Source organism: Vibrio kanaloae, assembly GCF_024347535.1.
Classification (GTDB): domain Bacteria; phylum Pseudomonadota; class Gammaproteobacteria; order Enterobacterales; family Vibrionaceae; genus Vibrio; species Vibrio kanaloae.
In genome coordinates, this window is record NZ_AP025498.1 from 461,372 (window position 1) to 519,042 (window position 57,671).

Here is a 57,671-nt window from a genome sequence, read left to right on the forward strand (position 1 = left end):
CGTGATGGGCGATAGCGCCAAAACGCTTAAATCGGTCACTATGGAGCTTGGTGGCAAATCACCAATGATTGTGTTTGATGACGCGAAATTGGATGATGCGGTCTCCGCTTCCATGGTCGCAAACTTCTACACCCAAGGCGAAGTATGTACTAATGGCACTCGTGTTTATGTACACGAAAACATCTATAACGCATTTATTGATCAACTTAAAACACGCACTGAAAAGCTGATCATTGGTGACCCAATGAAGATGGATACTCAGATTGGCGCGTTGATTTCTAAAGAACATCTTGCAAAAGTTCTTGAAGCGATTGAGCTAGCTAAACAGTCTGGTGCAACCCTGTTAACTGGTGGTTATCAAGTGACAGACAACGGCCTAGCGAACGGCAACTTTGTTACTCCAACCGTGTTTGTGGATTGCGAAGACAGCATGCCACATGTCCAACAAGAGATCTTTGGTCCAGTGATGTCGGTAATGAAGTTTACTGACGAAGACGACGTTATTCGCCGTGCTAATGACACTAAATATGGCCTTGCTGCTGGCGTATTCACGCAAAACCTTTCTCGTGCTCACCGAGTTATTCATCAAATGCAAGCCGGTATTTGCTGGGTTAACACATGGGGTGACTCACCTGCAGAAATGCCTGTCGGTGGCTACAAACTTTCAGGTATTGGTCGTGAAAATGGACCAGAAACTCTGCTTCACTACACGCAAACCAAGAGCATTCTTATTGAGCTAGGCGATTTCGCTAGCCCATATGCCTAACGCGTAACACTCAACTCAACGGAGAAACAAAATGGAACAACGCTACGATTATATTATCGTCGGCGCGGGTTCGGCCGGCTGTGTGTTAGCGGATAGACTAACAGAGAGCGGTGAACATAGCGTTTTATTATTGGAAGCTGGTGGTACGGATAAGAGCATTTTTATCCAAATGCCAACTGCGCTTTCTTATCCAATGAATACTGAAAAGTATGCGTGGCAATTTGAAACAGAGCAAGAGCCGGGCCTTGATGGACGTGAACTGCATTGTCCACGTGGCAAAGTATTAGGCGGTAGCTCATCAATTAACGGTATGGTTTATGTTCGTGGCCATGCATGCGATTTTGATCAATGGGAAGAAGAGGGTGCTACGGGTTGGAACTACCAAGCCTGTCTGCCTTATTTCCGCCGTGCTGAATCATGGAGCAAAGGTGGTGACGAATACCGTGGCGACAATGGGCCAGTAGGCACTTGTAACGGCAACGATATGGAGCTTAATCCGCTTTATCAAGCATTTATTGATGCAGGTAAAGACGCCGGTTACCCAGAAACACAAGACTATAACGGCTACCAGCAAGAAGGCTTCGGTACTATGCACATGACAGTAGACAAGGGTGTTAGAGCCTCAACCTCTAACGCTTATCTGCGCCGTGCATTGAAGCGTTCAAACCTTACCTTGAAAAAAGGTATCGTGGCTCGTCGTTTCTTGCTTGAGTCACAAGACACACAGGGTCAATCGGGTCTGAAAGCTGTTGGTGTTGAATTCGAAAAGTCAGGCAATACACAAGTGGCTGTGGCGAACAAAGAAGTGATCTCGTCTGCGGGCTCTATTGGTTCTGTTCAACTGCTGCAGCTTTCTGGTATCGGCCCGAAATCCGTGCTTGAAAAGGCAGGCGTTGAACTGAAACACGAGTTGAACGGCGTGGGTGAAAACCTGCAAGACCACTTAGAAGTGTACTTCCAATATCACTGCAACGAGCCTATTACTCTCAACAGCAAGCTTGGTTTAGTGAGCAAGGGCATGATTGGCGCAGAGTGGATTCTGACTCGTAAAGGTTTGGGGGCTACTAATCATTTTGAATCATGCGCGTTCATTCGTTCACGCAAAGGATTGAAGTGGCCGAATATTCAATACCACTTCCTACCAGCAGCAATGCGTTACGACGGGCAAGCGGCCTTTGATGGTCATGGCTTCCAAGTACACGTTGGTCCTAACAAGCCAGAAAGCCGCGGTACGGTGGCGATCACTTCTGCTGATCCACATGCCAAGCCAGAGATCATTTTCAACTACATCTCGACCGAACAAGACCGCCAAGATTGGCGCGATTGTATTCGTCTGACGCGTGAGATTCTGTCTCAACCTGCGATGGATCTTTACCGAGGTGAAGAGATTCAGCCTGGTCTCAATATTACTTCCGATGAAGCGATTGATGAATGGGTTAAGCAGAACGTGGAAAGCGCCTACCACCCTTCATGTGGCTGCAAAATGGGTTCAGATAACGACCCAATGGCGGTGCTTGATGAAGAGTGTCGAGTCCGCGGCATCGACAACTTACGTGTGGTTGATTCATCAGTTTTCCCAACCATTCCAAATGGCAACTTAAACGCACCAACCATTATGGTGGCTGAGCGTGCTTCTGATTTGATTCTGGGCAAGCCTGCACTTAAAGAACAAGACGTTCCTGTGTGGATTGCACCTGAATGGGAAGAGAAACAAAGAATAAGTAAACCAGTAAGAGAGGCGTAAGTCTCTGTTACTGAATAAAAATAAGAAAACCAGTAATAACAAAAATTAGTAAAAAGTTAGTAGAACTTCCCTTATTTGTATGAGTTAGGGCAGTAAAAGGAAAGATAAAAAAGGAATCATTATGACGACTCAATATAAACAAACCGCGACAAATAAGCCTTTAGCAAGCAATGCGTTAAAAACGAAGGCGCTCGCAACATTAGCTATCAGTTCATTTGCATTTGGTGCTAACGCTTCTATTGAACCACAGCAATGTGAAAACGTGCGCTTCGCTGATGTGGGTTGGACAGACATTACCGCAACAACTGCTGTTACTTCTGAACTATTAAAAGGCCTTGGTTACAAAACCAAAACCGACCTACTTTCAGTACCGGTAACTTACTCTTCAATGGCCAACGGCGATATTGATATCTTTTTAGGTAACTGGATGCCAACTATGGAAGGCGATATTGCTAAGTACCGTGAAGCGGGCACTGTAGAAACCGTTCGTGCCAACCTTGAAGGCGCTAAATACACACTAGCCGTACCAAAATATGTGTACGACTCTGGTGTGAAAAGTTTCACCGATCTCGCAAAGCATGCCGACAAGTTTAAAGACCGTATCTACGGCATTGAACCGGGCAACGATGGTAACCGTTTAATCCAATCAATGATTGATTCTGATGCATTTGGTTTAAAAGATTTTAGCTTAGTGGAATCAAGCGAAGCAGGCATGGTATCTCAAGTATCACGCGCCGCACGCCGTAGCCAATGGATTGTTTACCTTGGTTGGGCACCTCACCCAATGAACAGCAATGTTGAAATGGAATACCTATCAGGTGGTGATGAATTCTTTGGTCCTAACTACGGCGGCGCAAATGTTTACACCAATGTTCGTTCAAACTACCTGTCTGAGTGCGCAAACGTCGGTCAACTTCTACAGAACCTAGAGTTTACTTTAGAGATGGAAAACCAGTTGATGGAAGAAATCCTTAACCAAAACGTTAAGCCTGAAAAAGCGGCTCAACAATGGCTAAATAGCAACCCACAGCAAGTGGAAGCTTGGTTAGATAACGTAAAAACACATAAAGGTGAATCAGCAACTCAAGCCGTTACTGACTACCTAAAGCAGGTAAAAGCTTAGTTCTCTACCCAGTTACATAAATAACAAAGGTGAGCTTCGGCTCACCAATAATCAAAGGCAATATTGTGAATTTTATTACGGAAAACAAAATCCCTGTCGGACAATGGATGGAAACTGGTGTTGACTGGTTAACAATTAACGCAGCAGGTTTTTTTGATGCTATTTCTATCTTTTTGGAAACCGTTATTCTTTTTTTAGTTGATGTATTTAAATGGATGCCACCTGCGCTGCCAATCGTGATAACGGCGGCAATCGCATGGTATTTACACCGTAAACTGTCGTTGGTGATCTTTGTCGTCGCAGCGCTTCTCACTATCCTCAACCTTGGCTATTGGCAAGAAATGCTGGAAACCTTTGTTCTCGTCTTTGCGGCGACAACGATTTCCGTATTAATTGGTGTACCAGTTGGCATCATGGCAGCTCATCGTCCTTGGCTCTATACGCTGCTACGTCCAGTACTTGATTTAATGCAGACAGTCCCAACGTTTGTGTACTTGATTCCGACCTTAGTGCTATTTGGTTTAGGCATCGTTCCTGGCTTAATCTCGACGATCATTTTCGCGATAGCATCGCCGATTCGTTTGACCTATTTGGGGGTCACAAAAGTACCAGAAGAATTGATTGAAGCTGGTAAAGCTTTTGGTGCTAGCCGCATGAAGTTGCTACTCAAAGTTGAATTGCCGGCGGCTTTACCCAGCATCATGGCGGGTATCACACAGTGCATTATGTTATCGCTTTCAATGGTAGTTATTGCGGCACTGGTAGGGGCTGATGGCCTTGGCAAGCCAGTCGTTCGAGCTCTAAACACAGTCAACATTTCACAAGGCTTTGAAGCCGGATTAGCGATTGTTTTAGTAGCAATTATTCTTGATCGCTTGTGCAAAACACCCAACCAGAAGGAAGCTTAATTATGTCTCTAGTAAACAAAGATGTGCTTGAAGCAAGTAAAGCTATGGATGCTATTACTATTAAGAATCTCGACGTTGTGTTTGGTGACAAAGCTAATCAAGCGCTTGAACTGCTCGACCAAGGCAAAACTCGCCAAGAGATCATCGATGAAGCGGGCCAAGTGGTGGGTGTCGATAATGTTTCACTGACCGTTAAAGAAGGCGAAATCTGCGTACTGATGGGGTTGTCTGGCTCGGGTAAATCTTCACTGCTTCGCGCTGTTAACGGTTTGAATGAAATTAGCCGTGGTTCATTGGCAATCAAAGATGGCGATAAGCTGGTTGATTTAGGCAAACAGTGCGACGAAGCGACATTGCGCCACCTACGTACACACCGTGTTTCTATGGTGTTCCAAAAATTTGCTTTAATGCCGTGGCTAACTGTATTAGATAATGTCGCGTTTGGCCTTGAAATGCAGGGTGTCGCTAAAGATGTTCGTCGTGCTAAAGCGCGTGAGCAACTGGAGATGGTTGGCTTATCAGAGTGGGAAACAAAATTCCCTCATGAGCTTTCTGGTGGTATGCAGCAACGTGTGGGTTTAGCACGTGCTTTTGCGATGGATACTGACATTCTATTGATGGATGAACCCTTTTCTGCGCTTGATCCTTTGATTCGTGCGCAACTCCAAGATGAACTGATAGTGCTACAAAATAAGCTTAACAAAACGATTTTGTTTGTGAGTCATGACCTTGATGAAGCGCTGAAGATTGGTAATAACATCGCTATCATGGAATCAGGAAAATTGATTCAACACGGCAAACCTGAAGAAATCGTGTTAACTCCAAAAACGGAATATGTGAAGGACTTTGTTGCCCACACTAACCCGTTGAACGTATTGAAAGGTCGTTCACTTATGCAGCCTCTTGATTCACTGAGGCAAGATAATGAGAGTTGGAAGATTTGTGATTCAAAAGATTTATGGATAGAACAGACTGAAGGCTCATTATCGGTAAAAGGTGAGCCAACTTTGGCGCTTGTTGAATGGAATGAATCTGACGATCTAACCGCGATTAGCGCGTCGAGTGTTGTAGTGGCGAGCCCTGAAATTGGAATGCGTGATGCAATTAAATTGAAACAGATAAGTAACAACCCAATTCTGTTGGTTGAAAACAATCAATTGGTTGGTATTTTGGATAACAGTGAGTTTTACAACGCGCTAATAGGGAATTTTCAACTCAACAGTGCCGCTTAATGGTTTGAGCTGAGTTAACTCGTTTTCTAGCGGATAAAATAGGTAGTGAGGTCGCGAGATCTCACTACCTATTTGACTAAATCGTCTTTTTATTTACCAACAACTTCTCGCCTTTTCTTACCCTGTTCGTCTCTTTAAGGCTAAATATCGGCACACGTTAAACAAAAATGTTGGTCTGCGTAAATTCAGAAGCATAGAAAAGATTGAGAATACTATGAACATAAGTACAATGCGGAAAAAATCAATGAATTAATTTATCAATTTACAGTGTAATTCGAACGTGCCTGACTTAATCACTTAGGACATCTAATCACTTCGACGCTGTAAAGCCACTCACAATATATTAGTACAAAGGTCTGCATCTTGGACAAACATGACGAAATCCTGGTCGCTATTCGACAAATTATTCGCGCTATCGATTTACACTCGAAAAAGCTGAGTAAAGAGTATGGCATGACTGGCCCTCAATTAATCTTAATGAGAGCAATCCAAGAAATGGGTAATGTGACAATCAAAGAATTGTCTAATCAGACCAATGTAAGCCAAGCGACGACGACGACGATCATCGACCGTCTAGAGTTAAATGGTTATGTACAACGAGTGCGCAGTTCGTCGGACCGCCGCAAAGTACACGCGAACTTGACTGAAAAAGGGCAAGAGTTGCTTAATAACGCACCCCCACCACTGCAAGATAACTTTGTTAAAAAGTTCCAAAATTTAGAACCGTGGGAGCAAAGCTTACTGCTTTCTTCAATGCAGCGAGTATCATCAATGATGAACGCAGAAGACATCGACGCCGCTCCAGTACTTCAGCTTGAAGGCATTGCAAACGTAGCTAAGAGCTAGTGTTTGAATTAATTTTAATAGATTTCAAATGGTCGCTTTTAGCGGCCATTTTTGATTTTAATTGAAGGTAATCAAGTTTTTGTACGCTTGTATACCTAACCCCCTTCAAGTTCTGCTCAAGAGTCAAAACTTTTTTTAGAAGCCTCACATTCTATAAATGAAAAATACCGACCTTAAAATGCCTACTTGGTGCTTCAAAATGGACAAAATAGGGTTTGTTAAGTAACTGTTTTTAAAGATCTTTAATTTGATGTTTATGGATATCACAATGATAGTCTTAGCGTAATTTCTTTAGGGGGCTAAATGGACACCAATAACAGCACTTATCATCACCACAGTTTTGCTCAGCAAGACTTATCAGAGCTTACATTTACAGCCTGTACGTTTATCCGTTGTGATTTCAGACGTTCGAACTTACGTGACGCAACGTTTATTAACTGTAAGTTTATTGAACAAGGCGATATTGAGGGATGCCACTTTGATGTTGCCGACTTACGAGATGCAAGCTTCCAGAATTGTCAGTTGGCAATGGCGAATTTCAGTAACGCGAATTGCTATGGTATTGAGCTACGTGAATGCGACTTGAAAGGGGCGAACTTTACTCGTGCGAATTTTGCCAACCAGGTGAGCAATCGCATGTATTTTTGCTCGGCATACATCACGGGTTGCAACCTGTCTTACGCTAATTTTGAACAGGCTTGTTTAGAGAAGTGCGAATTGTTTGAGAACCGTTGGATAGGTACTTACCTTGGCGGCGCGTCACTGAAAGAGTCTGATCTCAGCCGGGGTGTGTTCTCGGAAGACGTATGGGGGCAATTCAGTATGCAAGGGGCGAATTTGTGCCATGCGGAACTAGAAGGATTAGATCCTCGCAAGGTCGATACATCTGGAATTAAAATTGTCGCTTGGCAGCAAGAGCAACTGCTTGAAAGCATGGGTATTGTTGTAATGCCTGACTGATTTTTTTCATTCGGTTGTAATCAACCACAGTCGCTAGAAGAAAAGCCCAAAGCTAATAACTTTGGGCTTTTCCGTATCTGGAGTTTCGTCTGGCTTTCTATACAGGTCGTTTGCATGTCGCGAGGCTGGATGAGTTAGCAGCTTGTTATGTCGTAAAATTTCAGCTGAATGGTGTTTAGATTTCATACGCGATCTTTGTCACTGATTTTAGCGTGTTACATTCCTTGCTTTACGAATATAAACATAACCATTATTACAATTAACTGATGGTCAACCGTCTAACCTGAACTCATGTCTCACTTTTTTGTTTTAAATTGATTTTGGTTATTGAGGCTAATATCAAACTTAAACTGTTGACTTGTTTTTAATTATAAATTTGTTATTTAATTACAGGTTGAATTTGAGCGGTGACGCAGAAATATCCGGTTGACAGTTATTTATAGGTGACTAAAGTCACGTTTGTTTGTCATTTCTCGATTCGACAACTTCCATTGATAATAATCCCAACAACAACGAACAAGAATAACTGGGATATATTATGCTTTATGACCTTATTGACCACGACTTAATTGATGTCATTAACCACTCTGAATATAAGTGGGAAGATGCAGTTAAAGAAACGACTCGTTATTTGCAAGATAAAGGTTACGTTACCGATAATTACGCAGACGCGATCATTCAGTCAACGCATGATAATGGACCTTATTATGTTCTTTGTCCAGGCATTGCTATGCCTCATGCCCGTCCAGAAGCAGGTGTACTAAAGACTGGGTTGGGTATCCATGTTTTTCCAACCCCAGTTGATTTCGGTTCAGAAATGGGACCAGCGAATGTCTTATTAACATTAGCTGCAAAGGATTCAGATACACACATCGAGGTTATTCAAGCACTTAGTGAAATGTTAGTTGATGAAGAAAACATTGCCAAGCTGGCGGCTTCATCTTCAAAAGCTGATGTACTTGAAATTATTAAAAGCTATTAAGAATAACCTTTGAAAATAAGGAATATACCGTGTCTACAAATATAAGAGCAAAAGTGCAATCTTTTGGTGGTCATCTGACCGCGATGGTATTGCCAAATATTGGAGCCTTCATCGCATGGGGCTTTATTACAGCATTATTTATTCCAACAGGTTGGATGCCTAACGAATATTTTGGTGAATTAGTGGGTCCGATGATCACTTATTTACTTCCTCTGCTTATTGGTTATACCGGTGGACAAATTATCGGGGATAAGCGTGGTGCAGTTGCTGGTGCGATAGGTACCATGGGTGTTATCGCTGGCGCTGAGATTCCAATGTTTGTTGGCGCAATGATCATGGGCCCATTGAGTGGCTGGGTGATCGTTCAAATCGATAAACGCTTACAAGACAAGATCCCTTCAGGTTTTGAGATGGTGGTAAACAACTTCTCGCTAGGCATCTTCGGCATGTTGATGTGTTTATTTGCTTACGCGATTGTTGGCCCTGCTGTGACTGCTGCGAACCTATTCGTTAAATCGGGTATCGAAGCGCTTGTAGCAACTGGTTTTCTACCGTTACTTGCCATTATTAATGAACCAGCAAAAGTCTTGTTCCTAAACAACGCTATCGACCAAGGTATCTACTACCCACTAGGTCTACAAGCGGCGGCGGAAACGGGCAAATCGATCTTCTTTATGGTGGCGTCAAACCCAGGTCCTGGCCTAGGTATGCTTTTGGCTTACGCGAAATTTGGTCAAGGTCTAAGTAAGAAATCAGCACCAAGTGCAATCATCATTCACTTCTTCGGTGGTATCCATGAGCTGTACTTCCCATACGTGCTAATGAAGCCAATCATGATTGTTGCGATGATTGCTGGTGCGGCGACAGGTATTGCCACGTTCAACCTACTTGATGGTGGTCTGGTTGCTGGCCCTAGTCCTGGCTCGATTTTCTCTTACTTAGCACTCACACCAAAAGGAAGCTTCTTCGCAACCATCGCAGGTGTGGCTTCAGCAACGGTTGTGTCTTTCCTTGTCGCAAGTGCAATCCTGAAAGTGAATAAGAAAGAACAATCAGAAGATGAGTTTGAACAGTCGATAACCGACATGAAAGATATGAAAGCAGAAGGTGTGGTAGCAAAAGCATCAGCTCAGGCTTCAACAGAACAGCCAAAAGAAGTAAAGAACATCAAATTTATTGCCTTTGCATGTGATGCGGGAATGGGCTCAAGCGCCATGGGAGCATCGACTTTCAAACGCAAACTAGAAAAGGCTGGCTACGATGTTCAAGTTAAAAACTTTGCCATCGAAAAAGTTCCAACTGATGCCGATGTGGTGGTGACTCACGAGAGCTTAGAGAATAGAGCAATTAAGGCTACGGGCTTACCAGTGGTCACTATCAAGAACTTCTTACATGACCCTGCATTAGACAATCTAATGAACACCATTGGTCAACAAGCTTAATTTAAATTTTGGGGCCACTCAGTGGTCCCACTTTCGGAGAGAAAATCATGACTCAAACAACTGCTGCTGTTATCCGTGGTGAAAAAGATGTTCAACTTAGAACGTTCGATCTTCCAAAAATTTCTGATGATGAGCTATTAGTTAAAAATATCTCAAACAGCATCTGTCTTTCTACTTACAAAGCAGCACTGTTAGGCAGCAATCATAAACGTGTACCGGGAAATATTGCTGAAGTTCCCGTAATGACAGGCCACGAATACGCAGGTGTGATTGTGGAAGTGGGTGCGAACCTGAAAGATCGTTTTACGGCAGGTGAACCTTTTGTACTGCAACCTGCTATGGGACTTCCTACGGGCTACTCGGCAGGTTATAGCTATGAAACGTTCGGCGGCAATGCGACGTACTCAATTATCCCTAAAGTAGCAATCGACTTGGACTGTGTATTGCCTTACAAGAGTTCGTACTACGCTAATGCCTCTTTAGCTGAACCTATGTCATGCATCATTGGTGCGTTCCACGCAAGCTACCATACAACGCCTTATGTATATGAACATCAAATGGGCATCAAAGAGGGCGGTTCTCTTGCATTGTTAGCATGTGCAGGCCCTATGGGGATTGGTGCAATTGACTACGCGATTAATGGTCCAGTCAAACCAAGTCGAATCGTTGTCACCGATATTGACGAAGCGCGCCTAGAGCGAGCTGAGAGCCTAATTCCTGTATCAAAAGCAGCAGAGAACGGTATCGAACTGTTCTATGTGAATACCGCTAAGTTAGAAGATCCTGTCTCACATCTTAAGCAGTTGAATGGTGGTCAGGGGTATGATGATGTCATGGTGTATGCCGCGGTTGCACAAGTGCTTGAGCAAGCGGATGAGTTGCTAGGCAATGATGGTTGCTTAAATTTCTTTGCTGGTCCAACGGACAAGCAGTTCAAAGTACCATTTAACTTCTATAACGTTCACTACGAAGCGACTCACATTGTTGGTACTTCTGGTGGCTCTACGGGTGATATGGTCGAGTCTATTGAGCTTTCAGAAGCGAATAAAATCAACCCTTCATTTATGCTGACACACGTTGGTGGTCTAGAAGCGGCACCGCATACGATTCTCAATCAGTTAGATATTCCGGGTGGCAAGAAATTGATTTACCCACATATCGACTTACCGCTGACTGCGATTGACCAATTCCATACACTGGCAGAGCAGTCTCCATTCTTCCTAGAGCTTGATGAAATCTTGAGAGCCAATAACTACGTTTGGAATGAATTGGCAGAAAAAGCGCTACTTGAATTTTATGATGTGAGCTTAACCGTTTAATATGGTTCATTATTGTGGTGGCGAGCCAGCCACCACAGCTTCATGAGGTAATTGATATTTTGTTGCAAGATGAATTATTGGATGCATTGGAACAGTGTGATTCCGCGACGAGTTTGATCGAAGCGTCTAATAAGTTAATAAACCAAAAACTGAAAAAGCTATTACCGAACGTGTTTGTTCAAGATGCTTTGGTGATGGAGTACGCCGTCGTACCTCTTTTAAAAGAAAATGGGCCTCTTGTGACAACCGACGTCGCCTCTAAATTGATGTTTGCAATGGGTAAGATCTCTTTGGAAACCTACGCAGATATTGGCTTATTCGACCAAATGTATGAATACACTAGTAAGCAATCGCAAGTGCTGACATTTGGCGATGACATGGTTTACGACTTCCTCAGTAATCAATCAAACCTCTCGAAAGGCAAAGATAGCTTCTACTTAGATTCAATTAACCAATTAAAATTCTCGTCATTCGATTCATTCACTCAAACACGTTACGAATCGCTGATTAAAACAGTGCTGAAACTCTGTTGCGAGAACTTGTTGGAAAGTATTGAGAAAGAGATATTAGGATAAGGTTGAACATGAAAGTTTCCTTAAATGTGAGTGGCTTTGAAACCGAAGCGACATTCCCTGATAAAGATATTGAACAGATTCATAAACCACTGGTTGAAAAATTTACGCGACTTTTTGAGCAGAAAAAAGAACGTACGATTATCTTTTTGTGTGCCCCTCCTGGCAGTGGTAAATCGACGTTAGCCGCGTTTTGGGAGCATTTGTCCCATCAACAAACCAACGTTGAGCCACTTCAGGTATTGCCATTTGACGGTTTTCATTACCCCAATGAGATATTGGACTCAAACTACATCGTTCGTGATGAAGAGAAAATTAAACTTCGTACCATTAAAGGTTCTCACGAAACGTTCAATTTAACCTCGTTGATTGATAAGTTGAAACAGCTGAAAGTAAAAAATCCTACGTGGCCGTACTACGATAGAAATCTTCATGATCCTGTGGATGACGCAATCTCGGTAGACAAGAACATTGTCGTGATTGAAGGCAACTGGTTGTTACTGAATGAGCCAGTTTGGAATGGATTGCATGAGTTGGCTGATTTCACCATCTTCATAGACACCGACGCTAAGTTCCTCGAAGAGCGCTTAGTAAACCGCAAGGTGCGAGGAGGTACCACTTTAGAAGAGGCGGTCGAGTTCTATAAAAATTCAGACTCAAAAAACGTCGATAAAGTGTTAGACCATTCTATTCCTGCTGACCTAACACTCTTCATGAGTCAAGACGGTTCGTTTCAAATCAATTAAACAATTTAGGAGGTCATAATGGAGATTGTTGTTGACAGCCATACTCATACATTGGCAAGTGGCCATGCCTATAGCACCATTATCGAAAATGCACTGGCATCGAAAAATAAGGGGCTAAAACTCCTTTGTACAACGGATCATGCTCCTGAAATGCCGGGAGCCCCCCACTACTGGTTTTTCAATAACCAAAGGATTTTGCCCCGCTTTCTGCACGATGTAGGTATCTTGCGTGGTGTGGAAGCTAATATATTGAACACTGCTGGAGAGTTGGATCTTCCTCCCTCTTCTTATCAACACTTAGACTGGGTGATTGCGAGCTTACATGAGCCAGTTTTCAAGCCATCGACGGAACAAGAACATACACAGGCGTTAATGAACGTCATTAAGAGTGGCAAAGTTGATGTGCTAGGGCACTTAGGGAACCCAAACTACAAGTTCGATATGGAAGCAGTTCTTCAGTGCGCAAAGAATCACAATGTTGCGATTGAAGTGAACAACACGTCATTGACAGGCAAGAGCCGAAAAGGAAGTGATGTGCGATGCTCAAAAATTGTCGAGCTTGGTAAGCGAATTGGCGTTTACTTCTCTACGGGCTCTGATGCGCATTTCTGCGAAGAAATTGCTTGTTTGGATCTCGTAAAAGCATTACTTGAGAATCACGGCGTGGAAGAAGACAAAATAATCACGACCTCAACCTCCCGCTTTTTGAATTTTTTATTATTGCGCGGTAAGAGTCGAATAGAAGAGTTTTCACACTTATATTAAGTATGTTGGTGAGTTAACAATTACTGAGATAAAAGCGCCCGAAAGTGAACACCTTTGGGCGTTTTTGCTTCTCTGGAAACGATCAGTTTAATATCGCTGATCGAAAAGAGACGGCAAGTTATGAAAAGTGGAGTTTAGTGCATGCCTGAACGCATTTTGTCACTGAGCGCAAAGAAAACGAATAGAACAATACACACAAGGGCTACACCCAGTGCCATTAGTATTGTTGTTGCATCTGTCGAGATCAGTGGAACAACGATAGAAGCTAACGCTACCAACATAACAAGGATATGAACGATTCGTCCGAGAATTGGATTTTTATGACAGAATGAAGCCCATAGGTAACGCATTTTTAACACCAGTATAAAATTAGTGGGTTTATTCTATTTTATTATTGAGTGTTTTGTAAGTTATTTTCGTTACAGGAAACGGTAAGTATGATCTAAGTCGTTTTAGTATAAAACTGATTAAATAACAGAAGGTTATTGGTTTTAAAGAAAGCGATTATTGACTAAATGATAATAATATGCCGTATTCTTTATAATGATAAGTCAAATTTTATTCGATTTTTAGTTTCTTGGCTGAAAGTCTCATTTATTGAGTTTTTGGTAAAAAAGGTGGTTTTTTGGACCATTAAACATTGTGGATGGCATTCAAACTAGAATCCTTTCCCAGACGGTGATTCGTTTATGGTTTTATCAGGAAGAGTGTTCGATTTGGGAGCACGGTAATCTTGTGAACGATATCTGTTTGATATACTTATTGTTCGCTCAGTAAAGGTGATGGAGATAATATGTCGAAAACCGCGAAGATCATTAATGAAGATAAGCTGGTGAAAAAAGCAGTAGAGGTCGGTTTTAAAATGGCAAAGTTGCAGGGCTTTGATTTGCCACATTCATCTCAACCAATAAAGGTTAAAGCGGTGTATTTGTTCCTCGTTGAAGTGAATCAGATAACGCCGCTACCCGAAAGTAAGCTTGATGGAGCAAACATTAAAAAGCGCTTAGCGTTATGGATACACAAAGCACTACCTGATAATGATCCTCTAAAGTAAGTAAAAGTTAAATGGGTGTATCTGAATCCGTTTCTTTTTCAGCTCGTTATTACTGCTTTTATACTAGAAACCTAACGATTCGTCGCTAGGTTTTTTTTTGGCTAACATTTCCAATAGTGACTTATAGATACCACTGTTTGGAGTGCTTTCAGTTAGCGACTTATTGGATGCTGACTGCTATCTCTTTAGCTAGAGATTGCTTATCAATTAGGTTATAGGTCTGACTCAGTAAATGGCTTACTACCTATCAAACGTGGGGTACTCGGCTACTTAACACCATGCTCAAAAAGCTCCTATCCTCAATCTCTGTCTAACTACTTTTTTGTGTTTGTTCCTTGAAAAATACGTCTCGATAACTTCATCTCAATAAATACATTAGAACTCAAAGTATTGTTTGATTCATGAAATACGCTAAATTATGTGATATGTGTCACATAATTTAGCTTTGTGGCGTTAATTTGTTGATCTTTATGCTGTGAAAATGCTCATAATGGAAAGGAATTTAATTAGAGTTCGAAGGAAAAAACTAGATATGATTACATCAGCGCCTTGGGGGCTATATTCGGAGATTGTAGAAAAAAGCAATGAGAAATGGATTTTTCGTGAGCCCGAAGTTTCTGATGGCAACGATATCTACCGCTTAATTTCAGAATGCCCACCATTAGATGTTAATTCTTCATATTGCAATTTTTTGCAGTCTACTCACTTTAGTAAAACTTGTATCTTGGTTGAGCACAAAGGGGACCTTGCCGGTTTTATTTCTAGTTACCAGAAGCCGAATGAGCCTAATGTACTATTTATTTGGCAAGTAGCCGTTGACCCTCGGTTTAGAGGTAATGCATTAGCTTACAAGATGATTGATGCTTTACTTAAGAGAGAATGGATGGAGGGTATCGACGCTATTGAAACCACCATTACCAAATCAAACCAAGCATCTTGGGCACTATTCAAAAAGCTAGACGCTAAAAATGGTAGTTCCGGAGAGGTGACAACATTCTTAGATGAGAATGTTCACTTCAACGGTCGGCACGATACTGAATATTTATATCGAATTCCCTTAAATAATCACAAACTAATAGGAATTAAATAACGGCCTTATCATGGATATTTTTAAAAAGCAGGAATCTAACGTACGTTCATACTCGAATAGTTTTCCAGTCACCTTTAGCAAATCAAAAGGTTGCTGGCTTGAAACAAAACAAGGTGATCGTTACCTCGATTTTCTTGCTGGAGCAGGATCTCTAAATTACGGTCACAACAACCCAATTCTTAAGCAAGCACTGCTTGAGTACATTGAAATGGATGGAATTACACATGGCTTAGATATGCATTCAGAAGCCAAAGCTGAATTCCTAGAAGCACTGAGTCGCTTCATCTTGGAACCAAGAGCATTAGATTACAAAGTTCAATTTACCGGCCCTACAGGAACAAATGCAGTGGAAGCTGCAATCAAGTTAGCTAAAAAAGTGAAAGGCCGAAGCAGCATTGTTGCGTTTACTAATGGTTTTCATGGTTGTACTGCAGGTGCACTGGCTGCGACTGGTAATCAACATCACAGGCAAGGTGCAGGTTCAGATCTCAACAACGTTACGCGTTTGCCGTTTGAAGGTTACGCTGACATTGATGGATTAAAATTGTTCGAAACGATGTTAACCGATAATTCGGCCGGTATGGATAAACCAGCAGCTGTCTTATTGGAAACGGTTCAAGGTGAAGGCGGGCTTAATGTCGCTTCAAATGAATGGTTACAACGATTAAGTAAAATTTGTAAGGCCCACGATATATTGTTAATTGTGGATGACATACAAGCTGGCTGTGGGCGAACGGGTACCTTTTTCAGCTTTGAGCCTTCAGGTATTAAGCCTGATATTGTAACACTGTCTAAATCTATTAGTGGTTATGGGTTACCGATGGCCATCGTTTTGTTAAAACCTGAATTAGATAAGTGGGAGCCGGGAGAGCACAACGGTACCTTTCGAGGTAATAATCATGCCTTTATCACCGCGGCTAAAGCGCTGGAAATTTATTGGGCAAATGAGGATTTTGAAACTCATGTCCAACACTGTTCAGGCTTGGTTGACGAGGTTATCCAACGCAATATCAAACGCTACCCTGAGTTGTTTGTTCAACGTAAAGGGCGCGGAATGATGATTGGTATTGAATGTAAAGATGAAAACACTGCTGACGATATTGCTAAAACATGTTTTGACAACGGCATGGTAATTGAGACAGCAGGTCCAAACGATGAAATATTGAAGTTCTTTTGCCCGCTAACTATATCGGAGTCGGAGCTTATACAAGGCCTAACTATTTTCGAAAACTCAGTTGAAGTTATAGCAACCAAGTATTTCAAAAAAGCATCGTAATAAGGATAATAAAATGATTGTTAGAACACTTGATGAATGTCGTAATAGCGAAAGACGTATTGTCTCAGATAACTGGGAAAGTACTCGTATGCTGTTGAAAGAGGACAATATGGGTTTTTCATTCCATATCACGACAATCTACGAATCGACAGAAACACATATCCATTACCAAAACCATTTAGAATCAGTTTTTTGTATGAGTGGAGAAGGGGAGATCGAAGTGGTTGGTGGTAAAACCTATCCAATCAAACCTGGAACGCTTTATATCCTTGATAAGCATGACGAGCACTATTTACGCGCATATAAAAACAAAGAAATGGTCATGGCTTGTGTGTTTAACCCGCCAATTACTGGGGCTGAAGTTCACGACGAAAACGGTGTCTATCCACTGGTTGACTAGCGTTTTTTTGGGAGGGGGAACATCCCCCCCATTCTTTATTTACTTAGCCTTCCAATTTCTTAATTATTAAGGTCTTTTATGACATTTACCGTAGAAAAAATCGGCGGTACATCAATGACAGCATTTGATGCTGTGCTCGACAATATTATTCTCCGCCCCAAAAGCCCCTATAACCGAATCTTTGTTGTATCTGCGTATGGCGGTATGACAGATGCATTACTGGAATGTAAAAAAACTGGTAAACCAGGCGTTTATCAACTAATTGCTAAACGTGACGACTCATGGAAAGACTCTCTGTCTTATATTGAAAGCCGTATGTTGTTGACTAATGAACATATCTTCGCTGATCCAATGAATCGTATTAGAGCGGATAAGTTTATCCGGTCTCGCATTTCAGAAGCAAAAAACTGTATCGCGAATATTCTTGAAACATGTCAATACGGGCAGTTTTCACTACGACATTACTTGCCGCAAATTCGAGAGTTTCTTGCTTCTATTGGCGAATCACATAGTGCATATAATACGGCTCTTAAACTGAAAAATATCGGTATAAATTCAACTTTTGTCGATTTGTCTGGTTGGGATAACCAACAACCTCTAAGTTTGGATGAGACAATTAAAGAGGCTTTCTCTAAAATAGACGTGACTAAAGAATTACCTATTGTTACCGGTTATGCCTATTGCAAAGAAGGGTTAATGCATACCTATGACCGTGGCTACAGCGAGATGACATTCAGTCGCATAGCCACAATAACTCAAGCATCGCTTGCGGTTATCCATAAAGAGTATCATTTCAGCTCGGCAGACCCTAGAGTCGTCGGTGTTGGCTCAGTGAATCCCATTGGATTAACTAACTATGATGTTGCTGACCAATTAGCCAATCTTGGTATGGAAGCTATCCACTCAAATGCGGCTGCAGGTTTACGTGAATGCGGGATTGAGCTGCAAATTAAGAACACTTTTGAACCTGAGCATGAAGGTACACTGATCTCTTCGAATTATCGACCAGATACGGATCATGTGGAGATCATTGCTGGAAAACAGAAAGTCTACGCGTTGCACATCTTTGACCAAGGAATGGTTGGTAAGATAGATAATGTGAGTTATGAGTTAATGGAAATTATTGCGGATGCAAGAGTTAGCCTGATAGGAAAGGAGATGAATGCCAACTCTATTACTTATTATCTTGGTGGTAACCCTGAAAGCTTAAATCAGGTGCTTTATAAAGCTGAGAAGCGGTATCCAAAGGCATCAATTGCTGGCCGTATGGTAGCCATAATTTCAGCGATTGGGTCTCAGATTGATACCAACAAAACACTTGCTAATGGCGTACTGTCATTGATGAATAATAGCGTAACTCCTATTGCATTACACTCGTCGATGAGAAATGTAAATGTGCAATTTGTTGTGAATGATGACAAGTACCAACAAGCGATTTGTGCACTACATAAAGAGTTTTTTGATCAAAATAAAAAAGCTAAAAAATCGGTGAGTGCTGCCTAAAATATAGTAGTGGGGATGAGGCATCTCCACTACTATATTTTTGTAGAATAACTATATTTTTATAGAATACAGAAGAAAAGTGATTAGAGTCCTAAAATAACCTTTAGTTTATTTTGGGGCTCTTTATTGTTCTCCATAAAGGTATCAACAGAACTACTCCTGATACTTATCAAGCTTGTTATAAAGCGTTTTAATACTTATCCCTAAATCTTGAGCTGTTTCTTTTTTGTTGCCTTCGTTCTCTTCGAGTGTATTGATTATTGCGGCTTTCTCTATTTTTTCGAGAGAAACACCAGCTGGAACCATCTCTTCAACCGTTGTTCCGGTTTCCAAAGGTGGAGTGTCAAAAATTAAGTGCTCATCTTTAATAGTATCGTCAGCTAATATAAATGCTCGTTCAATACAATGTTTTAATTCCCTTACATTCCCTGGCCACGCATGGGCAGAGATCTTTTGAAGCGCTGAGGTAAAAATAGTTTTTGCTGTAGCTTCATTTGCGTTGCGATGAGCAATGAAATGTTTAGCCAAACCGACGATATCGTCGCCTCGTTCACGCAAAGGGGGAATATGTATAGGAAAGTGAGCTAACCTAAAGTATAAGTCTTCTCTCAAAAACTGCTCTTCAATCGCAACTTGTGGATCTCGGTTTGTAGCAGCAATAACCCGAGTATTAGCGATACTAAATGTGTTACTTCCTACTGGGCGATACTCTCCAGTCTCTAAAACTCGCAATAATTTAACTTGATGTTCAAGTGGCATCTCAGTGATTTCATCGAGAAATAGTGTGCCACCTTCTGCTTGTCTAAATACACCTTGGTGCGTTCGATTTGCGCCTGTGAAGGCTCCTTTTTCATGACCAAATAGTTCACTATCTACTAATTCTGGGCTGATTGCACCGCAGTTAATCGCGATAAAAGGTTGGTTCTTGCGATCGCTAGCGAGATGGACAGTTTGTGCTACAAGCTCTTTACCTGCACCACTTTCTCCGACTATTAGTACATTGGCGTCCGTTTTAGCGACTCTTCTTAACGTTCGATACAGCTTATGCATCGGCTTAGAAGAACCAATTAACATCCCAAATTGATCTAAGTCGCTTGTGGAAACTGTACGCCCTTCTTCCTGTTTTTGCAGGAAGTACTGACTAAAATCAGCTAGGGTATCTTCTAAAATCTGTATATCAATGGGCTTTCTATAGTGGAAAATCGCACCATGGCTCATCATTTTTTCTAAGTTTTTATTTGGCGAACCGGAGCTAATAATGATTAGGTCAGTTTCGTCCAAACTTTTAGCATTAGATAGAGTTTTAAAATCATCGTTAGTGAACCGAGATACTTCCACAATAGCAGTATTTGGCTGGAGTTGTTGTAACTTATCAATCCAATGGACATCCGTTGTGCTCTGTATGATTTCAAAGTTTGACGATTCATTTAGAGAGTTTACTTGAGACAGTAATTGTTCGTCTCTTAGCTCTAAGAACAGTGTCGGTAATGACATGATTTAACTCTCTTTTTATACGACAAGAAGTGATATCGATAATACCACGATACCCTTCAAAGACGAATCTATCATTTACTATACGCCGCCAAATAAGTGAAATACTAATAATGTTATTAACCAGAGTAAGGGGTGATATTAATTAATATTGGTCTGATTTTGGTGATAATTTTTACAACTCTCTCATGTAATTAATACATACGACTTTTATTTTAGTAGTAGGAAATCCAGAAGAAAAGGTGTTAAATCATTTGATATCAAGGGGTTATATGTCTGGCATGCTGATTGCTTATGTTATAGGTGTAAGTGAACTAAAGGAGATAATTAATGAAAATTACTATAAGTAAAATATTATTAGCTACTTTGATTGCTACTTCTTCTTCTGCAGCGGTTGCTGATAGCATGTGGAAGAAAGAAACTCTCGACGCGTGGGTTGATGGAAAAGCAGAGACGACCTTATTATTGAACTCTAATTTGAATTCATTTGATATTAATACTTATGTTAGAGGTCAAGTTGTTACTTTAACTGGTTCGGTTAGAAATAAAAATGAAAAGGTACTTGCTGAAGAACTAGTGTTAAGTTTAAAGGATGTTAAGGCTGTGAAAAATAACCTTACGGTTATAGAAGAAGATGATGAAAAAACGCAAGAAGCCGTACAAGCCTTAACAGACTCTCATATAAAGACGCTTGTTATAACTCGTTTGTTAATGAATACCAATGTTAGTGGTACCGATATTAAAGTAGAAACTGAAAACAGCGTTGTCATATTGAAAGGTTCTGTAGAATCTGGCGGGGAACACGATGTTGCATTATCTATAGCGAACAATACACCGAATGTAGAGGAAGTGATTGATAAATTAGATATTATTTAATTTTATCTATTTTTAATCACTTTATCTAAAAATAGAGCAACTATTACGATTCGTTGTTCCTTAACATTTTTAACTTTCATTACTGGTTTCAATGGTAATGATTCTAATTAATAAAAAATACACACTAGGAGTTTATATGAAGATCAGATCAATTGCTTACCGTGTTCTTACTGTTATGGGTATTACTCTTGCTCTTGCTGCATGTAGTGACGATGGTCCAATGGAACAAGCGGGAGAAAACGTAGATGAGGCAGTAGAAGAGACTCAAAATACAATAGAAGATAGCTGTGAAAATGTTAAAGAGCACCTAGGTGCGGAAGACGAAGATTGCTAAAACTGTCATCTAGAGTGCAATGAGATACTCCAATCCTCATAAAAAAACAATTAATTGAAGTAGGAATTAGACATGAAAAATATATTTGATGTACTCAAAGACAGCCATGAAAAGCAGCGACTCTTGATGGATGCGCTACTCCAAACATCGGGTGACACTCAGGCTAGGCAAGAGTTTTATATCAGCCTTAAAGATGAGCTAACCAAACATGCGATTGCAGAGGAGCGTCATTTTTATGCTCCCTTGATCGAGAGTGATCAATCGATTGACATGACAAGACACGGGATAGCTGAACATCACGGCATTGATAAAGTACTCGTTCAATTAGATGATACGGATATGTCTTCACCCACTTGGCTTGCTTTAATGAAGACATTAAAACACAAAGTCGAACATCATTTAGAAGAAGAGGAACAGCGTTTCTTTCAAACGGCAGGGCGAGTTTTAGATGCAGAACAAAAAGAAACATTGGCTCGAAAATACGAAAAAGAGATGGCTTGATTCGCGATGCACTAGGAATTAAGCGCTAAAATTTTTGTTAAGTGAGATGGGGACTCATATCTGAGTCCCTCTTTGATTACTTTATAGATAATTTATGCACAGATAAATTAAGGCGCCATTATGTTTATTATTAAGTATTATATACTTATATCCACCGCTTGCTTTTTTGCTGCTGTTTTTATACCCCAGCTAATGATTCGTGGAGTTTTTGCCTGGTGCGGCTTATCTATGCTAATCGTCAGTGTCGCTTATATTTTCGATATACCGTCAATATTTAGAAAAAATAGCGATGGGAAAATTGTGTGGTGGATTCGATGGGTGTTTGTTCCATTTTTCCTAGGTGTTCGATTATACAATTTATGGGCTATCAAAAGAGATCAAGTTGATCCAATACAGCAAGTTGGTCAGAACTTATATGTATCACGTCGCTTATTTCCATCCGACTTATCGTTCTTAGAGTCTCAAAATATCAATTGTATTGTTGACGTTACGGCTGAATTTTCTGGTTTAGAAAGTGCAATGACGGGTGACCAATTTAACTACCTAAACACACCGGTTCTTGACCATAAAGCCCCTAAGTTACATAAGCTTAAGCATGCTATAAATTGGATTGATACTCAAATCAACCAATCGAGATCGGTTGTTGTTCATTGTGCGCTAGGTCGTGGCCGTTCAGTCTTTGTAGTTGCTGCATACTTATTAGCTAAAAACCCCTCACTTACAGTGGAACAGGCTTTGAAAAGTATCAACGATGTTCGAAGTACGGCTCGATTAAATAACCTCCAGTTAAAGGCTCTTCATGCAATCAGTGATAAAGGTTTACTTACCCTTCAGCGTACGGCTTGTCTTATTGTCAACCCTGTCGCAGGTGGTGGTAAATGGCATACGTACGAACAACAGGTTATACGTCGACTTACTAGGAAATACAATTTAGACATTTCTATTACCAGTCAAGGGGTATCTGCAGAAACTTTAGCTAAGCAGGCCAAAGAACGAAATGCGTCTCATATTATCGTTTCCGGAGGCGATGGAACGGTTAGTGAAGTGGTTAGACAACTTATGGATACCGACACGTTATTAGGAATTGTACCGTTAGGGACAGCGAATGCGCTATGTCATATGCTCTATGGCTTTGCGACGAAAGTATCCCCTGTTGAAAAAGCGTGTGAAGTGATTCTATCTGATAACTCAAAGAAAATGGATTTGGCTTTCTGCAATGAGCAACCAATATTACTGCTTCTTGGTATTGGGTTTGAAGAGCAGATGATCGACTACGCACATCGACAGCAAAAAAATGAAAATGGACAGTTCGCGTACTTGATGGGCTTCTTTAATGCTGTTGTAGCTGAAGGTAATCAGCGTTTTCTAATGTCGGTCGATGGAAAGCCGCTACAAGACGTGAGATTACAAAGTTTGGTGGTGGCGAATACTTCCCCTTTTAGTACTGTACTTGCTCAAGGTGGGCAGACTCCCAAGCCGGATGACGGGAAGTTACATATCACCTATCTAGAAAACACTACTTCACTTGGTGAACGAGTTATCGCTTTATCTGATCTATTGCTTTCTAGTTTTGGAATGAAAGAGCAAGCAAGCTACTTTAATTATTTGTCAGCGCAGCACGTTAAAATTGATTCTGACCTCCCGATTGATTACGTCATTGATGGGGAAATGTATTCGGCTGAGTCACTGGAGATCAGTATTAAAAAGCAGGCCTTAACAGTTTGCGCACCATAAGAAGTGAATAATGGTGACTATTAAATAGTAGGAGTAACCATAGACCAAAAGCCTTATTAGAACGCTGGATTTGTCGTCTAAAGGTGGTAAGAGTTCTCCATTTTTGTGCGGATAATATCGCAGGAACCACATAAAAGAAGTTGTGATGTTATCCCATAAAAAAGCGTCAAGGCTTTACACTTTGACGCTTTTTTATGCAGGATAATATCAGTGATGTTTAATGTAATTCCGATAAGTTTAACTAGATTAATTTTCAACTATGCCAATTATAGGTGTTTTGCCATTTCATCATTTTCAACTTGCAATGCTGCAACCCAATAAGAAAAAAATGAGGACATATGTTGGTTGTTAAACTTCCGGATAATATTTTTTAAGTAGGAAATTAAGCTTAGGTTACTTCTGTACATATCATTATAGTCAACGATGGAAGTGGACTGCTGGCTTAAGATTGAATGATCGCTATCCGTTCCGTCAACGCAGAACTTAGTGTTTACTTCTTTGATCATTGAACGTTCTATTTTTATAAATCGATTAGCAGCCCTTGATATGTTCCCATTGGTTTTTTGTTCGACTAGATCAACACATGAAAAATAGTGCTCTTTCAATGTGCATAGGATCTTATCTATGCCTTTATACTGAATTACCTCAAGTGAGTCATTGTCCTTGTTAAGTAACATGTTATTACTCCTTCTATCTCAGTAGCATTCTTATACTTTTAGAACAGTTTATACTTACTACGATGTATTTTGTGCAGGTAGTATTTCCTGCTCTCTTTATTTATCACTAGTAAGAGCTAGTGTTCACGCATTCTGTGTATTTGATCTCGGCAGTTTTCCATTTCATTTTTCACCTTCTGTAACTTGTTTTTCCCTTCTAAGTTAGGGGTTGTTGTTAACAGTGATTCAATGTCGGAAATGATCTTCTTCTCTACACCTTCTAAGTGCATTAAATAGAGATCTTCATTGTTTGTTCCGTTTTTTTCTTCTGCTTCAATGCAACGCTCTCTCGCGTTTATCGTGTAGCTAGCTGGTATCTCATCTTGCTGGTTTTTTGCGTAGTAGGTTAAAGATCTCAACTTCAATTCTGCACATTTTTTTACTGTGTATATGTCGAAAAGGTTATTTTTCATCTTGTCACTTTTTATGTTTGATATTGCTCTTTCATAAATAATGTTCCCACTTTTTATCAAGCTAACGATCGACAATATGTTTTGGTTGCTCATGATTCCTCATTTTACTTAAATGTGTATCTTATTAAATGCACTTTATATGCCAGATAATGAGTTGTCATATTTGGTAATTTAGATTGGTTTTTATATGTTTTTTGTAAAAAATACATTAATAGGTGATTTTCAATGAAATTATTACACCTTTACGGTCATGATTTAACTATTTCGGCGTTTAATACTAATAATTACGGGATTAATAAAGTTGGCATGAAGTTAGCTTGTATTACTACAGCGATTAGCAATTTATATTGTTGCTGGTCTTTTTAGTCAAATAAGGAGAGATTTTATGCCAAGGTCAAATGCTAAAAGTTCAGAGTCTAAACAGCAAATTGAAGAGACTTATGAGAAGGCTGAAGAAGCTGCGGTAGAAGCAATCGGAAGTATCAAAGATACGGTTCATGAAACGCTCGAGGCTAGTTCTGAAAGTATGAAAAATACGACAGAAAAGGCTGAAAATGTAATTAAAGAGCGTCCGCTGTTAAGTGTGGGGTGCGCGTTTCTTGCTGGTTGGGCTGTGTCTAAGTTAATCAAATAGTCACATATTAACAATGCAATTGAGAGAGCACAGTTATGCAGGAAAATAGTCAAAATGATTCGTCTAACTTCGTCGATAGTAAATCGTGTGATAGAGAGGTGGATGATCTTAAACGTGCAGCTTCTGAATTAAATGGACTATGGAAGGACTTAACCCTACTGCAAGCACATACAGAGCAATGGTCTAAGTCGACCTTCGAACTGTTTTTATTAGAGTTACGTAATAGTGTTACGGCTTGTAAAAAGCTTTTTGTGTTCCAATTTATCTTTATTGTGTTGTTACCGATGTTTCTTTTTAGTGTCGCTGTCGGTGCTGGGGTTGTGAGCTACTACTTCACTTTAAACCTGTTGGTGGGTTACGGCGCGTTCATGTTGATGCTTAGCTTTATTCTTATAAGCTTGGTGTTTTGTCATAAGTACCTAAAGCAGTTTGTCGGCTTTGAATATACCAAAGAACAATTGAAGGAGGGGTTACATGTCAGTACTCAGAAAACGACAAAGAGAAATACAGATGAAAAGGCTTGAGGGGAAAAGTAGAGCTCGTCAAGCGGCACTCTGTATCGGGCTCATTCGCCATAAAGGAAAAGAGTTTATTGAAAATCGCCCCTTATATGCATTAGGCGTAACAACACTTGGGGTAGCGTTTCTTAGCCAAACGAGGCACTTTAAGTCATCTATTTTTAGCTACCAACCCGTGTCATTAATACTTGGTTTACTCAAATAAAAATAAGCATTAATTTAATCCCGGTTGGACTCAAGTTTTTAGTTAAATATCTGATTTAGCCTTTATTCGTTACCTCTGAAATCGCAAGTTTACTACCATATAGGAATATAATGACAACAAAAAAATATAAGCTTTTGACAGCTAGTTTTATGTTCTTTGCGATCTTAATGATGTCTATTTTTACATTATATATAGCCAAGCCAATTTTGCTGCCTATCATTTGTGGCGCCTTTATTTCATTATTATGTAGCCCATTGGTCAATTATCTAATTCGTTTCGGAATTCCTCGTGTCGTTAACGTAAGTGCAGTATTGATTGGCCTTGTCGGCTTTGTTGTGATTAGTCTAAATATGCTAAGTGAACCCGCTCAGCAATGGTGGTCGAAATTGCCGATGTTGCTTGAAAATGTATCCAATGAAGTGAGTGAAGCGGCTCAAAGTAGCAGTCTGACTGACGCTACTGGGTTTTCTATGAGTAGTACTGTGGCTAATGATGGGCTTACTAACAATACGGCTTTTTCCATTATAAAATCGGTGCTCACCACAACGCCTACTATTGTCACGCAGTTAATGGTGGCATTTCTTATGGCATATTTCATGATGAATTATGGCCGAAGAATTTATGCCAAAAGCTTATCTTTGTTTGAACGATTTTCAGACAAGCGTAAGGCTGTTGAGTTGGTTAAAGTCCTGCAAAAGGATTTGTCTCGTTATATAGGCTCGATCACCATAGTTAATGTTTGCCTGGGACTTATTGTCGGTTGTGTTTTTTATATGATGGGATTGCAAGACCCTTTTCTTTGGGGGGCATTTGCAGGCTTGATGAATTACGTCCCTTATCTTGGTCCAATGGTTTCAGTAACATGTTTCGCGTTAGTCTCATTTATACAATTTGAGTCATTCAGTTACGCGTTGACCGTTGCGGCGATTTTCTTAACCATCAACTTGATTGAGAGTCAGCTAGTGACGCCTACTTTGTTGGGAAAAAGATTTAGTCTCAATCCATTGGTTTTGTTTGTATGGCTGGTATTTTGGGGTTGGCTGTGGGGATCAATGGGGATGCTGATAGGGGTACCGTTACTTGTTTGTGTAAATGTACTTTTTGATCAGTTAAGCCACCCAAAATCGAGTTTATATGATACTAAAATAGAAAAAAGAGAGACTGGGTGATCCCCACTATTAGCCTTTTTGACTTAGTTTTTAAAAGCACCATGTCTTTAAAAACACCATTTACATCTACTGGACTTATTGGTTTGATCAAGGACATGCTTTTTATGATGCCATTGTTCTTGAGCTTGTAACCGTGTTAGTTATTTTACTTATCGGTATTTAAGTGTCGAATCAGCTTCGCAGGTGTGCCTCCATACAGGCAATCTGGCGGTACATCACTGTTGACTACGGAGTTAGCCGCGATGACTGAGCGAGCGCCAATCGTCACGCCTTGGTTGATCACCGAGTTCCCACCAATCCACACATCATCTTCGATTGTTATCGGTAAACAGAAGGTTTCCCATTTACGACGGCTACGATAATCAAGGGAGTGTGACGGAGTATAGAATTGAGCGCTTGGTCCAATTAAAACATTATTGCCGACTTTGATATTGGCACCGTCGAGCATTACCACGTTCATGTTGATGAAGGTGTCGTTACCGATCTCAATGGTTTTACCAAACTCACAGTGAAATGGAGGTTGGATTAAGCTGTTACTGCCGACCTTCCCGAACAGTTGCTCTTGCAATGCGTGTTGTTGGTCTGGGTCTTGGTGGTTGTTGAAGGCCATTAACGATTTTTTTGCATTGGTACGTATGATGTCAATTTTTTGGTCGGCGCCATCATACACTTGTCCAGATAGCATCTTTTCTAATTCAGTGTGAGTGTTAGTTTTACTCATACTTGCCCACTTTCCGAGAGTCTCGGTTTCAATGATTAATACTGCAAGATTAGCGATTTTTAGACATAAAAAAAGAGAAAAGCCTCAGCCTTTCTCTTCCGGTTTTCATCACTAAATGAGAGCAGGAATACAAGTTAATTAGATCTGCTCAACGAAACCCATTAGGTGCTGTTTCACTTCGTCTGAAGCAAAAGCGCTCTCTACAGAGTACTTGTAGATCTCTGCGTAGTCTTCTTGGGTTAGACCGAACGTTTCACATACACGCTTCACTTCGTTAGTCATGGTTGTGTTCGACACAGTGCGGTTGTCTGTGTTGATCGTCACAACGATACCGTCTTTCTTGAATTCAGCAATTGGGTGGTCGCTGAATTTGTGAATACATTTAGTTTGCACGTTACTTGTTGGGCAAGTTTCAAGCGCAACCTGCTTCTCTTTAACGATGTTGTATGCGTCTTCGTTACCTTGGATGTGAACACCGTGGCCGATACGCTCTGCGTCTAGCATAGTCACTGCATCGTAAACGTTTTGACCATGCCATTGCTCACCAGCGTGAACCGTCACACGGTAGCCTTGTTCAATAGCGTATTGCGTGTATTCAGGGAATTCAGCGCAGAAGCCCGGCTTTTCACCGCCCGCAATATCAAACGCAACCACGCCTTTACCAAGATATGGTTTACCTGCGTCGATTACATCTTTGATTGAGTCTTTAGGGAACATACGCAGTACAGACATGATGTAGTTGCCCTTGATGTCGTACTTCTCTTCTGCACGCTTCATACCTTTAACCGCACTTGCGATGATCGCATCAAGAGACAAGCCCTTGTTTACGTGGAGAATCGGTGCAAAACGAACTTCTAGGTATTTAACGTTCTCTAGTGCTGCGTCTTCGTAAAGCTCAAAAGAAATACGCTCAATCGCTTCTTCCGTTTGCATTACTTGCAGTGGCAGGCTAAAGCAAGCCAGGTACTCATCAAGGTTTTTGCAATCTTCAGGCACTGTTAGAGACTTTACTACCGCTTCACGGTCTTCTGGAAGTTCGATTCCATACTGTTTCGCCAGATCAATAATGGTGTCTGGACGAACGCTTCCGTCTAGGTGGCAGTGCAGATCAATCTTAGGGAGTGCTAGAAAGTTCATGAGTATTCCTTAGGTCTATTATTTTTTGAGTTATTAACTCATAGGTTACATGGGCTTAAATTAACAAGTTTGTGATATGATTTAAAGTGACATAAAGTCATCATTAATTTGAATCTAAGGAATATCATGGTAGATGTTAAGAGCTTACTTAAGTGTGATATGAATTTACTGCTGTGCTTGCACGTGTTGCTTGAAGAGCGCAGCGTGAGTAAAACGGCAGAGCGACTGTTCCTTAGTCAGTCAGCGGTGAGTAAGCAACTCACCAAGCTACGCTCTCTGTTTGATGACCCGCTGTTTGAACGTGAGTCAAAAGGCCTGTTTCCAACTCCGAAAGCTACTTCTTTAGCGCCTAGGATTCATCAGATCCTTCTGCAAGTTGAACAGCTAACCATACCGGACATATTTGAGCCGAAAGACAGCGAACGCACTTTTAATATCGACCTTGTTGAAACCGCTTATACCGCGATTTACCCTAAATTTATGCCTAACGCGTTGGCAGATGCGCCGAACATTACGGTAAACAGCACTACTTGGAGCAGCGAAACTTTTAAGCGCTTACTAAAGCGTGAGGTAGATTTCGGGATTGGAATTTTTGAGCTCGATGAAAGGGCGAGTACCCACATTCAAAACATCCCTGCTGAGCTAAACCATGTTGAATTGCTGCAAGATTACTCTGTGTGCTTGATGCGCAATGATCACCCAGTGCTTCAAGAAGAGTGGAACCTGCAAGCCTTCCTTAAATACCGTCATATTCAGTTAGTGACCGGCGGAGTTGGCGACTGGTTGCTACTGGAAATCTTGCAAGCCAAACAGCTTCAAATTAACAAAGCCGCCAACGTGTCGGACATCACCAGCGCAGTAAAGCTGTGTAAGCAAAGCGATTTGCTGATGTGTTATCCGTACAACTCGGTTCGTGACTATATTGAGAGTGGCGAACTGGTGATGAAGCCGATTCCCATTGAGTTGGTTCCCGGTGGTTTGTTTCTGCTTTGGCATCATTACTTTGACTCTGAACCAAGCCACAGATGGTTGAGGGAGTTAATTGTCGAGAAAACACGTTAATGGCTGAGAGTCTCATCGATACTCAAGTGTAATTGATACTATTATTGAGATTTCTATTTGGATGTTAGGCAAATTGCGTTAATTCTGCTGCCTCACGAAAGCCAACGGAGTTTGACCGGTTTGCTGTTTGAAAAAAGCGATAAACGCACTGTTGGACGAGAACTCTAGCAGGTGTGCCACCTCGCCGACTTGTCGGTTTTCTGAGAGCAGTTCAATTGCTTTAAACAAGCGCCATTGCTGTCGCCACTCTTGATAAGTCATGCCTGTTTCGGCTTTGAATAATCGAGTAATCGTTTTGGTGCTTGCGCCAACCGAGTTCGCTAATGTCGACAGGGCTGGGGCAAGGAACGAAGCGGTTCGGACTCGTTTGCAAAAGCTTTTAAAGCGGCGATCTGTCGGTAGCGGCAAGATAAACGAGTGTTGGTTAGCGCTGTAAAACTCTTCCCAGAATAGGTTGGCAGTATTGGTGGTTTGCTCGCGGGCAATGTCCCAATCCCAGAAAGCCATCTTATTGATTAGGGCTTTTAAAAGCTCATTCACTTCCACAATTTCAATCGCTTCTGGGCAGGTGTAAATACTGCTATCAAAATAGAGCGACCGATAAGCAACCACATTGGTCATCTGCGCGCGATGTTTGGTATAAGGCGGGATCCACACGGCTTTGGTCGGTGGCAAAATACAAATGGCGTTTTCTAAGGTCAAGGTGATGCAACCCTGCGGAGCATACAGCAGCTGTCCTTTTACGTGGTGATGTATTCCTGAATCATGCTGACCTAGCTCTGCCGCAATCCCTATGACGGGCGCAGGTAAGCTGTCTGCATCAAATTCAATCGTTTCGCTGATTAATGCCATTTGTCCTAATCTTGTTGTTTTTGGTATTAATGTTGTTAACGAGCCAAGGTTAGTTTCCCCTAGACTCTTCGTCAAGTTCACTGGTCTTGGAAAAATGATGAAAACAAAACCTTCTTTATGGCAAATGGTGCTATTGCTGATGTTCCCTCAGATCGCAGAAACCATCTATAGCCCGACTCTGGATTCAATATCGAAATCCTTTGATGTGAGTTACGCACAAGCGGCGCAAACCCTCTCGATCTATTTCTCAGCGTTTGCGCTCGGTGTTGTGGTATGGGGCATTTTGGCAGACAAATGGGGGCGCCGACCAACCATGTTATTGGGCATGGGGTTATTCGCGTGCTCTGCTCTGATCGCAATGCAAACCAATAGCTTTGTTTGGTTGATGATAGCCAGAGCCATGGGCGCTTTCGGGCTTGCGGTTGGCTCGGTGGTGACACAAACCATGTTGCGAGATGCCTTTAGCGGCGCTGAACTGGCCAAGGTGTTTGGTTACATGGGCATGGGGCTGTCGATTAGCCCAATCATCGGGCTGCTTCTTGGCGGTCAATTAAGCCAAGCGGGCGGGCATCAATATGTGTTTATTGCCCTGTTTATTATGGTGTTAGTGCTGTTGGCACATAGCCTATGGTCATTGCCTGAAACGCAACAATCTAAGCAGCCATTGCAGTTAAAGTCACTCAGTATTCACATGATCAAAGATAGCGATATATGGATGTCTGCGTTGCTGGTCGCGTCGTTCAATATTGCGCTGTTTTCCTATTATCAATTGGGTTCATTTGCCTTCATTCAACTTGGATTTAGCGTCGAGCAGTTTGGCTACAGCGGCATTGTGCTTGGATTCGGGACCCTGTTAGGAAGCTTGGTAAACAAGACATTATTGAAGCGACAGATGTCTTCAATGTCTTTGATTGGTATCGCAGCAGGGCTTCAAACATTAGGTGCGGTGGGTGTCTATTTTTCACAACACTCAATATGGTTTTTACTTCCGATGATGCTGGTGGTCATGGCATTTGGTATTGCGATTCCCAATGTGTTGAGTCGCGCATTAGTCAGCTACCAATCTCAAGCGGGAAGTGCAGGCGCACTGTTTGGTTTGATGTATTACACCTTGATCGGTTCAGGGCTCGCTTTAGCGGGAATGATTCAAGATTTAGGGGGGGTGTTGGTACTTTGCGGCGCTTTATCTGTGTTGGTGACGATACGCAGCCGACTCTCTCTTAAACGCTAAGTCTTTCATCTATATTGATAAATTCCGTGTCCTGTTTGGCGCGGAATTTATCATTTCTTGGTTTGTAAATTTGGATATTGACAGGGGTAGAGTGATCGTTTTACCCTGTAAGTAGAACAATCATTCTACCCTTTGTCGGGTATTGAGAGAGCACTATGTTGAGAGAACAGATTGCAGCAAGCCTTGAAGTAGCGTTCAGCCAACAAGGTTTCGCTGAGCCGAGCGTTGCACAGCTGAAAACAGCGTGCGATGTAAGCCTAAGAACCTTGTATAAACACTTCCCTTCAAAAGAAGCGATGATCGTTGGTGCCTTGGAGTATCGACACCAACGTTACCTAGATTTCTTGTTGGAAACGTCGCCTGAAAAGGGGCTCGAATCGGTTACTCATATCTTCAACAAGCTCCAACAATGGTTAGAAGAGTATGCGCCGCACGGGTGTATGTCGATGCATGCGATGGCCGCGTTTCCCGATAATGAGCTTATCAGCCAAGCGGTTACACAGCATAAAGAACAAGTTCGTTTGCTAATAGGCAAGCAGAGCCAGCGAGAGGATCTCGCGACACCACTGTTTTTACTTCATGAAGGCGTATCAAGCGCGTGGCCAGTATTAGGCGAAGAAGCAGTGGCATCGGCACAGAATATGGTGACAAAATTACTCAAGGAAACAGTATGAATTTCGAGATACCAAAAACAATGAAAGGCGCAGAGATGCTAGGTCACGGCGGAGCAGAAATGCTGGGCTACCGCGAAGATATCGCTGTTCCTCAAATCGAACCTAATGAAGTGCTGATCAAGGTGATGGCCGCAGGCGTGAACAATACCGACATCAACACACGAATCGGTTGGTATGCAAAAAGTGATGACTCAGACGATGCTAGTTGGTCTGGCGAAGCGTTGAAATTCCCTCGCGTCCAAGGTGCCGATGTGTGCGGTTTCATCGTAGCCGTTGGTAACGAAGTCTCGGCTGATCGTATTGGCGAGCGTGTTCTGATTGAGCCTTGTTTGACCGAGGTTTATGGACAAGATCTACCACAGCCATGGTATTTCGGTTCGGAGTGCGATGGTGGTTTTGCTGAATACACCAAAGTGGCAGCTAAGCATGCTTACGCGGTGAACAGCACCATGTCGGATGTTGAGCTAGCGTCTTTCCCATGCTCTTACTCGACCGCAGAGAATATGCTGACGCGTGCCAATGTGGCTGAAGCTGATCGCGTGCTTATCTCAGGTGCATCGGGCGGTGTGGGCTCTGCGGCTATTCAGCTAGCAAAAGCTCGCGGCGCGTATGTTATTGCCATCACTAGCCCAAGCAAGAACCAACAGTTACTTGAACTTGGCGCTGATGAAGTGATTGCCCGTGATGCAGATTTGGTTAACGCGCTAGGCGAAAGCAGCGTGAATGTGGTGATCGATTTAGTTGCTGGTGACAAGTGGCCAGAGTTTCTTGAAGTCCTAAAACCGCATGGCCGTTATGCTGTGTCTGGTGCGATTGGTGGTGCAATGGTTGAGCTTGATGTGCGAACTTTGTATCTCAAAGACCTCAGCTTTTTTGGTTGCACGGTTTTAGAACCGCAAGTATTCCAAAACTTGGTTAATCGTATTGAGAAACAGCAGATTGGCGCTATCGTCGCAGAGGCTTATCCGCTAGCCGATATCCATAAAGCGCAAGATGAGTTCCTAAAGAAAAAGCACGTCGGTAAGATCGTGTTGGAAGTCGCTCAGAGCTAACTTTAGACAGCCACACATCTAATCTATGTAAGAGCGAGCAAGTGTTATTTGCTCGCTTTTTTTGTTTCTGGCGAATACGGGCGGGCATAGTCTCGCAGCGTGTTGAGTAACAGGTCCTATACAGCTGAAAAATTAATGATTCATTTGTCACTGTGTGGTTTATGAATTAACTGTGCGATAATCACCGCCCTTATATATCCCGAATTGTTTGATAATCATCTAGGAGCCGTATTGATGTTTAAAAGGGTATTGCAGGCATTATTCTCACCGTTTGTTGATTCAAAAAACAAACCCTCTGCAGAGCCTGCCCAACAAGAGCAACAACAAGCCGTTGCTACTGATTCTGTTCAGTCTTCAATCTTTGTTCCGCCTTCGTCAGCTCAACCATCATCATTGATCGTCGATAAGACGCTTAGCCTTCACGATGGTGAATTCCTTGATTATTTGTTTGGAGAGTCTCGCCTTCGCACGGAGTCAGACCCGTTTAGCGATTTTGTCGCTTGTCAGATCGAACGTTTGATTCGCTCTCCAAAAGCTTTGCTTAATGAACTGCCAGTGATGCCAGTCTCTGTGACCACGTTAATGGCAGAATTACAGAGCGATGAGTTTGATGTCGATGCACTGTTAAGAGTGATTGAGCGCGAGCCGAGTATGGCAGCTGATGTGATTAAATTGGCTAACAGCGCATTCTACAAACGCAATGAAAAACAGGTTACCGATCTAAAAACCGCATTTCTAAATATGGGTTCTCAAGGGCTTATAGAAGGGGTAGTGAATAGTTACATGAAGAACTTCACGCCGGGCAACAATATTTACTGGCGTCATTTCGGTGAGAAAATTTGGAATCACAGTGTTCAAACCGCGTCGTTTTCTAAGGAGTTGATGAAAGACTCTTCATCCCAAGAAGATCAAGCGGCGGCGTACTTTGTTGGGTTAATTCGCAACTTAGGCAAGATGATCATTTTCCAGATGATGGTAGAAGCCTTCAAGCATGTTGATCCTTCTGTTCCGCCTAACTCGTTAGCATTGAAGCGCCTGATGAACAGCTACTCTATTCGCCTGACTTACACTATTGCTAAGTTCTGGGAGCTGCCAGAGCCTGTGTTGACCGTGATTGGCTACCAAGAGTCTAGCCGATACGAATGTACACCACTTGGTCAAGCTGTGTTTGAAGCTAACTACTTGAGTGAGTTGTACTATTTATTGGAAGAACAAACGATTGACGTCGAGCAATTTAAGTGCAGATGTAAAGAGACACTAACGTCGCCTACGGCATACAAAGTAGCTAACCGTATCTATAAAGAGTCTCAATTAGCGCTGGTAGGACAATAACGGCTGGCGTTGGCTAGGTTGATTCTGAAGTCGTCATAAAGCGGTATTTTCTAAATGGTCTTACTAAGCAGTAAGACCATTTTTGTTTTAATTATCGATTAAGGTATCTTAGCCAGTTCTTGTTTCAATTTATCGATTTTACGCAGTTCTTTTTCGATTTTACCCTCATACTTTCGGATTTTATCCGCTCTATCGTCTCTTTTGGCTTCTTCTAGGTCAGCTTGGTATTCAGCTAAATCTTGTTCATTGGATTCAATCTTCTCGCGGAGTTCATCCTTCAAACCCTCATTAGTGCAGTTCTCTTTCGCCGCTTTCAAGGCCGTGGTTAATCGCTCTACTTTGTACTGATTGTCGTACTGTTCCGCTTTCTTTATCTGATATTCGATCTCACAGAACTTCTTTTCACAGCCTGTAAGTGCGTCGCATTGGGTGCTCGCCATGCTGTTAAAAGAGAATGCGCAAAGAAATAGTAATGAGCCTTTTAGGTGTCGAGTCATGGTTTACCTTCTTATTGGGGCTATTTAGTTTGTACTTATATTTTTTGAGTCTCACTTCGAGAGTACATTAGCACCTGCTCACTTTGCTATTGGCAGGGGAGTGTTAAAGATAAGTCGCTGTGCCTAATGACTTATTTTTGAACATGGCTAGATTTACAAATGGCTAATCCACAGCTTGTCGAGTTCGCACCAACCGAAACCATTCACTTGCGCGCCGTGTATCTTTTCAGAAATCTCTAAGTTGAACGCCTCTTGCTTGAGTTCAGTCACAACCCCAGATTCATGCAACCAATGCCGAAGCGCCAACAGTGCATTCATCGCTAACTCAAAGTCTGGCTGGTTTGTTATTGAGGTTAATCCATGTTCGATTGTCTCTAGCATCTCAGCAGGCAAAGTTAAGTCCTCAAACGGGAAGCGAGTGAAAAAACTTAACCACGAAGTGAAGGTGTCGTTCTCATCAATAATGCTACACAACGCGACGTCTTTGGTTGTCAGGTAGTTAGTTTGGTAGTGGCCATATTCCACGTTGGTTTTGTGGTCGCTAGACACTGACAATTGCTCGAAAAGGGTTTGGCATTCAGAGGTGTCTTCAACGGTGAATTCACGCTCTGTTTTCGACAACGATGGGTTTTGAATCTTAAAGAAGGTTGAGCCGAATTCCGGTTTGGAATAATGGTCATCGCCACGCACGGTGGTCGTCTTTTCGGGCAGTCTCACGCACACCTGATTTTGAGCGCAGGCTTTGCTCTGTGCCCATTCTGGATAGACCCACAACTCGACTCGATTGAGAATCGGCGTGCAGTGAGAATAGGCGCTATTACGGCTCAATCTCAACATTTTGCTTGAGAAGATGTCTAATGAGAACGCGCCAGAACCAATCAGCCTATCAGTCGATGATGAGTGATCAAAAATGGATGCTTCAACTCTGGAAAGTAAGCGAGGTAAATGCCAATCAGGTTGATTCAATTTCACGACAACCACACTACCTGCCGAGACAGAGACCTCATCAATATGTTGATAGCAGCGACGCCATATTTTGCTTTGGCAGAGCGAGTTAAGGTTACGTGCTATGTCTTGAGGTTCGAGTGTTCGACCGTTATGAAAGTGAACACCATTACGAATTTGAAAGTGCCATTGCGTCGCATCTTGATTAGGCTGCCAATGATAAGCCAAATCGCCGCTGAGTTTGCCGTGCTTAACTGAGGTTAGGCGTTGGCAAACTTGCATCACTAAGAAGCGTTCGGTGCGTCTAAGTACTCGTTGAGGGTGAAGCGCTTCGAGTTCTCGGTGAAAGGGGATGTACGCGATATTTTGCGCCGGCGGATTGGTATTGCTTAGAAAGGCTTGCAACTCAGTGCCAGCATTGCGGCCGTTGAAGCTTAAGGTGCTAAACACCTGTTCTATGTTGCCTGCGTCAGCTTGGGTTTGTGCGTATCGGTAACACGCCTCAATGGGCTCAACCAGACACGTCAGCTGTGCCTTCTTGCTGCGGCCTGAGCTAGCTTGCCACTCAATCCAACCTTGCGCTGTCATTGCTTTGAGTAAGGTCTGAACGTGACGTTCACTCACGTGCAGCAGTGTGGCCAGTTGGTTGACCTGACAGTGCGATACTCCAGGCCCAAAAGCCTGAAATATCTTTTCATACAGTTCAAGCTTGCGCTTAAGGTTGCCCAATTTGCTTTTCCTAACGACGAGGTTGAGTTAAATGTGGATAGCCAGAGTCAATCAGTGCGTTTTCCATCGCATCGAGAACTCGAGAGGTTATCTCTGAGCTTAGGATATTCGATTCAGTTTTGCCTTGAAGGACTAACTCTGAAAAATGGTCGATTTCAAACTCGAACCCATTGCCCTTCACTCGGCAGTTGATGGTCGACTTCTGGCCTTGATGCTCAATCTCAATAAAGGCCGGATTCCACCATTTTTCGTGAATGGTGATCTTAGTATCGGGCCCATTCAAGTGCGCTGATCGGGGAAGGTTTTGCACTGTTGATGCCGATATCTTACCGCTTATATCGCCAGAGAAGGTAAAGCACGCATTAGTATCAACATTTGCCCCCTCATACAGACACGACATCTCTACCTGAGGCTTTGAAGGGTTCACACCCAGCGTTCGACACAGGTCGTAGAAGAACCAAAGCCCATAGACGCCGACATCGAGCGTTGCTCCGCCTGACAAATCCGGATTGAAGATAAACAAATCGGGCTCATAGTCGTGATGGTTACCAAAGCTAGCTTCGATAGAATCTATCTGAATGTTGTTGTCGACCAAGAATGATTGGAGCTCACGATACGCGGGAAACACCACGGTTTTCATCGCTTCTAACAGCATCACGCCATTTTGTTTCGCAAGGGCTTTCATCTCAAGCCAATCACCAAGATTGGTGAAAGCTGGCTTCTCGACCAATACGTGCTTGTTATTCTTCAGAAACAGTTCAGCAAGTGGCTGGTGGTATGGGTGAACCGTAGCGATGTAAACCGCTTCAACGCTTGGGTCATTCGCCATCTCTTCGTAAGAGCCATAAGCCTTGTCGCAACCAAACTTATTGGCAAACGTAGCTGCGCGTGAGTGATCTCTTGCGGCAACGGCATACAATTCACCATGCAGACAGTGCTCGGTTACTGCTGTTGCGAATCGATTCGCGATATTACCTAGCCCTGCGATGCCCCATTTAATTTTGCGTTGCGTGTCGCTCATCAGTTGCTCCAAATCGTTGTTTTGTCTCAGTGTACTCAGAGACGCCACATACAAATAGAGAACAGATTTCTCAACTTGTTCTCTATTTATTTTATTCTAGTTGAAGCTCAGGATTAGCTCTGTATGGAGCGTTTCCAATCGGCTAGGGCTTGAATGTGTTTTGGTCCGATGCCACAACAGCCACCGACGATATTCGCACCCAATGTGTGCCAGCGTTTAGCGTAAGCTAAGTAACCTTGGCCATCCAGCTCGCGCATTTCTTGAAACATGTCATTAGCTTCATGTTCGCTGCTGATAGGTGCAAAGTTATTGGCGTAGACACCAATTTCTAAATCACTGCCTAGCTCATCGATCACTTTCTTAGTATCAATAATGGCTTGATCCATCACTTCAGGCACTGAGCAGTTAAACATAATGCCTGTCGCGTCCGATTGGCAGGCAAGTTTGATGGCGTCTGTTACGCTCTCGCCAGAACGAATATTGGCAGAATCGCCCTTGGTATCTTCCAAACTGAATGCGTAGTAACACGGCTTATCTGACTGCTTAAGTACCGCATGAATGGAATCGAATTCTTGCAGGCTACAGATGGTTTCCGCTATCCAAAGATCGATGTTTGGGTCTTGAGCATCGTAAAGCGTTTGAATGATTGGCGCTGCTTCTTCGACCTTAAACAAGTCTGGTCGGTAGCTGCCAAATGGCGGTGGAATCGCACCCGCTACTTTCACTGTGTGAGAAGCATTGTCAGCAACTGCTTTAGCCAGCTCACCAGACAGTGCGGTTAGTTCAAAGCCTCGTTGTTCGAACAGCTCTTCACCCAAGTGAAAAGGTACACAGGCGTAGCTATTGGTGATCAGGATTTCAGCACCTGCATCGACAAAGTTTTGATGCGCTTGGCTGACAAATTCGGGGGCTTCAATCAGCGCTTGAGCACTCCAAAGCGGTTGAGAAAATGGCGCGCCAATTTCTTTGAGTTCTCGGCCCATGCCGCCATCAAGTATGGTTAGTGTTTTCATATTCAATACTATCTAAACTATTGCTGAAGTTCTGCCGCCACCATATCAGACAACCTTGTTAGACAGAAGTTATCAAATTATGTGTTACTGAGAACGAAATGGGTTATCAATATTTCAATCCAAACTAACGTGATGCCGCATTAGATCAAAGGCGTGCCTCTGACGTTGTTGATTAACTAAAAATGGGGCAAGTTTAGAGACTAGATTGAAATAAAGTCGATACGCCAATTTTTAATGGGTCAGTATTTCGATCAAAAAAAGATTTTCAAAGTATTGCTGAAATCGGTTTCATCATATATCTTTGTTTTTAGTTGAAATCGGTTTCAGGGTTGCGATTTTTAGTTTTTAACCCGAAACCAATTACTTTTTAGCGAATATTTTTCTTAGCGAGTAACAGTATGAACAACGAATTTCCGAACGATTTTTTATGGGGTGGTGCAGTAGCAGCACATCAACTAGAAGGCGGCTGGGATGCGAATGGTAAAGGTGTCAGTGTTGTTGATGTATTAACAGCGGGCGCTCATGGTGTACAACGTCGAATCACCGATGGCGTGATTGATGGCGAAAACTACCCAAACCAAGTCGCAGTGGATTTCTATCACCGTTACAAAGAAGACATTAAGTTATTCGCTGAGATGGGCTTTAAGTGTTTCCGTACCAGTATCGCGTGGACGCGTATCTTCCCAAATGGTGACGAATCAGAACCTTGTGAAGCGGGTTTAGCGTTTTACGATGATCTGTTTGATGAGCTTCTGAAATACGACATTCAGCCTGTGGTAACACTTAGCCACTTTGAAATGCCTTATCACTTAGCCAAAGAATACGGCGGCTGGATGAACCGTAAAGTCATCGACTTCTTCGTTAAGTACTCGACTACAGTGATGGAGCGCTACCAGCACAAGGTGAAGTATTGGATGACGTTTAACGAGATCAACAACCAGATGAACACTTCGGCAGACATCTTCGGTTGGTTGTGCTCAGGCGTGAAGTTTCCACAGTGCGAAAAGCCGCAAGAAGCGATGTATCAAGCGGTTCACCATCAGTTTGTTGCAAGTGCGTTGGTGGTTAAGAAAGGTCACGAGATCAATCCAGATCTTCAAATCGGCGCAATGTGTGCGATGGTGCCTTTCTACCCTCGTTCTTCAAAGCCAGAAGACATCATGGTGGCACAGCAAGCGATGCGTGACCGTTATTTCTTCTCGGATGTAATGGTGCGTGGTCACTACCCAAATTACGCCAAGCGTGACTGGGCAATCAAAGGCTTCAACATTGAGATGCAGCCTGAAGATGAGCAAATCTTGAAAGAAGGTAAAGCGGATTACTTAGGCTTTAGCTACTACATGTCGAATACCTTGGATTCTTCTTCGCATCAGTCGATTGAAGAAGCGATGGACGGCGGTCATGAGAACTCGGTTGATAACCCGTTCATCCAGTCTAGCGATTGGGGCTGGCCAATTGATCCAACGGGTTTACGTTTCTGTTTAGCTTCTTTGTATGAACGTTATGAAGTGCCATTGTTCATCGTTGAAAACGGTTTTGGTGCGGTTGATACTATTGAAGAAGATGGCAGCATTAATGACGATTACCGCATCGCTTACCTTGGCGACCACATCAAAGAGATGAAAAAAGCCGTTGCGATCGACGGTGTTGATTTGATGGGTTACACCCCTTGGGGCTGTATCGACTTAGTGTCGTTCACCACCGGTGAGATGAAAAAACGTTACGGATTCATTTACGTAGATAAGCACAACGATCAATCTGGCTCACTAGAGCGCAAGCGCAAGAAGTCGTTCGAGTGGTATAAAGGCGTGATTGCATCTAACGGTGCCACTATTTAGAATGCATTTCCCAGCGCAGTTATGTGAACTGTGAGCTGTCATTTTGCAATGAATTAGTCGGCCTATGTCGGCTAATTTTTTATAAAGGAAGAGAAGCCAATGGTAACCATGCTTGATGTCGCGAACCGCGCAGGCGTATCTAAATCGACCGTTTCTCGTGTCTTAAATGGCAAGAACATCGTGCGCCCAGATGTGGTGAAAAAGGTATTTGATGCGATTCAAGAAACAGGTTATCGACCGAACTTGTTGGCTCAGCAATTGGCGACCAAGAAGACCAATTTCATCGGCTTTGTAATCACCAATGAGTTGTTCAATGGCCCTTACTTTTCTTCCTTGATGTATCACGCGGCTTCTTATAGCGAAAAGTCGAATCACCAACTGGTGATCACCGATGGCAAACACAGCGCTGAAGACGAAATAAAGGCCATCAACTTCCTGCTGGATATGAAGTGCGCGGGCATCATCATCTATCCGCAATGCTTAACCGAAAGCGAGATTGCAAAGATCATCGAAAGCACTGACACACCGATTCTGGTACTCAACCGAGAAATGCCGTCGAAGCCTAACCATGCCATTACCACCGACCATTATCAGAGCGCTTGTTTGATGGTTGAGCACATCATCGATCAAGGCCATACAGACATTGCTGTGATTCGAGGTAAAGCCGGTTCTTCGACCGATGAGCTGCGTTACCAAGCCTATCAAGATATGTTAACTAAACATGGTATGACATTGGATGAGTCCAAGGTTGTTCAGGGTGATTGGACGATGGAGAGCGGTTATCACGCGGCTCAGGCTCTGGTAAAAAGCAAAGCAACATTCACCGCTATCTTGTCTGAAAACGATGACATGGCGATTGGTGCGATCAAGGCGTTAACCGAACTTGGGTACTCATTACCTCACGATGTTTCTATCGTCGGCTTTGATAACAGCAAAGTGGGGGCATTTTTAACGCCAAGCTTAACGTCTGTCAGTGTGCCATTAGAGCAAATGACGCAAAAGGCGATCTTGCAAATTGTCGGTGAAACAGAGCAAGCGACCACTATCAATACCACTGGCAGTTTGGTGTTACGTGATTCGATAGCGAAGCTAAATTAGCACTGATCGAATTTCATATTTCACCTACAAAAAGTGACGAGCTGCGCATCTCTTAAACCAAGCGTAAACACTCATTATTCACTGTTATTTAGATATGCGATATTGCATTCTTGGTCGATGAATTGACCACCATTAGTTAAGTAATGTGAAACTAGCTAAGTAATATGAAAATAGCTAAGTGATGCGAGAACAGGTAAGTAACGTGAAAACAGAAAAACAAAAAATGCTAGCAGGTGAACCTTATCAGGCTTGGGATAAAGAGCTTTATGCCGCTCGTATCGAATGTCGTAAAGTACTGCAAAAGCTCAATAACAGCATTCCTGACACACCTGAATGGGAAGCGGCAACCCAAGAGCTGATTCCGGGCTGTGAAAACGCGCATCTAGAACCTCCATTTCGTTGTGATTACGGCTCGAACATCAAGCTGGGCAAGAACTTCTACGCTAACTTTAACTGCGTGATTTTGGATGTGGCTGAAGTGACCATTGGCGATAATGTGCTGCTTGGTCCGAACGTTCAAATCCTGACCGCAGGTCATCCACTCGATGTGAAAGGCCGTGTAGAAGAAGGCGTTGAGTTTGGCACACCGATCAACGTCGGCAACAATGTTTGGCTTGGCGGCGGTGTAATCATCTGCCCCGGAGTCACCATTGGCGAAAACAGCGTGATTGGCGCAGGCAGTGTGGTGACCAAAGACATCCCAGCCAATGTGGTTGCAGTCGGTAATCCATGTAAAGTGCTGAAAGAGATCGATAACGGACAATAATCAGATTAAATGACAAAGCCCGAACCTAGGTTCGGGCTTTGTTTTTTCTATTCTTGCTAGATGCTAGATGCTAGATGCTAGATGCTAGATGCTAGATGCTAGATGGAACAGCTTGTTGTGCTTGCTTCTTATCTAACGCACCACTGAATCGAGTCAGAACAAGAGCGATCAAAACGATCACAGCACCTACCCAAGGGGTGTTCATTAATCCAGATTTCGCGACAATCAAACCACCGCCCCATGAGCCTAATGCAATACCGACGTTGAAGGCTGCAATATTCAACCCAGAAGCGACATCGACTGCGTCTGGTGTGTATTTCTCAGCCAGTTTCACAACATACACTTGTAGTCCTGGAACGTTACCGAATGCAAATGCACCCCAAACCAAAATAGTCGCAACGGCTGCATAAGGGTTTACTGCGGTAAAGTTGAATACCACCAGTACTGCGGCTAAACCAGAGAAGATAACGGTTAGCGCTTTAATCGGCCCCATCTTGTCAGCCATTTTTCCGCCCCAGATGTTACCTACCGCTACTGACACACCGTAGACCAACATGATTAAGCTGATTGAGCTCGAATCAAACCCTGATACGTTTTCCAGTATTGGAGCAAGGAACGTAAACGCTGTGAATGTGCCGCCATAACCCAGTGCTGTGATAGCGTAAACCAACAGTAAGCGTGGTTGAGTTAGAACCTTTAGTTGTGCCGAAATCTTCGCCGCTGGTGGTTGCTTAAGGTTGCTTGGAACCAAGATAGCGCTACCGATAAGAGCAATAAGGCCAAGCAGAGCAACGATCAAGAAGGTCGCTTGCCAGCCGAAGGTTTGGCCGATGTAAGTACCCAGTGGTACGCCAGTCACCAATGCAACTGTTAAACCCGTAAACATGATTGCAATGGCACTGGCTGCTTTATCTTTTGAAACCAAACCTGTCGCGATGGTCGATCCAATCGAGAAGAACACACCATGGGCAAGGCCAGTCAAAATTCGTGCGGCGATCAGCGTGTTATAGCCTGGAGCTTGCCACGCCAATAAGTTACCAATGACAAACAATGCCATCACAGTCAGTAACACCGCTTTACGATTCCATTTACCGGTTAATGCCGTTAATACTGGTGCGCCAATAGCAACGCCAAGCGCGTATAAACTGACTAATAGGCCTGCCGATGGCAGAGATACATTCAAGTCGCTCGCCATGGTAGGAATCAAGCCTACGATGACAAATTCTGTGGTTCCGATGGCAAAGGCGCTGAGCGTCAATGCAAGTAATGCTAGTGGCATAGTCATCTCTCTTACTGTTCTTTGTTAAATACCGAGCGCGATAAAATGGGGCAGCTTGTGACTGCAATAGGAGCGCTTCGTTTGATGGCGAGGATTATCTAGTAAAATATATTTGTGAAAAAATGCCATTATTAACAAATAACCTTTGTGAAATTTGCAATAATTAAAGAGTTAGCCGATCATTGGGTAAAGCTGATGAGATCGAAAAGACACAGATGATTTGAGCTGTGATGAGCACAAGCGAGATGACATTAAACAAAATGAAGATAGCGAAGGAGCCTCATGTTAACCCGTTCAGATGATTTAGAAATGGTACTCACCGTCGTCGATGCGGGTGGTTTTTCTGCGGCGGCAGAGGCGCTGGATGTGCAGGTCGCCAAGGTATCTCGCTCGGTGAGTAAGGTTGAGTCGCAACTCGGCGTCTCGATATTCAACCGAACAACGAGACGCGTGGAATTGACGGAGGAAGGGCGGCAGTTTGTCGATTCAGTCAGGGTGGGATTACAAATGATCCAGAGCGCGGAAGAAGAAATCGTGTCGCGCGGTGAGTTGCCAAAAGGTCGTTTAAGAGTCGATGCCGCCAGTCCATTCGTATTCCATCAGCTAGTGCCGTTGGTGCAGTCATTCAAAGAGGCTTACCCAGACATTGAGTTGGAACTCACTTCCAACGAAGGCTTCGTTGATCTTCTAGAAAAGAGAACTGATGTTGCGATTCGAATCGGTAAGTTGTCCGATTCAACACTGCACGCTCGCCCGTTAGGAAAAAGTTTACTCCATATTGTGGCGTCACCTGATTATCTCGCTAAGCGTGGGCTGCCCACCAAACCTGAAGATTTGAGTTCGCATCAAATTGTGGGTTTTGCAGGGAACAAAGTGCTTAACCATTGGCCTTTACCAAACCAAAGTGATGTCGCGCCTACCGTGACAGCCAGTAATGGTGAAACCGTGCGTCAACTGGCATTAGCTGGAAATGGGATAGCTTGTCTGTCGGGTTTTATGGTGCAGGAAGATATGGCAGCAGGGCGTCTAATCCCTATTCTGGAACAAGACAAACTTGCCAACACAGACCGAGAGCGAGTGAATGCGGTTTACTACAAGTCGTCATCGGTCTCTAAACGTATCTCGGCGTTTATTGATTTTATACAGCCCCGTTTGAAGCTCTAACTAAGGCAGACTACTTGGACTGTAACTAAGCGATCTTAGTCATCTCGTTAAGTGTAAATAACGTAACATCCAGTTTTCATTAATTCTAATTTTTTACCAATACTACTTTGCCTTGGCTGATGATGTTGTTCTTATCTTGGATAATTACCTATAAATTTCCGGCTTTAGCAGTAATAATCAATTAATAGATCGGAATAGCTTGTTCATTGAAAAGCTGTACGGAAAGTTTCTAAAGACGTCATCGTGAAAAGGAAGTCAGATACATGCCTGTGCTCCAACGCATCAGTTTAACGTTAATCTTAATCGCCGTTTTAGGTGGGTGTTCTTCACTTCCTGAAGGCATCGATCATCCAACAGAACCGCCAACCTCTCCTACACCTAGTTCTTTATCGGTTCTAACCAATGAATTTCAGCCAGAAGCTTTAGAGCAAGGCACCACTGCGGTTCGTCTGCAAGAGTCGGGTTGGGATGCTTTGGCACAGCGATTAGCACTGGTTGAAAGTGCAGAGCACACCATAGATATTCAATACTACATCTGGAATTCTGACGAATCGGGCCGTTATCTAGCCAGTCGTTTGTTAGAAGCAGCGGATCGGGGGGTAAAGGTGCGCGTGATGCTTGATGATATTAATCTCAATGAGCGTGAAGGCCTGTTGTCGGCTCTGAATGCACACCCGAATGTAGAGATCCGAATCTTTAACCCAACCCCAACACGCCGTGGCTTCAGCAAATGGTTGAGCTTTGTTGGTGACTTTTCTCGCTTAAATCGCCGAATGCACAACAAGTCGTTTACCGTCGATGGCACTTTGTCTGTGGTTGGCGGCCGTAATATTGGTGATGAATACTTCGATCTTTCTGACGAGATCAACTTCCGAGATCGTGATGTATTAGTGATGGGCTCAGTCGTTACCACTATCCAAACTAGCTTTATAGAGTACTGGAATAGCCGTTGGTCTTATCCCATCGATATGTTGGGTGATGAGGTGTTGCCAGATATCTCTATTTTGATTGGCACTGAACCTCCTTCTTATAAACATTTTCCTGAGTTACCAATAGACGGTAAATCAGCGGCTAAATTATTGAAAAGTACATTGAGTCAAATGACCTGGGTCAATGCTCGTTTTGTATACGATCCCCCCGTGCCTATCGACTCGGATAATACCGACTTACCGAAAGTTACGGCAGTTTTACTGGCAGATTTAGCGCGCAAGTCTAAATACGAAATCTTATTGGAATCCGCTTACCTGGTGTTTGACGATGGCCAACTTGATGAGTGGCATTCATTAAGTAACAACAACGTTGAGATAAAGGCGCTCACCAATTCAATGGCCTCGAATGATCTGGTGACCAACCACTCTGCTTACGCAGGAAGGCGTAGCGATATGTTAGAGCATGGTATTGAATTATTTGAGCTGAAGCCTGAATCTCAGTTATGTGAGGCATCTACCAAAGACGCTTCTAAATGTGCACCATCAACAGCTTATGGTTTGCATGCGAAGTCGGTCGTATTTGATAAACGCATTGCCAGCATTGGATCATTTAACTTCAATTTACGTTCTACGTATCTCAACACGGAATCAGTGCTAATCATCGAAAACAAAACCATTGCCGAAAAACTAGCAGAAACCATTGAGCAAGCAATGAGCGAAGAAAACAGCTGGCGGTTAAAACTTAATGAGGGTGATGTGAATTGGTATTCCGGCGAGCAAAGTTGGGACAGCGAACCTGAGACAGGTCAATGGGAACGAATACAGTCAGGCTTCTTACAATTGTTACCGATTGAGAAATATCTGTAACAAAACAATTACCGTATAAACAAAAAATGTCAGCGTATATTGCGCTGACATTTTTGTTTGTGCTGTTTTTTTGCTGTAATAGCTCAACGACTCAACGACTCAACGACTCAACGCTTGGTCAACTGCTTGCTGTTTAAGTAAGGCAGAATATGTGGGCGAGATTCACCAGACAGCTTTTGCGTGATCTGTTGTGACCAACTGCTTTGCTTCTGATTGCTTGAGCGGTTCGCGTAGTAGCTTTGCATTGAATCATCGTAACGTGCAATCTCATCGAGACTCAGCGGCTGGTATTGATTTTCGTGCATCACCACGTGAGCAGGAAGGCGAGGCTTAACCTCTGGTTGTTGTGCCGGGTGACCTAAGCACATCCCGAACAACACGGCGGTATGTTGTGGTAGTTCTAACAGTTCATCCACTTGTTGTGCGTTGTTACGCAAGCCACCAATGTACACACCACCTAAACCAAGTGACTCGGCAGCTAGCATGCAGTTTTGCGCCATGATGCCAGAATCGACAGCGCCAATCAGAGTCAGTTCAGTGAAATCTGTTTTAACCTCTGGGTTGATTTGAGCGTGCCGTTGATAGTCGATACAGAACACCAAAAACTCGGCTGCACTTTCTACATAAGCTTGATTACCTGCGTATTCCGCTAGCAGCTTACGCTTCTCTTTATCTGTCACTCTGACGATAGAAACTGCTTGCAATAAGCTAGACGATGAGGCGGCTAGGCCTGATTGAATAATAAGATCGAGTTGACCCTGCTCTATCGGTTGTTCGGTATATTGGCGAATCGAGCGGTGCCCTAAGATGGTATCAATCGTGCTGTTCATGCTATCAGACAGTCCTTGTTTTTTTATGATTATTGCGAATTACCATAACGAGATTTACGGTTGGGGTAAACCTCAAAACGATCATGTTTGAGCGAAAGATTGAATGTTGGCTCTCGTTGCCCTGATGAGAAATAAGTATCGGTTATAGTGTTTATAAGTGGAAAATCAGAGCAGACCAACTAGGATGAATTACATTAAACCCTATAATTAATTCAACCACATGGTAGTGCTATGAAAAAAATAACCCTTTTGTCAGTTGCAATTTTATCTAGCCTTTCTTTCTCGTCTTTTGCTAAAGATTGTGATCCTAATTTGCTGCCTTCTTGGAAGGATGGTGAGAGTAAATCAGCCATCGTGGATTTCGTTGGTCAAGCCACCAAAGCAGAGTCTGATACTTTTGTATCGGTTCAAGATCGTATTGCTGTGTTCGATAACGACGGTACGCTATGGTCAGAAAAACCTTATTACTTCCAACTGGCCTTTGCGCTAGATCGTGTAAAAGAGATGGCGCCTGAACACCCCGAATGGAAAACAGAAGCACCGTTTAAGTTTGTACTTGAAGAGGATATTGAGAGCGTTCTAGGTAGTGGTGAAGAAGGGTTGTTGAAAATTATTATGGCGACACACTCTGGTATGACCGTTGAGCAATACCAACAAGATGTTAAGCAATGGTTGGCGGTAGCAAAAGACGAGCGTTTTAACAAAGCCTACACAGACCTGACTTATCAGCCAATGAAAGAGATGCTGACTTATCTGCAAGATCATGACTTTAAGACTTACATCGTGTCGGGAGGTGGCGTTGATTTTATGAGAGCGTGGGCTCCGCAAGCGTATAACATTCCGCCAGAGCAGATCATCGGCAGCGCGCTTAAATACAACTACAGCTACAACGATGGTAATCCGACCGTGACCAAAGACTCGTCCATTTTGACGATTGATGATAAAGCCGGAAAAGTCACTAATATTCAGCATATTATCGGTAAGAAGCCGATTTTGGCGGTGGGTAACTCAGACGGTGATCAAGCGATGATGCAATGGGCAACCAGTCAACCAAATTCAATGGCAATGATTGTTCACCATACTGACGCCGAGCGCGAGTGGAAGTACGATCGCGAATCTCATGTCGGTAAGCTTGATAAAGCACTCGATGAAGCGAATTCTAGAGATGATTGGACACTGATCGACATGAAGTCCGATTGGTGTGAGGTGTATTAACACCTAGCTAACTCTTCACTAAAACAAAAAAAGGCTCGGATTTTTAATTCGAGCCTTTTTGGGAACGGACGTTTTTTAACTCAGAATTACGGGGAACGGTTTTGCAAACAATAGAGGCCTAATGTCTCGCTTTAAGCAAGAACGTACTATAAATTTTTAGCGCATGGCGGTTTAATCGGGGTAGTCGGAAAATAAAGGAATAGAAACATGAAAACGATCGGTTTACTTGGCGGTATGAGTTGGGAGTCGACAATGAGCTATTATAAATCCATTAACGAAGGTGTAAAAGCCACACTCGGCGGACTCAATTCTGCAAAGGTTTGTATGTATAGCTTGAACTTCGATGAGATAGAAAAACTGCAACACCAAGGTCGTTGGGCTGATACTGCAGACATCTTGTCGGACGCGGCTTTATCGGTTGAAAAAGGCGGGGCGGATTTCATCCTGATTTGTACCAATACTATGCATAAGGTCGTTCCTGAGATCGAAGAGAAGATCACGATTCCTATCTTGCACATCGCTGATACCACCGCGCAGAAGTTGATTGAGCAAGGTGTACAAAAAGTAGGACTGCTTGGTACGGCTTTCACGATGGAGCAGGATTTCTACAAAGGGCGCTTAACCGATAAATTCGGTATCGATGTTGTGATTCCTGATGAAAGTGATCGAAAACAAGTGCACAACATCATTTACCAAGAGCTGTGCCGAGGCGAAGTCAAAGAAGAATCTCGTACTATCTATAGTCAAATTATTAAGAAGTTAAGCCAGCAAGGAGCTCAAGCGGTCATTCTTGGTTGTACCGAAATCGCCCTGTTGATTCAGCAGCAACACACCGATGTTCCGTTGTTTGATACCACTGCCATCCATGCTGAAGCGGCAGTTCGTTTGGCTATAGAGGCTAAGTAATAAGCTCCCAATAGGTTCCTATTTTGTTGCTAAACGCTGTTGTACGTTTATGAATCTGAGTCCTCGATATTCTATGCTGTGTACTGGATCCCATTTGTTATTCCTGCCAATTGCTAAGGTGATTAGTGAATATGTAGTAGACATACCCAATCACTTTACTCAACTGAAGAGGTTTATATGCTAGGTGAAAATCACTCTCTTGTTCACGAATTTCCTGAAATGAAAGACAAAATTGCTGAGCTCGCTAAAACAGACGATGGCTTTGCAACAGACATGAAGACATACGACAACCTTGATAAAGAGATTCGTAAACTAGAGCTGAAAGATTCACCCATTGATGACAGTTCGATGCAGCTACTAAAACATGAGCGCTCTGTACTTAAAGATTCATTGCATATTCGTTTATCTGCTTAGTTAATCGACGTGCTCTAGTTTTAAATAATTAAACTCCTTCGGGAGTTTAGTTATTTTGGTTCAATGTAGAGCAATGGCATGTTCATAAAGCGCTCTAATGCTGCCAACTGCCAATGTGAGTGACTTGCACACGATTATTAATATTTTTTTAATCAGATAATAAAAAAGCTTAGCGTGGGTAGCGCTAAGCTTTGTGACTTTCATGAACGATTAATTCTATAAGAATAATTATCCTACTTGAGAAAAATTCACCACTTTGCTTTGAAGTTTCTCTTTCAAGTAATCAGAAACGGCTTGCTGCTCTGCTTCGTTTAAGTACAGGCCAAGCTTGGTTCTGCGCCATAAGATGTCTTCGTCTGTCATCGCCATCTCTTCGTTGATCAAGTAATCGATCTCAGCTTGATAAACGCCATGTGCTTCGTTTGAAAAGTTAATTCCAAGGTCAGCTTCGCTCGTTGCACCTTCCAATAGGTTCCACGTGTAGGTACCAAATTGAGTCACGTAACGCAGCAGAAGTGCTTCTGATACCCAAGGGTATTTAGTGTGGATCATCTTCGCCAGTTGTTCTCTGCTGCAGCTGAAGTTACCACCTGGCAGAGTATCGTTAGCCGTCCACGGAGCCCCCATGTTTTTCAGGTATGGTTCAAGCTTCTTAAGTGCCGCTTCACCGAGCTTACGGTAGGTCGTTAACTTACCGCCAAAAATTGAAAGCAGTGGTGCTTGGTCTAGCTCTGCATCTAACTCTAGTGTGTAGTCGCGAGTGATCGCTTGTGGAGAATCAGATTCGTCATCACACAGTGGTCGAACGCCGCTGTATGTCCAAACTACATCCTCACGAGTTAGTTGATGAACAAAGTGCTGGTTAACGATGTCGACCAAGTAATCTACTTCGTCATCAGAGATAGCAACTTCACGTGGGTCGCCTTTGTATTCAAGATCGGTGGTGCCAATGATCGAAAACTTATCTAGGTAAGGGATCATAAACACAATGCGATTGTCTTTGTTTTGCAGAATGTACGCTTGGGGTTCGTCGTGAATACGCGGTACAACAATGTGCGAGCCTTTAATAAGACGAATATTACGGGGTGAAGCCTGCTCTAAGCCATCATCGAAGAATTGCTTAACCCAAGGTCCTGCCGCATTGACGAGTGCCTTTGCTTTGCGTTCGAAACGTTGATCCGTCATTACATCGTGGATCGTCACGTGCCAGATCCCACCTTCACGGTGTGCTTTCTCAACACGGCAGTAGTTACGTGCTTCAGCGTTATTCTCTTTGGCTGCAAGAACGTTAAGCAATACCATACGCGCATCATCAACCCAACAATCTGAGTATTCGAACCCTGTCTTCATTTCTGGTTTCAGTAGGCCAGATTTCGCTAAGTTGACTGTCTTACTTCCAGGAAGCGTGGTGCGCTTACCTAAGTTATCGTAAAGGAACAGGCCACAACGAATCATCCAAGCTGGGCGTAAAAATGGTCGATGGGGTAAACGGAAACGCATGGGTTGAGCAACATGAGGCGCTTTTCTTAGTAATACTTCACGTTCAGCAAGAGCTTCCGATACCAAACGAAATTCGTAATGTTCAAGGTAGCGTAGGCCACCGTGGATAAGCTTTGAGCTAGCAGAAGATGTCGCAGACGCGAAATCATTTGCTTCGTATAAGCCAACGTTAAGACCACGACCTGCTGCATCTGCCGCGATGCCTGCACCATTGATGCCGCCGCCGATCACGATCAAGTCTAAAGTGGAAGGTGTACTATTTTTTGAATTATTTTGTTGAGCACTCATGATTTTGACCTCTTTCTGAGCGAACGAGCATTTTAGAACATAATTGAATCCTATATGAACTTTCGTTTTTGGTCATTATTTATTTTCGTTTATGCGCGTTTTATGTGATTTGAGCATAAAAAAACCTCTGCTTATGAAAGCAGAGGTTCAAATAAGTCTAATTCGAGCATAGAATTGGTATAGATAAACAGCAAGGTATACTCGCTCAATACTAATCAATAATCGCGTTTTTTACAAAGAGCGCGTTTATGTGATTCCCTTGTTCACGTGTTTCTTACGTTACGATTCTTCAGCCGTTACTTGAGCCGTATTGATAACTTCGAGCGGTATGGAGAAGTCCTTAAGTATGTTTGTAATCTCTTCTGGTGGTTGTTTATTGGTAAACACCATGTGTGCTTGAGATATATTTCCGAGCTTAACCATCGCATTACGACCAAATTTACTGTGGTCGACGGCTAGCAAGATGCTACGGCTGTTGTCGATGATCGCTTGTTTCACACGAACTTCATGGTAATCAAAATCGAGCAGTGAACCATCGAAGTCGATGCCACTGATCCCTAAGATGCCGAAGTCGAGACGGAATTGCTTCACGAAATCGAGAGTGGCTTCACCCACGATACCGCCATCGCGATTCCGTACTTCGCCGCCTGCCAATATAACCTTGATCTCTGGATTAGACAGAAGAATGCTCGCAACATTGATGTTGTTGGTGACAACTCTAAGTTGCTTATGATTCTTGTTGAGAGCTCGGGCTACCGATTCTGGTGTGGTGCCGATATCAACAAACAAGGTAGCACCATCTGGGATATGCTTAACCAGTTGATCCGCTATCACATCTTTTTCGTTGAAGTTGAGTGCTTTACGAGTGCTGTAAGAGGTGTTTTCTGAGCTTAAAGGAATAGTTGCACCACCATGATAGCGACGAATCTTATTGTTATCGGCGAGTTCGTTTAGGTCGCGTCTTATAGTTTGAGGACTGACATCGAACTTCTCTACTAGCTCTTCGGTACTCACATATCCTTGTGTTTTAACCAGGTCGACTATTTGCTGGTGTCTTGGTATTTGCTTCACTTTACTTACCACTCCCTGCGCGCTGCTGTGTTTTAGCGCACCTAATTCTAAACATAACCTCGCGCTATTGTGCTCGAATTGATACGTAGAGAGAAGTAATGATGGTAAGGAATCATGTCTAAACCGCAAAAACGAAGCTCAAAATACAAAAACAAACGCTGAAACGCAAAAAAGAGCACAATAAAGTGCTCTTTTTAGTTTCGTTTACTGCGACTCGAACAACTGTACCTGTCCGATATAGCCTATTCGTATCTTAGTCTTCGCCTTCATCTTCAGTGTGAAGCTCAGACCAAACTTGAGCACACTTGATTGCGCGCTTCCAGCCTTTGTAGCGGCGGTTACGCTTCTCTTCATCGTGGTGAGGCATAAATGTACGGTTTAGAACGGCTTTGTATTGAAGCTCGTCAATATTGTCCCAGAAACCAACCGCCAGGCCAGCAAGGTAAGCCGCACCAAGCGCTGTTACTTCTGTTACTTCAGGGCGATGAACTTCAGTATCCAGCACGTCTGATTGGAATTGCATTAGGAAGTTATTCGCTACTGCTCCACCATCAACTCGTAGGTTTGCTAGCTTGATGCCAGAGTCTGCTTGCATCGCGTCTAGTACGTCGCGAGTTTGGTAGGCAATCCCTTCTAGTGTTGCACGGATGATATGATTAGAGTTAACGCCACGAGTGAGGCCAACGATCGTACCACGAGCATAAGCGTCCCAGTATGGCGCGCCTAAACCAGTAAACGCAGGCACCACATAAACGCCGTTTGAAGTATCTACTTTCGTCGCGAAGTACTCAGAGTCTTCAGCGCCATCCAGTAGCTTCATCTCATCACGTAGCCATTGGATTGATGCCCCTCCCATGAATACCGCACCTTCAAGCGCGTATGCAGGTTCGCCTTTAGGGCCACATGCTAGCGTGGTTAGTAGGCCGTTTTTAGACGTTACTTTCTCTTGGCCTGTGTTCATTAAAAGGAAACAACCTGTACCGTAAGTGTTCTTAGCTTGGCCTGCTTCTACACACATTTGACCGTAAAGTGCAGCTTGTTGGTCACCCGCAATACCCGCGATTGGGATACGAGTACCACCTTTACCACCAAGGTTTGTTTGACCGTATACCTCAGAAGAACGTTTCACTTCTGGCATCATTGACGTTGGAATACCCATTTCGTCAAGTAGCTTCTGATCCCAACATAGGTCATTGATGTTGAACAACATAGTACGTGACGCGTTGGTGTAATCCGTAACGTGTACACGTCCTTGGGTCATTTTCCAAACCAACCAAGTATCAACCGTACCGAACAATAGCTTGCCTGCTTCAGCGTCTTCACGAGCGCCTTCAACGTTGTCTAGAATCCATTTTACTTTGGTACCTGAGAAATACGGGTCAAGGACTAAGCCTGTATTATCACGTACGTAGTCTTCTAGGCCACGTGCTTTAAGGTCTTCACAGATATCTGCAGTACGGCGACATTGCCATACAATTGCGTTATAAACTGGTTTGCCAGTTTCTTTGTTCCAAACAATAGTGGTTTCACGTTGGTTAGTGATACCAATGCCTGCCAATTCATCGCTGCGAATACCCGCTTTAGCTAGGGCTTCAACCAATGTAGAGCTTTGAGAGGCCCAGATTTCCATTGGATCATGCTCAACCCAACCGGCTTTAGGGTAGATCTGAGTGAATTCTCGTTGAGAAGAACTTACGATGTTTGCATCGTGATCGAGGATTACAGCGCGAGAACTTGTGGTGCCTTGGTCTAGGGCAACAATGTATTTTTGCTCGGTCATGGTAAGAATCCTTTTTTGTCTTGTTATTTATATTTTAGTAAATGTACGGTCGCTTAGGGATTAAGCTTGAGCTTGTTCAGCTTCTTCTTCTGTTTCACATTGGTTTGGAATCGTGCAACCTTGGCCTTCTATTGGTAAGTAAGCACCGATAGCTTTTGGGTACAACCAACCACCAAAGCACGCGCCAGCAATTGGAGCGATAATTGGTACGATGAAGTAAGGGATATCACGAGCACCAGTCAGGGCGAAGTCCCACCCAGCAAAGTAAGCAAAGAGTTTTGGTCCAAAGTCACGAGCAGGGTTCATTGCAAAGCCTGTCAGTGGGCCTAAAGAACCACCAATTACCGCGATAAGAATACCGATTAGCAGTGGGTTCATTGCACCGCGAGATGCGCCATTGTTCTCATCACCTAGTGCCAAAATTGCAAACATCAACACAGCTGTAATCACGAATTCCACAGCAAAAGCGCCAAAGAAAGAAAGTGAAGCATGTGGGTAAGTTGAGAAGATACCAGCGGTTGATAGTGCGTCTTGGCTGCTACGAACGAAGTTATGTGCAATCTCGTAGTCAGTGAATAGGTTGCTGTACAGGCTGTAAACTAATGCCGCAGAGCAAAATGCGCCAAGTAGCTGAGAAATGATGTAAGGCACAACTTTCGCTTTATCAAAGCCGTGGAACATTGCCAGTGCGATGGTGACTGCAGGGTTAATGTGTGCGCCAGAAACACCGGCAGTACAGTAGATTGCGATAGCAACACCTAAGCCCCAGATGATGCTGATTTCCCATTGTCCGAATGTCGCACCAGTTAATACCAGAGCAGCCACACAGCCAACGCCGAAGAATATGAGTAATCCTGTACCGATAAATTCAGCCAAGCATTGCCCAAATAAAGAAGGGTGTTTGTTTGTTGTCATGTTCGAGTCCTTTTTAGTTTTGCTTATCTAGCACGTGTATTGTGCATATATTTGCGAACTCGAAAATAAACGAACATCAAAAGTGAGCGTTTGAGCATAAAATTGTTAATTAAAGTCACTTGAAATGTTAATCCGAACACTTTTGCTCGAAAAAGATGCTCGCATGAATGTCATTGTTCTAATTGATAGGTTGCGAAGCCGCTCAAACTACCTATATGTAAATGAATGCGCAACTGGTACGAGGAGTTTATGTTTGGATTTGTGATGCTACTTCGTGAGTGGCGGATTATTAGACTTAATTAGGGAGGGCTGTGTGATGTTTTTGCTATGTAACAGGGGCGTTAACAAATGAGCTTATATGCATAAATGAATAAACTGCCAACTATGTTGTAGTTTGGCAGTTTTAATTTGGGTGTATGTTCTTGTTATACGATACGAACTTACCGCTCTAAACCAGAGCTGCCACTTTTCCTTTCGCTACCAATTGATCTCGAACCGAGTCATATACCCAGTTGAACGCAATCGCGTAAAGTACGAAGAAAATAACTAGGCCGATGTCCATGATCAGTACGGTTAGGAAGTCGAGTTGTAGAACCCACATCAGGACAGGAAGAGTCACTGTCATCAAGCCAAGCTCAAACCCTAACCCGTGTAAAACGCGAGTCCTCTTAGTCCGTGTACTGCGGTCGGCTCCGAATACTTTATCGTAGCCGTAGTTGTAAACGTAATTCCAAGCCATTGCGATGAATGACATCGCAAGTGCTAACCCCGCCATTTTTCCTGCACCATCTCCGGTGATATACGTTGCAAGCCCTGCCATCAAAACCAAAGCAACTAATTCAAATAGCACCATGTGCAACATGCGTTCTTTATGTGACATTTTTCTAACTCTCTTTACGATTAAATAGCCGCCGATGGGCTAATGACTTGACTAGATAGTATCTACTTAAGTGATAATATAAAGATAGTTAGAATCACATATTGTGATAGTAAGTTTTGGGAGAAACCGAATGTACAACATTGAACAGCTGAAAATGTTTGTGTATGCCGTTGAATTAGGGTCATTTTCTGCCAGTGCTCGTCATTTGGGGAAGGTGCAGTCGGCGGTAAGCCAAGGCATCAGTAATCTTGAAATAGATTTTAATGTTGAGCTTTTTGATCGCTCGACTCGAAAGCCTTCACTAACCAAAGCGGGCGAGCAGTTATTTAAACAGGTGAAAGCGATC

57 protein-coding genes (2 of these 57 running past the window's edge) are annotated in these 57,671 nt (G+C 42.9%); 39 read left to right on the plus strand and 18 right to left on the minus strand.

From position 1 onward, the window contains the following. The 13 genes from betB to OCV24_RS16385 all read left to right on the plus strand — a co-directional run. A protein-coding gene (gene betB, locus OCV24_RS16325) for a betaine-aldehyde dehydrogenase (RefSeq protein WP_150877541.1) crosses the window boundary here: on the plus strand, window positions 1–766 show its 3' portion. 695 nt of this gene lie to the left of the window's left edge; 766 of the gene's 1,461 nt are visible here — the last part of the coding sequence; its start codon lies beyond the left edge, outside the window; its stop codon occupies window positions 764–766. Window positions 767–797: 31 nt separating this feature from the next. Beyond that, window positions 798–2,510, plus strand: a complete 1,713-nt coding sequence (gene betA, locus OCV24_RS16330) for a choline dehydrogenase (RefSeq protein WP_146443260.1) — start codon at window positions 798–800, stop codon at window positions 2,508–2,510. A 121-nt stretch (window positions 2,511–2,631) separates the two neighbouring features. Beyond that, window positions 2,632–3,633 (plus strand): choline ABC transporter substrate-binding protein, encoded by a 1,002-nt coding sequence (locus OCV24_RS16335; RefSeq protein WP_150877539.1) that lies wholly within the window; start codon window positions 2,632–2,634, stop codon window positions 3,631–3,633. Window positions 3,634–3,698: 65 nt separating this feature from the next. Further along, on the plus strand, window positions 3,699–4,541 hold the full coding sequence (gene choW / locus OCV24_RS16340; RefSeq protein WP_029627173.1) for a choline ABC transporter permease subunit: 843 nt from the start codon (window positions 3,699–3,701) through the stop codon (window positions 4,539–4,541). A gap of 2 nt (window positions 4,542–4,543) precedes the next feature. Beyond that, a complete protein-coding gene (gene choV / locus OCV24_RS16345; RefSeq protein WP_017057757.1) occupies window positions 4,544–5,773 on the plus strand; it encodes a choline ABC transporter ATP-binding protein in 1,230 nt (409 codons plus the stop codon). 363 nt (window positions 5,774–6,136) lie between these two features. Next, complete coding sequence (locus OCV24_RS16350; protein WP_017057758.1) at window positions 6,137–6,619, plus strand: MarR family winged helix-turn-helix transcriptional regulator; 483 nt, start codon at window positions 6,137–6,139, stop codon at window positions 6,617–6,619. A gap of 303 nt (window positions 6,620–6,922) precedes the next feature. Continuing rightward, a complete protein-coding gene (locus OCV24_RS16355) occupies window positions 6,923–7,579 on the plus strand; it encodes a QnrS family quinolone resistance pentapeptide repeat protein (RefSeq protein ID WP_048614309.1) in 657 nt (218 codons plus the stop codon). Between the two features lie 538 nt (window positions 7,580–8,117). Continuing rightward, complete coding sequence (locus tag OCV24_RS16360) at window positions 8,118–8,561, plus strand: PTS sugar transporter subunit IIA (protein ID WP_017057761.1); 444 nt, start codon at window positions 8,118–8,120, stop codon at window positions 8,559–8,561. Between the two features lie 29 nt (window positions 8,562–8,590). Further along, window positions 8,591–10,003, plus strand: coding sequence for a PTS mannitol transporter subunit IICB (locus tag OCV24_RS16365; RefSeq protein WP_150877537.1), 1,413 nt, complete (start codon window positions 8,591–8,593; stop codon window positions 10,001–10,003). A 47-nt stretch (window positions 10,004–10,050) separates the two neighbouring features. Next, window positions 10,051–11,322 carry a zinc-binding dehydrogenase gene (locus OCV24_RS16370; RefSeq protein WP_150877535.1) on the plus strand — a complete coding sequence of 424 codons (1,272 nt, stop codon included), beginning with the start codon at window positions 10,051–10,053 and terminating at the stop codon, window positions 11,320–11,322. Between the two features lie 56 nt (window positions 11,323–11,378). Further along, window positions 11,379–11,897, plus strand: coding sequence for an MltR family transcriptional regulator (locus OCV24_RS16375; RefSeq protein ID WP_167514246.1), 519 nt, complete (start codon window positions 11,379–11,381; stop codon window positions 11,895–11,897). Between the two features lie 8 nt (window positions 11,898–11,905). Continuing rightward, complete coding sequence (locus OCV24_RS16380) at window positions 11,906–12,640, plus strand: nucleoside/nucleotide kinase family protein (protein ID WP_017057765.1); 735 nt, start codon at window positions 11,906–11,908, stop codon at window positions 12,638–12,640. Between the two features lie 18 nt (window positions 12,641–12,658). Further along, window positions 12,659–13,405: a phosphatase gene (locus OCV24_RS16385; protein ID WP_150877533.1), complete on the plus strand. Its 747-nt coding sequence runs from the start codon at window positions 12,659–12,661 to the stop codon at window positions 13,403–13,405. A 134-nt stretch (window positions 13,406–13,539) separates the two neighbouring features. Here OCV24_RS16385 and OCV24_RS16390 read toward each other — a convergent pair whose 3' ends face one another. Then, window positions 13,540–13,755 carry a hypothetical protein gene (locus OCV24_RS16390; RefSeq protein ID WP_017057767.1) on the minus strand — a complete coding sequence of 72 codons (216 nt, stop codon included), beginning with the start codon at window positions 13,753–13,755 and terminating at the stop codon, window positions 13,540–13,542. Window positions 13,756–14,198: 443 nt separating this feature from the next. Here OCV24_RS16390 and OCV24_RS16395 point away from each other — a divergent pair, with 443 nt between their 5' ends. From OCV24_RS16395 to OCV24_RS16415, 5 genes are all read left to right on the plus strand, one after another. Then, complete coding sequence (locus tag OCV24_RS16395; protein ID WP_010431978.1) at window positions 14,199–14,459, plus strand: DUF5062 family protein; 261 nt, start codon at window positions 14,199–14,201, stop codon at window positions 14,457–14,459. Between the two features lie 532 nt (window positions 14,460–14,991). After that, window positions 14,992–15,549 (plus strand): diaminobutyrate acetyltransferase, encoded by a 558-nt coding sequence (gene ectA / locus OCV24_RS16400; RefSeq protein WP_017057768.1) that lies wholly within the window; start codon window positions 14,992–14,994, stop codon window positions 15,547–15,549. A 10-nt stretch (window positions 15,550–15,559) separates the two neighbouring features. Then, window positions 15,560–16,825 carry a diaminobutyrate--2-oxoglutarate transaminase gene (gene ectB, locus OCV24_RS16405; protein ID WP_077681221.1) on the plus strand — a complete coding sequence of 422 codons (1,266 nt, stop codon included), beginning with the start codon at window positions 15,560–15,562 and terminating at the stop codon, window positions 16,823–16,825. Window positions 16,826–16,838: 13 nt separating this feature from the next. Beyond that, complete coding sequence (locus tag OCV24_RS16410; protein ID WP_017057770.1) at window positions 16,839–17,225, plus strand: ectoine synthase; 387 nt, start codon at window positions 16,839–16,841, stop codon at window positions 17,223–17,225. A gap of 78 nt (window positions 17,226–17,303) precedes the next feature. Beyond that, complete coding sequence (locus OCV24_RS16415) at window positions 17,304–18,728, plus strand: aspartate kinase (RefSeq protein ID WP_077681222.1); 1,425 nt, start codon at window positions 17,304–17,306, stop codon at window positions 18,726–18,728. Window positions 18,729–18,881: 153 nt separating this feature from the next. On the opposite strand, the gene OCV24_RS16420 is transcribed toward OCV24_RS16415, so the two are convergent. Continuing rightward, window positions 18,882–20,222 carry a sigma-54 interaction domain-containing protein gene (locus OCV24_RS16420; protein WP_017057772.1) on the minus strand — a complete coding sequence of 447 codons (1,341 nt, stop codon included), beginning with the start codon at window positions 20,220–20,222 and terminating at the stop codon, window positions 18,882–18,884. A gap of 327 nt (window positions 20,223–20,549) precedes the next feature. On the opposite strand from OCV24_RS16420, the gene OCV24_RS16425 reads away from it, so the two are divergent. From OCV24_RS16425 to OCV24_RS16440, 4 genes are all read left to right on the plus strand, one after another. Then, window positions 20,550–21,095 carry a BON domain-containing protein gene (locus tag OCV24_RS16425; protein ID WP_077681223.1) on the plus strand — a complete coding sequence of 182 codons (546 nt, stop codon included), beginning with the start codon at window positions 20,550–20,552 and terminating at the stop codon, window positions 21,093–21,095. A gap of 136 nt (window positions 21,096–21,231) precedes the next feature. Continuing rightward, window positions 21,232–21,429, plus strand: a complete 198-nt coding sequence (locus OCV24_RS16430) for a hypothetical protein (RefSeq protein WP_017057774.1) — start codon at window positions 21,232–21,234, stop codon at window positions 21,427–21,429. A gap of 72 nt (window positions 21,430–21,501) precedes the next feature. Continuing rightward, entirely contained in the window at window positions 21,502–21,930 is a 429-nt protein-coding gene (locus OCV24_RS16435; RefSeq protein ID WP_137007773.1) for a hemerythrin domain-containing protein, read from the plus strand. Between the two features lie 120 nt (window positions 21,931–22,050). Further along, the gene (locus OCV24_RS16440; RefSeq protein ID WP_137007774.1) at window positions 22,051–23,664 is read left to right on the plus strand and encodes a diacylglycerol kinase family protein; all 1,614 of its coding nucleotides are present in this window, start codon (window positions 22,051–22,053) and stop codon (window positions 23,662–23,664) included. Window positions 23,665–23,930: 266 nt separating this feature from the next. Here the strand turns inward: OCV24_RS16440 and OCV24_RS16445 are convergent, their stop codons facing one another. Both OCV24_RS16445 and OCV24_RS16450 read right to left on the minus strand, forming a co-directional pair. Continuing rightward, window positions 23,931–24,341: a hypothetical protein gene (locus tag OCV24_RS16445; RefSeq protein ID WP_017057777.1), complete on the minus strand. Its 411-nt coding sequence runs from the start codon at window positions 24,339–24,341 to the stop codon at window positions 23,931–23,933. Window positions 24,342–24,457: 116 nt separating this feature from the next. Further along, window positions 24,458–24,886, minus strand: coding sequence for a DUF2383 domain-containing protein (locus tag OCV24_RS16450; RefSeq protein ID WP_017057778.1), 429 nt, complete (start codon window positions 24,884–24,886; stop codon window positions 24,458–24,460). Window positions 24,887–25,178: 292 nt separating this feature from the next. Here OCV24_RS16450 and OCV24_RS16455 point away from each other — a divergent pair, with 292 nt between their 5' ends. From OCV24_RS16455 to OCV24_RS16465, 3 genes are all read left to right on the plus strand, one after another. Next, window positions 25,179–25,427 (plus strand): hypothetical protein, encoded by a 249-nt coding sequence (locus tag OCV24_RS16455; RefSeq protein ID WP_017057779.1) that lies wholly within the window; start codon window positions 25,179–25,181, stop codon window positions 25,425–25,427. Window positions 25,428–25,462: 35 nt separating this feature from the next. Continuing rightward, a complete protein-coding gene (locus tag OCV24_RS16460) occupies window positions 25,463–25,951 on the plus strand; it encodes a hypothetical protein (protein ID WP_046222912.1) in 489 nt (162 codons plus the stop codon). A 309-nt stretch (window positions 25,952–26,260) separates the two neighbouring features. Beyond that, a complete protein-coding gene (locus tag OCV24_RS16465) occupies window positions 26,261–27,319 on the plus strand; it encodes an AI-2E family transporter (RefSeq protein WP_137007778.1) in 1,059 nt (352 codons plus the stop codon). Window positions 27,320–27,464: 145 nt separating this feature from the next. On the opposite strand, the gene OCV24_RS16470 is transcribed toward OCV24_RS16465, so the two are convergent. Continuing rightward, window positions 27,465–28,040 carry a sugar O-acetyltransferase gene (locus tag OCV24_RS16470; RefSeq protein ID WP_146448996.1) on the minus strand — a complete coding sequence of 192 codons (576 nt, stop codon included), beginning with the start codon at window positions 28,038–28,040 and terminating at the stop codon, window positions 27,465–27,467. A gap of 138 nt (window positions 28,041–28,178) precedes the next feature. Continuing rightward, window positions 28,179–29,177: an adenosine deaminase gene (add, locus tag OCV24_RS16475; protein WP_017057784.1), complete on the minus strand. Its 999-nt coding sequence runs from the start codon at window positions 29,175–29,177 to the stop codon at window positions 28,179–28,181. A 126-nt stretch (window positions 29,178–29,303) separates the two neighbouring features. Here add and OCV24_RS16480 point away from each other — a divergent pair, with 126 nt between their 5' ends. Next, window positions 29,304–30,239 carry a LysR family transcriptional regulator gene (locus tag OCV24_RS16480; RefSeq protein WP_046222911.1) on the plus strand — a complete coding sequence of 312 codons (936 nt, stop codon included), beginning with the start codon at window positions 29,304–29,306 and terminating at the stop codon, window positions 30,237–30,239. A gap of 78 nt (window positions 30,240–30,317) precedes the next feature. Here the strand turns inward: OCV24_RS16480 and OCV24_RS16485 are convergent, their stop codons facing one another. After that, the gene (locus tag OCV24_RS16485) at window positions 30,318–31,091 is read right to left on the minus strand and encodes an AraC family transcriptional regulator (protein WP_046222910.1); all 774 of its coding nucleotides are present in this window, start codon (window positions 31,089–31,091) and stop codon (window positions 30,318–30,320) included. Window positions 31,092–31,188: 97 nt separating this feature from the next. On the opposite strand from OCV24_RS16485, the gene OCV24_RS16490 reads away from it, so the two are divergent. The 4 genes from OCV24_RS16490 to OCV24_RS16505 all read left to right on the plus strand — a co-directional run bounded on the left by OCV24_RS16490 (window position 31,189) and on the right by OCV24_RS16505 (window position 35,380). Beyond that, window positions 31,189–32,322, plus strand: coding sequence for a multidrug effflux MFS transporter (locus OCV24_RS16490; RefSeq protein ID WP_017057800.1), 1,134 nt, complete (start codon window positions 31,189–31,191; stop codon window positions 32,320–32,322). Window positions 32,323–32,477: 155 nt separating this feature from the next. After that, window positions 32,478–32,996, plus strand: a complete 519-nt coding sequence (locus tag OCV24_RS16495) for a TetR/AcrR family transcriptional regulator (protein WP_150877531.1) — start codon at window positions 32,478–32,480, stop codon at window positions 32,994–32,996. After that, window positions 32,993–34,048, plus strand: a complete 1,056-nt coding sequence (locus OCV24_RS16500) for an alcohol dehydrogenase family protein (protein WP_150877529.1) — start codon at window positions 32,993–32,995, stop codon at window positions 34,046–34,048. Before OCV24_RS16495 ends, OCV24_RS16500 begins: the two co-directional genes overlap by 4 nt. 234 nt (window positions 34,049–34,282) lie before the next feature. After that, complete coding sequence (locus OCV24_RS16505) at window positions 34,283–35,380, plus strand: HDOD domain-containing protein (RefSeq protein ID WP_150877527.1); 1,098 nt, start codon at window positions 34,283–34,285, stop codon at window positions 35,378–35,380. Window positions 35,381–35,478: 98 nt separating this feature from the next. Here OCV24_RS16505 and OCV24_RS16510 read toward each other — a convergent pair whose 3' ends face one another. The 4 genes from OCV24_RS16510 to OCV24_RS16525 form a co-directional block, all read right to left on the minus strand. Beyond that, window positions 35,479–35,877 carry a DUF1090 domain-containing protein gene (locus tag OCV24_RS16510; RefSeq protein ID WP_017057804.1) on the minus strand — a complete coding sequence of 133 codons (399 nt, stop codon included), beginning with the start codon at window positions 35,875–35,877 and terminating at the stop codon, window positions 35,479–35,481. Window positions 35,878–36,030: 153 nt separating this feature from the next. Next, complete coding sequence (locus OCV24_RS16515) at window positions 36,031–37,551, minus strand: SgrR family transcriptional regulator (protein ID WP_150877525.1); 1,521 nt, start codon at window positions 37,549–37,551, stop codon at window positions 36,031–36,033. A 10-nt stretch (window positions 37,552–37,561) separates the two neighbouring features. After that, a complete protein-coding gene (locus tag OCV24_RS16520) occupies window positions 37,562–38,572 on the minus strand; it encodes a Gfo/Idh/MocA family protein (protein ID WP_017057806.1) in 1,011 nt (336 codons plus the stop codon). Between the two features lie 113 nt (window positions 38,573–38,685). Further along, the gene (locus tag OCV24_RS16525; RefSeq protein ID WP_102506719.1) at window positions 38,686–39,585 is read right to left on the minus strand and encodes a homocysteine S-methyltransferase family protein; all 900 of its coding nucleotides are present in this window, start codon (window positions 39,583–39,585) and stop codon (window positions 38,686–38,688) included. A gap of 398 nt (window positions 39,586–39,983) precedes the next feature. On the opposite strand from OCV24_RS16525, the gene OCV24_RS16530 reads away from it, so the two are divergent. From OCV24_RS16530 to OCV24_RS16540, 3 genes are all read left to right on the plus strand, one after another. Then, the gene (locus OCV24_RS16530; protein WP_102506720.1) at window positions 39,984–41,423 is read left to right on the plus strand and encodes a 6-phospho-beta-glucosidase; all 1,440 of its coding nucleotides are present in this window, start codon (window positions 39,984–39,986) and stop codon (window positions 41,421–41,423) included. A 99-nt stretch (window positions 41,424–41,522) separates the two neighbouring features. Continuing rightward, the gene (locus OCV24_RS16535; RefSeq protein WP_102506721.1) at window positions 41,523–42,521 is read left to right on the plus strand and encodes a LacI family DNA-binding transcriptional regulator; all 999 of its coding nucleotides are present in this window, start codon (window positions 41,523–41,525) and stop codon (window positions 42,519–42,521) included. Between the two features lie 202 nt (window positions 42,522–42,723). Beyond that, window positions 42,724–43,287, plus strand: a complete 564-nt coding sequence (locus OCV24_RS16540) for a sugar O-acetyltransferase (RefSeq protein ID WP_150877523.1) — start codon at window positions 42,724–42,726, stop codon at window positions 43,285–43,287. Window positions 43,288–43,378: 91 nt separating this feature from the next. On the opposite strand, the gene OCV24_RS16545 is transcribed toward OCV24_RS16540, so the two are convergent. Next, complete coding sequence (locus OCV24_RS16545) at window positions 43,379–44,566, minus strand: MFS transporter (protein WP_017062388.1); 1,188 nt, start codon at window positions 44,564–44,566, stop codon at window positions 43,379–43,381. A gap of 282 nt (window positions 44,567–44,848) precedes the next feature. Between OCV24_RS16545 and OCV24_RS16550 the strand changes: the two genes are divergently transcribed. After that, window positions 44,849–45,730 carry a LysR family transcriptional regulator gene (locus OCV24_RS16550; protein WP_017082594.1) on the plus strand — a complete coding sequence of 294 codons (882 nt, stop codon included), beginning with the start codon at window positions 44,849–44,851 and terminating at the stop codon, window positions 45,728–45,730. A 263-nt stretch (window positions 45,731–45,993) separates the two neighbouring features. Further along, window positions 45,994–47,526 carry a phospholipase D family protein gene (locus OCV24_RS16555; protein WP_150877521.1) on the plus strand — a complete coding sequence of 511 codons (1,533 nt, stop codon included), beginning with the start codon at window positions 45,994–45,996 and terminating at the stop codon, window positions 47,524–47,526. A 107-nt stretch (window positions 47,527–47,633) separates the two neighbouring features. Here the strand turns inward: OCV24_RS16555 and nfsA are convergent, their stop codons facing one another. Then, window positions 47,634–48,356, minus strand: a complete 723-nt coding sequence (gene nfsA, locus OCV24_RS16560; protein ID WP_146449011.1) for an oxygen-insensitive NADPH nitroreductase — start codon at window positions 48,354–48,356, stop codon at window positions 47,634–47,636. A 231-nt stretch (window positions 48,357–48,587) separates the two neighbouring features. On the opposite strand from nfsA, the gene OCV24_RS16565 reads away from it, so the two are divergent. From OCV24_RS16565 to OCV24_RS16575, 3 genes are all read left to right on the plus strand, one after another. Further along, a complete protein-coding gene (locus OCV24_RS16565; RefSeq protein WP_150877519.1) occupies window positions 48,588–49,571 on the plus strand; it encodes an HAD family hydrolase in 984 nt (327 codons plus the stop codon). 207 nt (window positions 49,572–49,778) lie between these two features. Continuing rightward, window positions 49,779–50,477, plus strand: a complete 699-nt coding sequence (locus OCV24_RS16570) for an aspartate/glutamate racemase family protein (RefSeq protein ID WP_146449014.1) — start codon at window positions 49,779–49,781, stop codon at window positions 50,475–50,477. Window positions 50,478–50,654: 177 nt separating this feature from the next. Next, window positions 50,655–50,891 (plus strand): YdcH family protein, encoded by a 237-nt coding sequence (locus tag OCV24_RS16575; RefSeq protein ID WP_017057820.1) that lies wholly within the window; start codon window positions 50,655–50,657, stop codon window positions 50,889–50,891. A gap of 228 nt (window positions 50,892–51,119) precedes the next feature. On the opposite strand, the gene glpD is transcribed toward OCV24_RS16575, so the two are convergent. The 5 genes from glpD to OCV24_RS16600 form a co-directional block, all read right to left on the minus strand. Further along, window positions 51,120–52,679 (minus strand): glycerol-3-phosphate dehydrogenase, encoded by a 1,560-nt coding sequence (glpD, locus tag OCV24_RS16580; RefSeq protein ID WP_017057821.1) that lies wholly within the window; start codon window positions 52,677–52,679, stop codon window positions 51,120–51,122. 279 nt (window positions 52,680–52,958) lie between these two features. Continuing rightward, on the minus strand, window positions 52,959–53,750 hold the full coding sequence (locus OCV24_RS16585) for a DeoR/GlpR family transcriptional regulator (RefSeq protein ID WP_029627181.1): 792 nt from the start codon (window positions 53,748–53,750) through the stop codon (window positions 52,959–52,961). Between the two features lie 253 nt (window positions 53,751–54,003). Then, complete coding sequence (gene glpK, locus OCV24_RS16590) at window positions 54,004–55,530, minus strand: glycerol kinase GlpK (protein ID WP_017057823.1); 1,527 nt, start codon at window positions 55,528–55,530, stop codon at window positions 54,004–54,006. A gap of 60 nt (window positions 55,531–55,590) precedes the next feature. Next, window positions 55,591–56,445 carry an MIP/aquaporin family protein gene (locus OCV24_RS16595; protein WP_017057824.1) on the minus strand — a complete coding sequence of 285 codons (855 nt, stop codon included), beginning with the start codon at window positions 56,443–56,445 and terminating at the stop codon, window positions 55,591–55,593. A 448-nt stretch (window positions 56,446–56,893) separates the two neighbouring features. Then, the gene (locus tag OCV24_RS16600) at window positions 56,894–57,325 is read right to left on the minus strand and encodes a PACE efflux transporter (RefSeq protein ID WP_017057825.1); all 432 of its coding nucleotides are present in this window, start codon (window positions 57,323–57,325) and stop codon (window positions 56,894–56,896) included. A gap of 130 nt (window positions 57,326–57,455) precedes the next feature. Here OCV24_RS16600 and OCV24_RS16605 point away from each other — a divergent pair, with 130 nt between their 5' ends. Beyond that, window positions 57,456–57,671, plus strand: the start of a protein-coding gene (locus OCV24_RS16605; protein ID WP_150877517.1) for a LysR family transcriptional regulator. It continues 672 nt past the right edge of the window; only the first 216 of its 888 coding nucleotides appear in the window; it begins with the start codon at window positions 57,456–57,458; the stop codon falls past the right edge of the window.

Bases quoted from the DNA above. Each gene is read 5' to 3' on its own strand.
- betA (WP_146443260.1), top strand. From the start codon at position 798: ATGGAACAACGCTACGATTATATTATCGTCGGCGCGGGTTCGGCCGGC.
- OCV24_RS16335 (WP_150877539.1), top strand. From the start codon at position 2,632: ATGACGACTCAATATAAACAAACCGCGACAAATAAGCCTTTAGCAAGC.
- choV (WP_017057757.1), top strand. From the start codon at position 4,544: ATGTCTCTAGTAAACAAAGATGTGCTTGAAGCAAGTAAAGCTATGGAT.
- OCV24_RS16355 (WP_048614309.1), top strand. From the start codon at position 6,923: ATGGACACCAATAACAGCACTTATCATCACCACAGTTTTGCTCAGCAA.
- OCV24_RS16360 (WP_017057761.1), top strand. From the start codon at position 8,118: ATGCTTTATGACCTTATTGACCACGACTTAATTGATGTCATTAACCAC.
- OCV24_RS16370 (WP_150877535.1), top strand. From the start codon at position 10,051: ATGACTCAAACAACTGCTGCTGTTATCCGTGGTGAAAAAGATGTTCAA.
- OCV24_RS16380 (WP_017057765.1), top strand. From the start codon at position 11,906: ATGAAAGTTTCCTTAAATGTGAGTGGCTTTGAAACCGAAGCGACATTC.
- OCV24_RS16385 (WP_150877533.1), top strand. From the start codon at position 12,659: ATGGAGATTGTTGTTGACAGCCATACTCATACATTGGCAAGTGGCCAT.
- OCV24_RS16390 (WP_017057767.1), bottom strand. From the start codon at position 13,755: ATGCGTTACCTATGGGCTTCATTCTGTCATAAAAATCCAATTCTCGGA.
- OCV24_RS16395 (WP_010431978.1), top strand. From the start codon at position 14,199: ATGTCGAAAACCGCGAAGATCATTAATGAAGATAAGCTGGTGAAAAAA.
- ectA (WP_017057768.1), top strand. From the start codon at position 14,992: ATGATTACATCAGCGCCTTGGGGGCTATATTCGGAGATTGTAGAAAAA.
- ectB (WP_077681221.1), top strand. From the start codon at position 15,560: ATGGATATTTTTAAAAAGCAGGAATCTAACGTACGTTCATACTCGAAT.
- OCV24_RS16410 (WP_017057770.1), top strand. From the start codon at position 16,839: ATGATTGTTAGAACACTTGATGAATGTCGTAATAGCGAAAGACGTATT.
- OCV24_RS16415 (WP_077681222.1), top strand. From the start codon at position 17,304: ATGACATTTACCGTAGAAAAAATCGGCGGTACATCAATGACAGCATTT.
- OCV24_RS16420 (WP_017057772.1), bottom strand. From the start codon at position 20,222: ATGTCATTACCGACACTGTTCTTAGAGCTAAGAGACGAACAATTACTG.
- OCV24_RS16425 (WP_077681223.1), top strand. From the start codon at position 20,550: ATGAAAATTACTATAAGTAAAATATTATTAGCTACTTTGATTGCTACT.
- OCV24_RS16430 (WP_017057774.1), top strand. From the start codon at position 21,232: ATGAAGATCAGATCAATTGCTTACCGTGTTCTTACTGTTATGGGTATT.
- OCV24_RS16435 (WP_137007773.1), top strand. From the start codon at position 21,502: ATGAAAAATATATTTGATGTACTCAAAGACAGCCATGAAAAGCAGCGA.
- OCV24_RS16440 (WP_137007774.1), top strand. From the start codon at position 22,051: ATGTTTATTATTAAGTATTATATACTTATATCCACCGCTTGCTTTTTT.
- OCV24_RS16445 (WP_017057777.1), bottom strand. From the start codon at position 24,341: ATGTTACTTAACAAGGACAATGACTCACTTGAGGTAATTCAGTATAAA.
- OCV24_RS16450 (WP_017057778.1), bottom strand. From the start codon at position 24,886: ATGAGCAACCAAAACATATTGTCGATCGTTAGCTTGATAAAAAGTGGG.
- OCV24_RS16455 (WP_017057779.1), top strand. From the start codon at position 25,179: ATGCCAAGGTCAAATGCTAAAAGTTCAGAGTCTAAACAGCAAATTGAA.
- OCV24_RS16460 (WP_046222912.1), top strand. From the start codon at position 25,463: ATGCAGGAAAATAGTCAAAATGATTCGTCTAACTTCGTCGATAGTAAA.
- OCV24_RS16465 (WP_137007778.1), top strand. From the start codon at position 26,261: ATGACAACAAAAAAATATAAGCTTTTGACAGCTAGTTTTATGTTCTTT.
- OCV24_RS16470 (WP_146448996.1), bottom strand. From the start codon at position 28,040: ATGAGTAAAACTAACACTCACACTGAATTAGAAAAGATGCTATCTGGA.
- add (WP_017057784.1), bottom strand. From the start codon at position 29,177: ATGAACTTTCTAGCACTCCCTAAGATTGATCTGCACTGCCACCTAGAC.
- OCV24_RS16480 (WP_046222911.1), top strand. From the start codon at position 29,304: ATGGTAGATGTTAAGAGCTTACTTAAGTGTGATATGAATTTACTGCTG.
- OCV24_RS16485 (WP_046222910.1), bottom strand. From the start codon at position 31,091: ATGGCATTAATCAGCGAAACGATTGAATTTGATGCAGACAGCTTACCT.
- OCV24_RS16490 (WP_017057800.1), top strand. From the start codon at position 31,189: ATGAAAACAAAACCTTCTTTATGGCAAATGGTGCTATTGCTGATGTTC.
- OCV24_RS16495 (WP_150877531.1), top strand. From the start codon at position 32,478: ATGTTGAGAGAACAGATTGCAGCAAGCCTTGAAGTAGCGTTCAGCCAA.
- OCV24_RS16500 (WP_150877529.1), top strand. From the start codon at position 32,993: ATGAATTTCGAGATACCAAAAACAATGAAAGGCGCAGAGATGCTAGGT.
- OCV24_RS16505 (WP_150877527.1), top strand. From the start codon at position 34,283: ATGTTTAAAAGGGTATTGCAGGCATTATTCTCACCGTTTGTTGATTCA.
- OCV24_RS16510 (WP_017057804.1), bottom strand. From the start codon at position 35,877: ATGACTCGACACCTAAAAGGCTCATTACTATTTCTTTGCGCATTCTCT.
- OCV24_RS16520 (WP_017057806.1), bottom strand. From the start codon at position 38,572: ATGAGCGACACGCAACGCAAAATTAAATGGGGCATCGCAGGGCTAGGT.
- OCV24_RS16525 (WP_102506719.1), bottom strand. From the start codon at position 39,585: ATGAAAACACTAACCATACTTGATGGCGGCATGGGCCGAGAACTCAAA.
- OCV24_RS16530 (WP_102506720.1), top strand. From the start codon at position 39,984: ATGAACAACGAATTTCCGAACGATTTTTTATGGGGTGGTGCAGTAGCA.
- OCV24_RS16535 (WP_102506721.1), top strand. From the start codon at position 41,523: ATGGTAACCATGCTTGATGTCGCGAACCGCGCAGGCGTATCTAAATCG.
- OCV24_RS16545 (WP_017062388.1), bottom strand. From the start codon at position 44,566: ATGCCACTAGCATTACTTGCATTGACGCTCAGCGCCTTTGCCATCGGA.
- OCV24_RS16550 (WP_017082594.1), top strand. From the start codon at position 44,849: ATGTTAACCCGTTCAGATGATTTAGAAATGGTACTCACCGTCGTCGAT.
- OCV24_RS16555 (WP_150877521.1), top strand. From the start codon at position 45,994: ATGCCTGTGCTCCAACGCATCAGTTTAACGTTAATCTTAATCGCCGTT.
- nfsA (WP_146449011.1), bottom strand. From the start codon at position 48,356: ATGAACAGCACGATTGATACCATCTTAGGGCACCGCTCGATTCGCCAA.
- OCV24_RS16565 (WP_150877519.1), top strand. From the start codon at position 48,588: ATGAAAAAAATAACCCTTTTGTCAGTTGCAATTTTATCTAGCCTTTCT.
- OCV24_RS16570 (WP_146449014.1), top strand. From the start codon at position 49,779: ATGAAAACGATCGGTTTACTTGGCGGTATGAGTTGGGAGTCGACAATG.
- OCV24_RS16575 (WP_017057820.1), top strand. From the start codon at position 50,655: ATGCTAGGTGAAAATCACTCTCTTGTTCACGAATTTCCTGAAATGAAA.
- glpD (WP_017057821.1), bottom strand. From the start codon at position 52,679: ATGAGTGCTCAACAAAATAATTCAAAAAATAGTACACCTTCCACTTTA.
- glpK (WP_017057823.1), bottom strand. From the start codon at position 55,530: ATGACCGAGCAAAAATACATTGTTGCCCTAGACCAAGGCACCACAAGT.
- OCV24_RS16595 (WP_017057824.1), bottom strand. From the start codon at position 56,445: ATGACAACAAACAAACACCCTTCTTTATTTGGGCAATGCTTGGCTGAA.
- OCV24_RS16600 (WP_017057825.1), bottom strand. From the start codon at position 57,325: ATGTCACATAAAGAACGCATGTTGCACATGGTGCTATTTGAATTAGTT.